This window comes from Cytobacillus sp. GQ23 (assembly GCF_059758675.1).
Genome location: NZ_JCAXER010000025.1, coordinates 1 through 57,671, shown reverse-complemented (window position 1 = coordinate 57,671; position 57,671 = coordinate 1). Strand labels below are relative to the sequence as shown.

General features: G+C 41.9%; 55 protein-coding genes, 6 tRNA genes, 1 riboswitch and 1 other annotated feature (1 of these 63 running past the window's edge). Of the genes, 21 read left to right on the top strand and 40 right to left on the bottom strand.

What is annotated here, in order from left to right; all coding sequences use genetic code 11:
• Positions 1-204: the start of a putative polysaccharide biosynthesis protein gene (locus AC6CHU_RS19600; RefSeq protein WP_159869903.1), read on the bottom strand. Its footprint begins 1,413 nt before the window's first position; 204 of the gene's 1,617 nt are visible here — the first part of the coding sequence; it begins with the start codon at positions 202-204; its stop codon lies off the left edge, out of view.
• 414 nt (positions 205-618) lie between these two features.
• Here AC6CHU_RS19600 and AC6CHU_RS19595 point away from each other — a divergent pair, with 414 nt between their 5' ends.
• On the top strand, positions 619-1,887 hold the full coding sequence (locus AC6CHU_RS19595; RefSeq protein ID WP_159869900.1) for a BaiN/RdsA family NAD(P)/FAD-dependent oxidoreductase: 1,269 nt from the start codon (positions 619-621) through the stop codon (positions 1,885-1,887).
• A gap of 28 nt (positions 1,888-1,915) precedes the next feature.
• Here AC6CHU_RS19595 and AC6CHU_RS19590 read toward each other — a convergent pair whose 3' ends face one another.
• The 6 genes from AC6CHU_RS19590 to AC6CHU_RS19565 form a co-directional block, all read right to left on the bottom strand.
• Entirely contained in the window at positions 1,916-2,098 is a 183-nt protein-coding gene (locus tag AC6CHU_RS19590; protein ID WP_076261883.1) for a sporulation protein Cse60, read from the bottom strand.
• Positions 2,099-2,199: 101 nt separating this feature from the next.
• The gene (locus tag AC6CHU_RS19585; protein ID WP_159869912.1) at positions 2,200-2,505 is read right to left on the bottom strand and encodes a rhodanese-like domain-containing protein; all 306 of its coding nucleotides are present in this window, start codon (positions 2,503-2,505) and stop codon (positions 2,200-2,202) included.
• Positions 2,506-2,858: 353 nt separating this feature from the next.
• Entirely contained in the window at positions 2,859-5,276 is a 2,418-nt protein-coding gene (gene leuS / locus AC6CHU_RS19580) for a leucine--tRNA ligase (protein WP_498122622.1), read from the bottom strand.
• Between the two features lie 104 nt (positions 5,277-5,380).
• Positions 5,381-5,603, bottom strand: a binding site (T-box leader).
• Between the two features lie 320 nt (positions 5,604-5,923).
• A complete protein-coding gene (locus AC6CHU_RS19575) occupies positions 5,924-6,700 on the bottom strand; it encodes a 3-hydroxybutyrate dehydrogenase (protein WP_159869894.1) in 777 nt (258 codons plus the stop codon).
• A 57-nt stretch (positions 6,701-6,757) separates the two neighbouring features.
• On the bottom strand, positions 6,758-8,077 hold the full coding sequence (locus AC6CHU_RS19570; RefSeq protein ID WP_159869891.1) for a GntP family permease: 1,320 nt from the start codon (positions 8,075-8,077) through the stop codon (positions 6,758-6,760).
• A 319-nt stretch (positions 8,078-8,396) separates the two neighbouring features.
• Complete coding sequence (locus tag AC6CHU_RS19565; RefSeq protein WP_159869888.1) at positions 8,397-9,758, bottom strand: sigma-54 interaction domain-containing protein; 1,362 nt, start codon at positions 9,756-9,758, stop codon at positions 8,397-8,399.
• Positions 9,759-9,895: 137 nt separating this feature from the next.
• Here AC6CHU_RS19565 and AC6CHU_RS19560 point away from each other — a divergent pair, with 137 nt between their 5' ends.
• A complete protein-coding gene (locus AC6CHU_RS19560) occupies positions 9,896-10,255 on the top strand; it encodes a hypothetical protein (protein WP_498122621.1) in 360 nt (119 codons plus the stop codon).
• 55 nt (positions 10,256-10,310) lie between these two features.
• On the opposite strand, the gene AC6CHU_RS19555 is transcribed toward AC6CHU_RS19560, so the two are convergent.
• The 3 genes from AC6CHU_RS19555 to AC6CHU_RS19545 form a co-directional block, all read right to left on the bottom strand.
• Complete coding sequence (locus AC6CHU_RS19555) at positions 10,311-11,492, bottom strand: MDR family MFS transporter (protein ID WP_498122620.1); 1,182 nt, start codon at positions 11,490-11,492, stop codon at positions 10,311-10,313.
• Positions 11,493-11,732: 240 nt separating this feature from the next.
• Positions 11,733-11,915, bottom strand: a complete 183-nt coding sequence (locus AC6CHU_RS19550; RefSeq protein ID WP_159869882.1) for a glycogen biosynthesis protein GlgD — start codon at positions 11,913-11,915, stop codon at positions 11,733-11,735.
• Between the two features lie 14 nt (positions 11,916-11,929).
• Positions 11,930-12,193: a YtzC family protein gene (locus AC6CHU_RS19545; protein ID WP_159869879.1), complete on the bottom strand. Its 264-nt coding sequence runs from the start codon at positions 12,191-12,193 to the stop codon at positions 11,930-11,932.
• A 334-nt stretch (positions 12,194-12,527) separates the two neighbouring features.
• On the opposite strand from AC6CHU_RS19545, the gene mnmL reads away from it, so the two are divergent.
• Both mnmL and mnmM read left to right on the top strand, forming a co-directional pair.
• Complete coding sequence (gene mnmL / locus AC6CHU_RS19540) at positions 12,528-13,496, top strand: tRNA modification radical SAM protein MnmL/YtqA (RefSeq protein WP_159869876.1); 969 nt, start codon at positions 12,528-12,530, stop codon at positions 13,494-13,496.
• Positions 13,493-14,065 carry a tRNA 5-(aminomethyl)-2-thiouridylate-methyltransferase MnmM gene (mnmM, locus tag AC6CHU_RS19535; protein WP_498122619.1) on the top strand — a complete coding sequence of 191 codons (573 nt, stop codon included), beginning with the start codon at positions 13,493-13,495 and terminating at the stop codon, positions 14,063-14,065. Before mnmL ends, mnmM begins: the two co-directional genes overlap by 4 nt.
• Positions 14,066-14,156: 91 nt before the next feature.
• Here the strand turns inward: mnmM and tbcS are convergent, their stop codons facing one another.
• Together tbcS and AC6CHU_RS19525 are read right to left on the bottom strand one after the other, a co-directional pair.
• On the bottom strand, positions 14,157-15,251 hold the full coding sequence (gene tbcS / locus AC6CHU_RS19530) for a tetraprenyl-beta-curcumene synthase (RefSeq protein WP_251284597.1): 1,095 nt from the start codon (positions 15,249-15,251) through the stop codon (positions 14,157-14,159).
• 60 nt (positions 15,252-15,311) lie between these two features.
• Positions 15,312-16,115, bottom strand: a complete 804-nt coding sequence (locus AC6CHU_RS19525) for an alpha/beta hydrolase (protein WP_498122618.1) — start codon at positions 16,113-16,115, stop codon at positions 15,312-15,314.
• A gap of 324 nt (positions 16,116-16,439) precedes the next feature.
• Here AC6CHU_RS19525 and AC6CHU_RS19520 point away from each other — a divergent pair, with 324 nt between their 5' ends.
• Positions 16,440-16,961, top strand: a complete 522-nt coding sequence (locus AC6CHU_RS19520) for a gamma carbonic anhydrase (protein ID WP_159869866.1) — start codon at positions 16,440-16,442, stop codon at positions 16,959-16,961.
• A 72-nt stretch (positions 16,962-17,033) separates the two neighbouring features.
• A complete protein-coding gene (locus tag AC6CHU_RS19515; protein WP_251284606.1) occupies positions 17,034-17,882 on the top strand; it encodes a C39 family peptidase in 849 nt (282 codons plus the stop codon).
• 126 nt (positions 17,883-18,008) lie between these two features.
• On the opposite strand, the gene asnB is transcribed toward AC6CHU_RS19515, so the two are convergent.
• From asnB to AC6CHU_RS19500, 3 genes are all read right to left on the bottom strand, one after another.
• Positions 18,009-19,913, bottom strand: a complete 1,905-nt coding sequence (gene asnB, locus AC6CHU_RS19510; protein ID WP_498122617.1) for an asparagine synthase (glutamine-hydrolyzing) — start codon at positions 19,911-19,913, stop codon at positions 18,009-18,011.
• Positions 19,914-20,204: 291 nt separating this feature from the next.
• On the bottom strand, positions 20,205-21,398 hold the full coding sequence (gene metK / locus AC6CHU_RS19505; RefSeq protein ID WP_009333385.1) for a methionine adenosyltransferase: 1,194 nt from the start codon (positions 21,396-21,398) through the stop codon (positions 20,205-20,207).
• A gap of 308 nt (positions 21,399-21,706) precedes the next feature.
• Positions 21,707-21,822: riboswitch (SAM riboswitch) on the bottom strand.
• Between the two features lie 105 nt (positions 21,823-21,927).
• Positions 21,928-22,302: a thiol-disulfide oxidoreductase DCC family protein gene (locus AC6CHU_RS19500; RefSeq protein ID WP_159869861.1), complete on the bottom strand. Its 375-nt coding sequence runs from the start codon at positions 22,300-22,302 to the stop codon at positions 21,928-21,930.
• Between the two features lie 218 nt (positions 22,303-22,520).
• Here AC6CHU_RS19500 and pckA point away from each other — a divergent pair, with 218 nt between their 5' ends.
• Positions 22,521-24,107, top strand: coding sequence for a phosphoenolpyruvate carboxykinase (ATP) (gene pckA, locus AC6CHU_RS19495; RefSeq protein WP_159869859.1), 1,587 nt, complete (start codon positions 22,521-22,523; stop codon positions 24,105-24,107).
• A gap of 390 nt (positions 24,108-24,497) precedes the next feature.
• Here the strand turns inward: pckA and AC6CHU_RS19490 are convergent, their stop codons facing one another.
• Together AC6CHU_RS19490 and AC6CHU_RS19485 are read right to left on the bottom strand one after the other, a co-directional pair.
• Entirely contained in the window at positions 24,498-24,740 is a 243-nt protein-coding gene (locus AC6CHU_RS19490; protein WP_048007830.1) for a DUF2584 domain-containing protein, read from the bottom strand.
• Between the two features lie 85 nt (positions 24,741-24,825).
• A complete protein-coding gene (locus AC6CHU_RS19485) occupies positions 24,826-25,611 on the bottom strand; it encodes an alpha/beta hydrolase family protein (protein ID WP_159869857.1) in 786 nt (261 codons plus the stop codon).
• Between the two features lie 155 nt (positions 25,612-25,766).
• On the opposite strand from AC6CHU_RS19485, the gene AC6CHU_RS19480 reads away from it, so the two are divergent.
• Genes AC6CHU_RS19480 through AC6CHU_RS19470 form a run of 3 tightly spaced genes read left to right on the top strand, consistent with a single transcriptional unit; the run spans position 25,767 to position 28,353 of the window.
• The gene (locus AC6CHU_RS19480; protein ID WP_159869855.1) at positions 25,767-26,762 is read left to right on the top strand and encodes an ABC transporter substrate-binding protein; all 996 of its coding nucleotides are present in this window, start codon (positions 25,767-25,769) and stop codon (positions 26,760-26,762) included.
• 24 nt (positions 26,763-26,786) lie between these two features.
• A complete protein-coding gene (locus AC6CHU_RS19475; protein ID WP_159869853.1) occupies positions 26,787-27,566 on the top strand; it encodes an ABC transporter ATP-binding protein in 780 nt (259 codons plus the stop codon).
• Positions 27,544-28,353 carry an ABC transporter permease gene (locus AC6CHU_RS19470; protein WP_251284595.1) on the top strand — a complete coding sequence of 270 codons (810 nt, stop codon included), beginning with the start codon at positions 27,544-27,546 and terminating at the stop codon, positions 28,351-28,353. The genes AC6CHU_RS19475 and AC6CHU_RS19470 overlap by 23 nt, the downstream gene beginning before the upstream one ends.
• Positions 28,354-28,379: 26 nt before the next feature.
• Here the strand turns inward: AC6CHU_RS19470 and ytkD are convergent, their stop codons facing one another.
• Positions 28,380-28,856, bottom strand: a complete 477-nt coding sequence (gene ytkD, locus AC6CHU_RS19465; RefSeq protein WP_159869849.1) for an RNA deprotection pyrophosphohydrolase — start codon at positions 28,854-28,856, stop codon at positions 28,380-28,382.
• A gap of 165 nt (positions 28,857-29,021) precedes the next feature.
• On the opposite strand from ytkD, the gene AC6CHU_RS19460 reads away from it, so the two are divergent.
• Complete coding sequence (locus AC6CHU_RS19460) at positions 29,022-29,891, top strand: DUF6612 family protein (protein WP_285870852.1); 870 nt, start codon at positions 29,022-29,024, stop codon at positions 29,889-29,891.
• A 115-nt stretch (positions 29,892-30,006) separates the two neighbouring features.
• Here AC6CHU_RS19460 and AC6CHU_RS19455 read toward each other — a convergent pair whose 3' ends face one another.
• Positions 30,007-30,336, bottom strand: a complete 330-nt coding sequence (locus tag AC6CHU_RS19455; RefSeq protein ID WP_159869845.1) for a hydrolase — start codon at positions 30,334-30,336, stop codon at positions 30,007-30,009.
• A gap of 274 nt (positions 30,337-30,610) precedes the next feature.
• On the opposite strand from AC6CHU_RS19455, the gene AC6CHU_RS19450 reads away from it, so the two are divergent.
• Positions 30,611-30,868, top strand: a complete 258-nt coding sequence (locus tag AC6CHU_RS19450) for a DUF6154 family protein (protein ID WP_035330414.1) — start codon at positions 30,611-30,613, stop codon at positions 30,866-30,868.
• A gap of 379 nt (positions 30,869-31,247) precedes the next feature.
• Here the strand turns inward: AC6CHU_RS19450 and AC6CHU_RS19445 are convergent, their stop codons facing one another.
• Complete coding sequence (locus tag AC6CHU_RS19445; RefSeq protein WP_159869843.1) at positions 31,248-31,685, bottom strand: Dps family protein; 438 nt, start codon at positions 31,683-31,685, stop codon at positions 31,248-31,250.
• A 127-nt stretch (positions 31,686-31,812) separates the two neighbouring features.
• On the opposite strand from AC6CHU_RS19445, the gene ytzI reads away from it, so the two are divergent.
• Both ytzI and cls read left to right on the top strand, forming a co-directional pair.
• Positions 31,813-31,992, top strand: coding sequence for a YtzI protein (gene ytzI, locus AC6CHU_RS19440; RefSeq protein ID WP_159869841.1), 180 nt, complete (start codon positions 31,813-31,815; stop codon positions 31,990-31,992).
• 85 nt (positions 31,993-32,077) lie between these two features.
• Positions 32,078-33,526, top strand: a complete 1,449-nt coding sequence (gene cls / locus AC6CHU_RS19435) for a cardiolipin synthase (RefSeq protein WP_159869839.1) — start codon at positions 32,078-32,080, stop codon at positions 33,524-33,526.
• Positions 33,527-33,554: 28 nt separating this feature from the next.
• On the opposite strand, the gene AC6CHU_RS19430 is transcribed toward cls, so the two are convergent.
• Positions 33,555-34,028: an S-ribosylhomocysteine lyase gene (locus AC6CHU_RS19430; protein ID WP_159869837.1), complete on the bottom strand. Its 474-nt coding sequence runs from the start codon at positions 34,026-34,028 to the stop codon at positions 33,555-33,557.
• A gap of 141 nt (positions 34,029-34,169) precedes the next feature.
• Here AC6CHU_RS19430 and yidD point away from each other — a divergent pair, with 141 nt between their 5' ends.
• Complete coding sequence (gene yidD, locus AC6CHU_RS19425) at positions 34,170-34,409, top strand: membrane protein insertion efficiency factor YidD (protein ID WP_159869833.1); 240 nt, start codon at positions 34,170-34,172, stop codon at positions 34,407-34,409.
• On the opposite strand, the gene AC6CHU_RS19420 is transcribed toward yidD, so the two are convergent.
• The gene (locus AC6CHU_RS19420; protein ID WP_159869830.1) at positions 34,406-34,969 is read right to left on the bottom strand and encodes a beta-class carbonic anhydrase; all 564 of its coding nucleotides are present in this window, start codon (positions 34,967-34,969) and stop codon (positions 34,406-34,408) included. The genes yidD and AC6CHU_RS19420 overlap by 4 nt on opposite strands.
• Before the next feature lie 311 nt (positions 34,970-35,280).
• Between AC6CHU_RS19420 and AC6CHU_RS19415 the strand changes: the two genes are divergently transcribed.
• A complete protein-coding gene (locus AC6CHU_RS19415; RefSeq protein WP_159869827.1) occupies positions 35,281-36,249 on the top strand; it encodes a metal ABC transporter substrate-binding protein in 969 nt (322 codons plus the stop codon).
• Between the two features lie 170 nt (positions 36,250-36,419).
• Positions 36,420-36,572: a DUF1540 domain-containing protein gene (locus tag AC6CHU_RS19410; protein WP_159869824.1), complete on the top strand. Its 153-nt coding sequence runs from the start codon at positions 36,420-36,422 to the stop codon at positions 36,570-36,572.
• Positions 36,573-36,938: 366 nt separating this feature from the next.
• Here the strand turns inward: AC6CHU_RS19410 and menC are convergent, their stop codons facing one another.
• The 6 genes from menC to AC6CHU_RS19380 all read right to left on the bottom strand — a co-directional run bounded on the left by menC (position 36,939) and on the right by AC6CHU_RS19380 (position 44,523).
• Positions 36,939-38,045, bottom strand: coding sequence for an o-succinylbenzoate synthase (gene menC, locus AC6CHU_RS19405; RefSeq protein WP_159869821.1), 1,107 nt, complete (start codon positions 38,043-38,045; stop codon positions 36,939-36,941).
• 1 nt (position 38,046) lies between these two features.
• On the bottom strand, positions 38,047-39,534 hold the full coding sequence (locus AC6CHU_RS19400) for an o-succinylbenzoate--CoA ligase (protein ID WP_498122616.1): 1,488 nt from the start codon (positions 39,532-39,534) through the stop codon (positions 38,047-38,049).
• 87 nt (positions 39,535-39,621) lie between these two features.
• Complete coding sequence (gene menB / locus AC6CHU_RS19395) at positions 39,622-40,443, bottom strand: 1,4-dihydroxy-2-naphthoyl-CoA synthase (protein WP_159869815.1); 822 nt, start codon at positions 40,441-40,443, stop codon at positions 39,622-39,624.
• Between the two features lie 76 nt (positions 40,444-40,519).
• On the bottom strand, positions 40,520-41,365 hold the full coding sequence (menH, locus tag AC6CHU_RS19390) for a 2-succinyl-6-hydroxy-2,4-cyclohexadiene-1-carboxylate synthase (RefSeq protein ID WP_498122615.1): 846 nt from the start codon (positions 41,363-41,365) through the stop codon (positions 40,520-40,522).
• 6 nt (positions 41,366-41,371) lie between these two features.
• A complete protein-coding gene (menD, locus tag AC6CHU_RS19385) occupies positions 41,372-43,117 on the bottom strand; it encodes a 2-succinyl-5-enolpyruvyl-6-hydroxy-3-cyclohexene-1-carboxylic-acid synthase (protein ID WP_498122614.1) in 1,746 nt (581 codons plus the stop codon).
• Positions 43,114-44,523 (bottom strand): isochorismate synthase, encoded by a 1,410-nt coding sequence (locus tag AC6CHU_RS19380; RefSeq protein ID WP_159869806.1) that lies wholly within the window; start codon positions 44,521-44,523, stop codon positions 43,114-43,116. The genes menD and AC6CHU_RS19380 overlap by 4 nt, the downstream gene beginning before the upstream one ends.
• A 396-nt stretch (positions 44,524-44,919) precedes the next feature.
• Here AC6CHU_RS19380 and AC6CHU_RS19375 point away from each other — a divergent pair, with 396 nt between their 5' ends.
• Positions 44,920-45,852, top strand: a complete 933-nt coding sequence (locus AC6CHU_RS19375; RefSeq protein ID WP_159869803.1) for a 1,4-dihydroxy-2-naphthoate polyprenyltransferase — start codon at positions 44,920-44,922, stop codon at positions 45,850-45,852.
• A 284-nt stretch (positions 45,853-46,136) separates the two neighbouring features.
• A complete protein-coding gene (locus AC6CHU_RS19370) occupies positions 46,137-46,892 on the top strand; it encodes a TraR/DksA C4-type zinc finger protein (RefSeq protein ID WP_159869800.1) in 756 nt (251 codons plus the stop codon).
• A gap of 65 nt (positions 46,893-46,957) precedes the next feature.
• On the opposite strand, the gene AC6CHU_RS19365 is transcribed toward AC6CHU_RS19370, so the two are convergent.
• A complete protein-coding gene (locus AC6CHU_RS19365; RefSeq protein WP_048011093.1) occupies positions 46,958-47,170 on the bottom strand; it encodes a hypothetical protein in 213 nt (70 codons plus the stop codon).
• Positions 47,171-47,326: 156 nt separating this feature from the next.
• On the opposite strand from AC6CHU_RS19365, the gene AC6CHU_RS19360 reads away from it, so the two are divergent.
• Positions 47,327-48,163: a dimethylarginine dimethylaminohydrolase family protein gene (locus tag AC6CHU_RS19360; RefSeq protein WP_498122613.1), complete on the top strand. Its 837-nt coding sequence runs from the start codon at positions 47,327-47,329 to the stop codon at positions 48,161-48,163.
• A gap of 380 nt (positions 48,164-48,543) precedes the next feature.
• On the opposite strand, the gene AC6CHU_RS19355 is transcribed toward AC6CHU_RS19360, so the two are convergent.
• Genes AC6CHU_RS19355 through glgB form a run of 5 tightly spaced genes read right to left on the bottom strand, consistent with a single transcriptional unit; the run spans position 48,544 to position 56,512 of the window.
• Positions 48,544-50,958, bottom strand: a complete 2,415-nt coding sequence (locus tag AC6CHU_RS19355) for a glycogen/starch/alpha-glucan phosphorylase (RefSeq protein WP_498122612.1) — start codon at positions 50,956-50,958, stop codon at positions 48,544-48,546.
• Positions 50,948-52,399: a glycogen synthase GlgA gene (gene glgA / locus AC6CHU_RS19350; protein ID WP_251284585.1), complete on the bottom strand. Its 1,452-nt coding sequence runs from the start codon at positions 52,397-52,399 to the stop codon at positions 50,948-50,950. Before glgA ends, AC6CHU_RS19355 begins: the two co-directional genes overlap by 11 nt.
• Entirely contained in the window at positions 52,396-53,424 is a 1,029-nt protein-coding gene (locus AC6CHU_RS19345) for a GlgC family sugar phosphate nucleotidyltransferase (RefSeq protein ID WP_251284584.1), read from the bottom strand. The genes glgA and AC6CHU_RS19345 overlap by 4 nt, the downstream gene beginning before the upstream one ends.
• Positions 53,425-53,478: 54 nt before the next feature.
• Positions 53,479-54,624: a glucose-1-phosphate adenylyltransferase gene (locus AC6CHU_RS19340; protein WP_159869785.1), complete on the bottom strand. Its 1,146-nt coding sequence runs from the start codon at positions 54,622-54,624 to the stop codon at positions 53,479-53,481.
• Positions 54,566-56,512, bottom strand: a complete 1,947-nt coding sequence (gene glgB / locus AC6CHU_RS19335) for a 1,4-alpha-glucan branching enzyme (protein WP_159869782.1) — start codon at positions 56,510-56,512, stop codon at positions 54,566-54,568. The genes AC6CHU_RS19340 and glgB overlap by 59 nt, the downstream gene beginning before the upstream one ends.
• A 223-nt stretch (positions 56,513-56,735) precedes the next feature.
• Between glgB and AC6CHU_RS19330 the strand changes: the two genes are divergently transcribed.
• The gene (locus AC6CHU_RS19330; protein WP_159869779.1) at positions 56,736-56,933 is read left to right on the top strand and encodes a hypothetical protein; all 198 of its coding nucleotides are present in this window, start codon (positions 56,736-56,738) and stop codon (positions 56,931-56,933) included.
• A gap of 73 nt (positions 56,934-57,006) precedes the next feature.
• On the opposite strand, the gene AC6CHU_RS19325 is transcribed toward AC6CHU_RS19330, so the two are convergent.
• The 6 genes from AC6CHU_RS19325 to AC6CHU_RS19300 all read right to left on the bottom strand — a co-directional run bounded on the left by AC6CHU_RS19325 (position 57,007) and on the right by AC6CHU_RS19300 (position 57,511).
• Positions 57,007-57,078, bottom strand: a tRNA-Glu gene (locus tag AC6CHU_RS19325).
• A gap of 4 nt (positions 57,079-57,082) precedes the next feature.
• Positions 57,083-57,173: transfer RNA gene (locus tag AC6CHU_RS19320), tRNA-Ser, on the bottom strand.
• A gap of 5 nt (positions 57,174-57,178) precedes the next feature.
• Positions 57,179-57,253: transfer RNA gene (locus AC6CHU_RS19315), tRNA-Asn, on the bottom strand.
• 14 nt (positions 57,254-57,267) lie between these two features.
• Positions 57,268-57,344, bottom strand: a tRNA-Ile gene (locus AC6CHU_RS19310).
• A gap of 4 nt (positions 57,345-57,348) precedes the next feature.
• Positions 57,349-57,422, bottom strand: a tRNA-Gly gene (locus AC6CHU_RS19305).
• Between the two features lie 13 nt (positions 57,423-57,435).
• Positions 57,436-57,511, bottom strand: a tRNA-Phe gene (locus AC6CHU_RS19300).
• Between the last annotated feature and the right edge of the window lie 160 nt (positions 57,512-57,671).

Sequence of the window (57,671 nt, the reverse complement as noted above, 5' to 3'; positions counted from 1 at the left end):
TATAAACTTTGAAACTGCCAGCGGAACACCCGCAGTTGCGATACTGATAAAGATTGTATAAGGTGTATACGAAAAGGAGTATAGGGCTGTTCCTTCCTTCCCGACTATCTGATAAAAAGGAATAACATAAAACAAACCAAGAACCTTCGAGATAATGGTGCCAAGTGTAAGGATGAAGGTTCCCTTTAAAAGCTTAGATGACATATAATCCCTTCCTTTATGAAATGCGGAAGCGCCTTGTTCACCCTGCCAAGCACTGGACGTCCTCACGGAAAGGCGTATTTGCCTTTCCATAGAGGATTGTCCTAAATGGTGAGGAAAAGACAAGTATCCTGCCTCGAGGGGTCAGGCGCTGGAGCTAGACATTTATCGACTTTCAAAACGTTATTTCTTATTAAGAAAAAACTGTGCAGCATGCAAACTATAAAAGTATATGAATGCCCAAGCTGCGTTCGTCAATTTTCTATCTTTTTAGACACACTATTTGTAGTGTACTCTTCTTGGCGGGGAAATTCCACTTGCAATACCGTATAATGGGGCATTATTTTTAGAAATAGGATATTTGATTTATAATGAAGCTATTGTTTATTTAGCGAATTAAGATAAGTTGGTGAAAACATGAAATATGATGTAATAATTATAGGCGGAGGTCCTTCGGGATTGATGGCAGCAATCGGTGCTGCGGAAAAGAAGGCAAAGGTCCTTCTGATTGACAAAGGAAACAAGCTTGGAAGGAAGCTGGCCATTTCCGGCGGTGGCCGTTGCAATGTCACAAACAGGCTTCCGGTAGATGAAATCATTAAACATATCCCCGGCAATGGGAGATTTTTGTACAGCGCTTTTTCCATTTTCAGCAATGAAGATATTATCCGCTTCTTTGAAAATCTGGGAATTGAGCTGAAAGAGGAAGATCATGGGCGGATGTTTCCTGTGACCGACAAAGCACAATCCGTTGTTGATGCCTTAATTTCAAGGCTGAAGGAACTGAAAGTTGACATCAAAACAGACAGCCCCATCCAGGATGTTCACTATGATAATGGCAGGGTGAAATCGGTAGAATTACAGACAGGTGATATGTTTGAAGCAGACGCTGTTGTCATTGCTGTCGGAGGGAAGTCAGTTCCCCACACCGGCTCAACCGGTGATGGCTATGCATGGGCAGAAAAAGCAGGCCATACAATTACAGAGCTTTTTCCCACTGAAGTGCCGCTTACTTCTTCGGAAAGCTTTATTAAAGAAAAAACACTGCAGGGCTTGTCACTGCGGAGTGTGGCACTTAGTGTGTTAAACCCTAAAGGAAAAGCGCTCATCACCCATCGGATGGATATGATCTTCACCCATTTCGGTATAAGCGGTCCGGCGGTTTTACGCTGCAGCCAGTATGCTGTGAAAGCGATGAAGAAATGGAATTTAAATGAAGTAACCATGAACCTGGATGTTTTGCCTGATTTAAAGGAAGAACCTCTATTTCAGGAAGTGTCCAAAAAGATAAAGGATGAGCCAAAGAAAATCATTAAAAATCTCTTAAAGGGAATGCTTCCTGAAAGGTATCTTCTGTTCCTCCTTGAGCAGAATAACATTGACCCATCTGCACAAGGGGCTGCTATTTCCAATGATAAAATCAGAAGTTTTGTTAAAGGCTGCAAATCTTTTCAGTTTAAAATAAATGGGACTCTGCCTCTGGACAAAGCTTTTGTTACCGGCGGAGGAGTTTCCGTCAAAGAAATTGAACCGCAGACAATGGCATCAAAAATGATGGAAGGCCTTTTCTTCTGCGGAGAAATTTTGGACATCCATGGCTACACAGGCGGTTACAATATCACATCTGCACTTGTAACAGGCCGGTTAGCAGGATTAAACGCAGCAGCATCTGCACATACCGTGTAATATAGATAGAGCCTGATGCTTTGAGACATCAGGCTCTATATATTACCATGGCAGTGAAACAATAAATCTGTTCGTCTTCATCCTCATGCACTGCGGCCACATTATATTTGATATCCAGAAGTTTTTTCTCCTCAATTTTCTCCAGAAAATGATTCATATCCTTTTCCAAGTCTTTTTCATGCTCATGATCGAATAACTTTACCTTTATCATTGAATTGTTCCTCCCAGTTTTTTTAATAGTTTGGACATTTTTCAGAATTTTTAAAATAACAAACTAAAAAAAAACGAAGCCTAATTGGCCCCGTTTGTAATTTATTCTGTTTTCCCCTGCCAGTTCAGCATGCCGCCTGCCATATTGCGAACCTTATATCCTTGTTCCTGCAAGTAATGACAAACATTTCCGCTGCGGCCGCCAGAGCGGCAGATAATGATATACTCAGTGTCTTTATCGAATTTATTCAGGTTCTCGGGGATCGTGCCCATGCGGATATGTCTGGCTCCGGGAATCATTCCGGCTGCAACCTCATCATCTTCTCTTACATCAACAAGCTCAAGCTTCTCTCCAGCCTCAATCTTTTTTTGCAATTCTTCTGTTGTAATCTCTTCAATATGGTCCAATCCTAACACCCTTTCCGGAAAACTTTTTAAATAGCACTTTGCATTTACTAATGCTGCCACTCCTATAATACCCTATATGGAACGAAAAATATAAAGTAATACTTCAATCAGTAGTGGTTTTCCTTTTCCCCCACTGATTGCTAGTTGTAGCACAGAGGAAATGGCGTTCTTAGTAATCTTTGTTCTTATTTCGGGCCTTTACTGGCAGTTTGACCCCCAAATTCTCTTTTTGATTCCGCTGAGTCTAGAAGCAGGGATCTTACTTCCGTTAAACTGAGATATAATGAGAAGTTTTATAGCGCAAATGCAAAACCACCCCTGTTCATATAGAGGTGGTTTTGTCTCAATATAACTTAATTTGCAACAATATTTACAAGCTTGCCCGGTACTGCAATAACTTTGCGTACAGTTTTTCCGTCAATTTGCTCTTTTACTTTGTCATCGCCCATTGCGATTTGCTCTAATAAGTCTTTTTTGGCATTGGCCGGAACCATAAGCTTTGCTTTTACTTTGCCGTTGATTTGGATAACAATTTCGACCTCATCATCAACCATTTTGGCTTCATCAAATGCCGGCCATGCTTCGTAAGCAATGGATTCACCATGGCCAAGCTTTGACCAAAGCTCTTCTGAAATATGAGGAGCGATTGGTGAAAGCATTTTAACAAAGCCCTCTGCAAAAGCTTTTGGAATCACATCTGCTTTATATGCTTCGTTGATGAATACCATCATTTGAGATATAGCTGTGTTGAAACGAAGTCCTTCGAAGTCCTCAGTTACTTTTTTCACTGTTTGGTGGTAAACCTTTTCAAGGCTGCTGCCTTCTTCAATGTCCTGAATTCTCGGGCTTAATTCACCAGTCTCTTCTACAAACAATCGCCAGATGCGGTCAAGGAATCTTCTTGAACCATCCAATCCATTTGTAGACCAGGCGATGGAAGCTTCAAGCGGTCCCATGAACATTTCGTATAGACGCAGAGTATCTGCACCATGGCTCTCTACGATTTCATCCGGATTAACGACATTGCCTTTTGATTTACTCATTTTCTCATTGTTTTCCCCAAGAATCATGCCCTGGTTGAATAGTTTTTGGAACGGTTCCTTCGTATGGACAACTCCCACATCATATAGAACCTTGTGCCAGAAGCGGGCATATAGAAGGTGAAGAACCGCATGTTCAGCTCCTCCGATATAAATATCAACCGGAAGCCATTCTTTTAATTTCTCGGGATCTGCAAGAGCTTCACTATTTTTCGGATCAATATAGCGAAGATAGTACCAGCAGCTGCCTGCCCATTGCGGCATTGTGTTCGTTTCCCTGCGGCCTTTCTTGCCAGTTTCAGGATCCACAACATTAACCCACTCATTGATGTTGGCTAGTGGTGACTCTCCAGTGCCGGAAGGCTTGATCTCCGTTGTTTTTGGAAGCACTAATGGAAGCTGATCTTCCGGCACGGCAGTCATTGTGCCATCTTCCCAGTGGATAACTGGAATCGGCTCGCCCCAATAGCGCTGGCGGCTGAATAGCCAATCACGAAGACGATAAGTAACCTTCTTGGTGCCAATACCCTTTTCTTCGAGCCAGGCAATCATCTTCTCAATAGCATCCTCTTTGTTTAACCCATCCAGGAAGCCTGAGTTCACATGCTCGCCATCGCCAGTGTATGCTTCTTTTTCAACATCTCCGCCGGCAACGACTTCTTTAATAGGCAGTTCAAATTGCTTAGCGAACTCATAGTCACGCTCGTCATGTGCCGGAACCGCCATGATGGCACCCGTTCCATAGCTGACTAAAACGTAATCCGCAATCCAGATTGGCATTTTTTCGCCGTTAGCAGGGTTAATTGCATAAGCACCAGTGAATACACCTGTTTTTTCTTTAGCAAGATCTGTGCGCTCAAGATCGCTCTTGCTTTTTACTTTATCAATGTAAGCCTGAACTGCTTCTTTTTGCTCTTCTGTTGTGATTTTATCAACAAGCGCGTGTTCTGGAGCAAGTACAGCATATGTTGCACCAAATAACGTGTCAGGACGCGTTGTGAAAACAGTGAATGTGCCATCATGACCTTCAATATTAAATGTCACTTCGGCTCCTTCAGAGCGGCCGATCCAGTTACGCTGCATATCCTTAAGGCTCTCAGGCCAATCCAATAAATCAAGATCTTCAAGCAGGCGGTCTGCATAAGCTGTAATTTTCAGCATCCATTGTCTCATTGGACGGCGTTCTACCGGATGGCCTCCGCGCTCGCTCTTTCCGTCAATAACCTCTTCATTTGCAAGTACTGTTCCTAGTGCCGGACACCAGTTAACAGCGACTTCATCAATATAAGCAAGCCCTTTTTCATATAGCTTTAAGAAAATCCACTGAGTCCATTTATAGTATTCAGGGTCTGTTGTGTTAACTTCACGATCCCAGTCATAGGAAAAGCCTAATGCCTTAATCTGGCGGCGGAAGGTGTTGATGTTCTGTTCTGTGAATTCAGCCGGGTCATTCCCTGTATCAAGTGCATACTGCTCTGCAGGCAAGCCAAATGCATCCCATCCCATTGGATGAAGGACATTATAGCCCTGCATGCGCTTCATGCGGGAAAGGATATCAGTTGCCGTATATCCTTCCGGATGGCCAACGTGAAGACCTGCGCCTGAAGGATACGGGAACATATCAAGTGCATAAAACTTTCGCTTGCCTTTATCTTCAGTTGTTTTGAATGTTTTATTTTCTTCCCAGTGGCTTTGCCACTTCTTTTCAATCTCCTGATGATTGAAACTCATTTTTGTTTCCTCCTAATTTCAGAAAGCTGATGGAGCTGACTGCTTTCTGACTTCAAAAATTTGTACTTCATACTATAATTCAATAAAAAAACCCCTCATCCCAAAAAAGGGACGAGAGGATTATGTATAAATCTCCCGCGGTACCACCCACATTAGTGAACATGTCACTCGCTTCATTACTCCTTAACGCGGAGAACGGCAAGCATTACTGGTATTTCACACTTGCTGCTCAAAGGCGAGTTCATGATGTGCCCGGCTGACTTGCACCTGCCGTCAACTCTCTTCAACGGGCTTAGCACCACTACTGCTCCTTATCTAAGCATGTTTAGTATAAGAATATCACTATTGTAATAAATTTCCCGCCAGGATGCAAGTAGGCTTATCCTGACAGGAATTTTATTCTTAGAATATGCAATGTCTACAAAATTGTGCACCATATTTCACTTTCTTTAGGCAAAATGTTTACAAAGACTTTGGCCGCTATTTCTGATGATGAGATCCAACGGCACAGATCACCAGAAAGTTATCTGCCATCAATTCAGTATCAACAATATACCCATAGTTTCAGCTTTTTTATTCATATCTCTGTACAAGAAAAAGAGAGGGTCTCGCTCTTCCCCTCTCTAAAAACTGGTATGTGCATTCCTTTATTGAATTGTGTAGCCTCCATCAATAACTGCTGCCTGGCCCGTAATTCCTTTAGCTCCATCACCAGCCAAAAAAATCGCATAATCTGCAATCTCTTCTACCTTCAAAAGCCTTTTTTGCGGCACTAAAGGATAAATGACCTCCTCCAGTGCTTTTTCGATGGGCACATTTCTAGTTTTAGCAAGATCATTCAGCTGATTTCTTACAAGAGGTGTATCTACATATCCTGGACAGATGGCATTAACCGTGATGCCATGTTCGGCAGCCTCCAAAGCAGCGACTTTTGTAAGGCCTATGACGCCATGCTTGGCACTGTTATATGCAGCTTTCCCTGCAAATCCGACAAGCCCATTAATGGATGCCATGTTCATGATACGGCCGGACTTTTGTTTTTTCATGACCGGCATGACATGTTTAATGGCCATGAATGGTGCTGTGAGCATCACTTTGATCATAAATTCAAATTTTTCAACAGGAAAATCTTCAATAAAGGAAACATGCTGCAGCCCTGCATTATTTATCAGCACATCCAAAGTACCGAATCGGCTGACAGCTTCATCGATGGCCTCCTGTATATCAGACTCTAATGTCACATCACATTTTAGCCCGAGCGCTTCAAAACCTTCATTCTGCAAGTTTTCTGCAGCTTTTTTTACAGCATCTTCCTGAATATCCGTGAGAACAATTCTAGATCCATGTTCAGCAAACCTTTTGCCAATTTCATAGCCAATTCCCTGCGCTGCACCAGTGATAAAAACTACTTTATTTTGTACCATGTATAAGCTCCTTTCAAAAACAAAGGCGGGGCTCTGCTTTACGAGCCCCTGCCGAAATTAGATTCCTAATCCAAATGAGAATAATACAATCGCTAGCGCTAAACCAATCAGCGGGACAATTACCGTAACAGCAGCCACTGCTCCATATGCTGCCTGGTGTGTTTCACCGCAAATAGCACGGACAGTGGTAACAACATAGCCATTATGCGGCAAAGAATCCAGGGCACCTGAAGAAATGGCAACCGTTCTGTGCAGGGCTTCTGCATTAACACCCATATCCATATAATGGGGGGCAAGAATTGGCAGTGCGATTGCCTGGCCGCCTGAAGCTGAACCAGTCATCCCCGCGATCACACTTACTGCTATGGCTCCGCCTATCAGCGGACTGCCAGGGATGCTCGTCATCCAATCTACTGCTGTAGCAAATGCTGGAACTGCTTTTGCTACACCGCCAAACCCTACAACAGCAGCCGTATTACCTATAGCAATTAATGCACCTAATGTTCCATCAGACACAGCATTCCAGAAATTAGTGAAATACTTTCGGTTTAATAGATATGTGGCAATGACTCCACCTAATAAAGCAAGAATAAGTGCAGATTGTGCAAGTGAATCATGGAATACGAAGGAAATAATTAATACCACCACTAACGGTATAACACCCATAATAGGGTGCGGTAAATTCTTATTTTCAGTTACAGGATCCTGCTTGCGGGATTCAAAGGTTTCTCCTTTGTTTACAGCCTTGGTAATCATGCGCTTCAGCCACCAGTAGCCGAAGATCATCATGAACACAGCCACAATTAAGCTGACTTCCCAGCCGGCATATGGAGTTGTTCCAAGGAACTCTATCGGAATCCAGTTCTGAATTTCAGGTGAACCTGCAGAAGTCATCGTAAATGTGACAGATCCAAAGGCAAGTGCTGCAGGGATAAATCTTCTCGGCAGGTTTGCCTGTTTAAATAAACTTAATGCCATTGGGTATACAGAGAAAGCAACAACGAATAAACTGACTCCGCCATAAGTTAAAATGGCACAGGAAGCAACAATGGCAAGAACAGCATATTTCATTCCCAGCTTATCCACCACCATTTTGGATACACTGTCAGCTGCACCGCTGTCCTCCATTACCTTTCCAAAAATGGCACCCAAAAGGAACATCAGGTACCATGATGTGACAAATCCCGAAAAGCCGGACATATAGTTTCCGACCAAATTGGCCTCTCCTTCCCCTGCCAGCTGCGGAAACAATGGCATACCGCTGAAAAGAGCTACAAACAGCGCAGATAACGGACCGACCACCAGCAGGTTCATCCCCCGCATGGTCAAGTAAATCAGCAGGGCAAGCCCGCCTATTAAACCAATCATACTTAGCATTTCATTTCCCCCTTTGTTTTTAAATAAAAAAAAACTTTGTCCTCCCCCTCTTTGTAAACGCTTGCAGAAAAATAATTTTCTATGAAACTTTGCTGCAAGAAGTGTGCCAATATAAATAACTTTTATGGAAAGGGAATGGTGAACATTTAACGAACTATTTATTCCAGAAATCTGGAACGAGCAGGGTGCAAGTCCTCAAATCTAATAGACTAGTTTTCTGATAATTCCGTCTAAAATAGGGTTATAATTAAAAAAGATTCCTAGAATTGATAAAGTCCAGAATTCTGGACTTTATTCCGGATTTCTGGACTGTTTCATTCTATACAATTCCATATTTCTTTAACTTTTCGTACATCGATGATTTACTGATGCCAAGAGCTTTAGCTGCTGCAATTCGGTCATTATTATATTTGACCAGGCTTTGTGAAAGAATCCGCTTCTCTGTTTCTTCTAGAATATCCTTCAGATTCTTTTTTCCAACAGGATATACAGCAGTTTCTTTCATATAATCGGGCAATGATTCTATTGTGATCGTTTCATTGCTTGTAAGGTGGATAGATGCCTCAATTACATTTTCAAGCTCTCTAATATTTCCGGGCCAGCTGTATTGATGAAACTTTTCTATGACTTCTTCTTCAATTGCACTAATTCTCTTTCCTGATTTTTTCGTTATTTTCCTGATAAAGCTGTCGATAAGAAGCGGTAAGTCTTCCATTCTGTCCCGCAAAGAAGGAACCATGAACGGCACTACATTAATCCGGTAAAATAAATCCTCCCTAAACCGCTTTTCCTCCATCATCTTTTCGAGCGGCCTATTAGTGGCAGCAATAATCCGGACATCCACTTTTACCGAAGAAGTTGAACCCACGCTTTCAATCTCGCCCTCCTGCAGGGCACGCAATAGCTTCACCTGCATATTAAGCGGCATATCCCCGATTTCATCCAAAAACAAGGTGCCTCCATCTGCGAGCTGAAATTTTCCTTTTTTGCCGCCCTTTTTCGCTCCGGTAAAAGCTCCCTCTTCATAGCCAAACAGTTCAGACTCCAGCAGGTGTTCAGGTATGGCTCCGCAGTTAATTTTGACAAAAGGCTGATGGCTCCTGTTGCTGAGCTGATGAATGCTGTGGGCAAACAGTTCTTTACCGGTCCCGCTTTCCCCGCGGATTAAAACGGAAATATCACTGCCTGCCACCATTTTCACCTTTTCCTTTAGGCTTTGAATCTGGCTTGAGCTTCCCAATATATCATCGAGGCTGTATTTTACACTAGGGTCAATTCCCTGGATATAGCTCTGGATTTTTGTGAGCATGCTCTTTACATGGCTGTTCATCTGCATCCATTCCTTGGTATCCCTAAAAAAAACCGTACCAAAGGCGCCAATTACCTCTCCATCAGAAAAAATGGGAATGCGGTTGGCTATCATATAATTGCCTCTTATAAATTGCAGGTCCGCTATTTCTTCCTTTCCAGACTCCGCCACTATATGCATACGTGAGTTTTCAATAACCCCAGAAACATGTTTCCCCAGGACCCGTTCCCTCTCCACCTCAAGAAAATCGCAGTAATTTTTATTAATGTAAATGATCGTTCCTTCTTTATCTACAACTACAAGCCATCCAAAGGCATTTTCTACAATGGTTTCAACCATTTGAACAGGCAAATCAAATAATGCACTTTTCATTTTTGATCTCCTCATTTTGGTCATTCTAAATTATAATCACTATTTTATCATATTTTTCTGACAACAAATTCGTCTTCATTAGGTATTCTAATTGCTTTTCCTGTCCATACCATTAGTAATCGTCAAAGATATGGGAGGTGTTTCAGCTGAAAGGCATATATCTGATCAATCCGCACTGGCAAGCTTATAACAAGTCCAAAGAGGATTGTATCCAGCTGCAAAAACAGGCACTGGAATCCTATATTGAAAACCATAATATTTATACAGTGAAGCTCAATCAATGGCAGCTGAATGACTATTACACCATTCCACATGCCCTATTGTATGATTTGAAGCAAAAGAAGGCAGATCTGGATATCCTGCTTCTTTATTCTGAAGAGGTTCTCGACAACTTTATTAATTCGTATCCGGCGAGATGGCTTATTTTGAAAAGCTTTTTTAATGAGATTGTATTTTGCGCGAGCCAAAAAGAGAACTCGCTTGAAGGTGCAGGTTAAATTATTTACTTCAAACCAAAAACCTGCAGCTAAAAACTGCAGGTTTCATTCATTCTTATGAAGCATGCGCCAATTCTTTAGACTCTTTTAATTTCCGGTCATAAACAAGAGTTGTCAGAATGGCAAAAACAAATAGAATCATTAATACAGCAAACAGCATGGAGATTCCATAAAGGTCAACGAGAATTCCCCCCAGTAACGGGCCGATCATCCTTCCCCCAGTAGCTGTGCTGTTTACGATTCCCTGGTAAAATCCTTCTCTCCCTTTTGGAGCAAGCTGGTTGGCAATGGTCGGAACAGCCGGCCAAATTAGCATTTCGCCTATTGTCAGAATAACCATGGCTGTTACAAATGCAGAGAACTGTTCCGCGGCCGCCGCAGCAGCAAACGAGCCAATAAATATAACCATACCTGCAATCATCTGAACCTTTAAGGTTTTAAACCATTTTACCATTGCACTGATCACTGGCTGCCCCAATACAATCAGGGCTCCATTAATTGTCCACAGCAAACTGTATTGCTTTAGAGAAATGTTCAGCTCCTGTGTATAGGCGGCAATAGTCGATTGCCATTGTACATATCCCACCCAGCACAATAAATAGCCTGCGCATAATATGAGCAGCGCATAAAGCTTAGTATGATTTTTAACCATGCCATTTTCCTGAAGGATAGATGTCTGCTGACCTGAAACTGTGTTTATTCCCCTGTATCCCAAAACAGCGATTAATAAAAATAGGATATACATGACAGTGTTGGCCAGAAAAATAAGCTGAAAAGAGTATGATGCCACTAGACCGCCAAGAGCCGCACCAATGGCAACACCTGCATTCTGGGCTACATAGATGGCATTGAAAGCTTTGCGTCCCCCTTCTTTCCAGACTGATCCCGCCATCGCAAACATAGAAGGAAAAACAATCCCGGATCCAAATCCGACAATGGTGAGGAACACCACATATGCAGGCCAGCCATGCCAAAGTGTCAAGCCGAGAAGTGCCATTACCGTAATGATAATTCCAAGAAGAATCGAACGATAGCCGCCTATTTTATCATAAAGGCTTCCCCCAATTAAATTTCCTGCGACACTGGCAGCTGCATTCACCATTAGAACCAGGCCGGCTACCGATAAGGATTTGCCTAAGTGGTCATGAATATAGATTGTATTAAGAGGCCATAAAAAAGAAGATCCGGTTACATTCACTGCCATTCCGATAATTAAAAGCCATAGGGTCCGCGGCATAGGATTCCCCCCCCTTTTTCAAATTTTTTATGTTTTGCCGGTCCATTTCTCCCGTACACTATTTCGAATTCCAAAGTAATTTTAGTTGGTTTTTCATGTCCTTGCAATAGGTTTTCAATCGATTTTAAAAGACAGAATACTTCTTCTTTTCTACCTTAAATTGCTGTAAAAATTTTAGAAACAAAAGGGCTGCAATAGTAAAGCCCCGATCCTTGTTGGATCAGGGCTTTGCCATAATTATTATGAAGATTGTTCTGGTTCAGGATGAAACTTGGATTTAACAGGCTGACCGCCTGATTTTTCATATTTCTTTTTCGACTGCTTTACCGGATCGTAATCCCGGCCAAATTCAACATCCTGGCTATTGGCGCCATTGCGCGTCTTTTGTTCAGGATTGTTTTGTTTTGAACGCTTTTTTACCATCTGTGGACCACTCCTTAATGAGGAAGAATTATCATCTGATTTTGGAGCTGCTGCAGCTGGAGCCTCATCCGGTGAAGCTGTTCCCGCTGCTGGGAGTTAGCGCTGTGGGCCATCTGGGTTATATCATTATAAGCAGCCTCCAAAGACTGAAGCGCATTGGAGTATTCTAAATCATTGTAATGCTCCTGTGTTCTCCCTGATTCAAACTGCTCCTGTGCCAAACGGATTGCATCCTCACACTGCTGCAGAAGTGTATCCATCGATTCACGTGTTGCCACTATATGTTCCCCTCCTTGAAGAATGGGTCTAGAAGCTTGCATGCTTCATGAATTAGTTTGTTCATTTTTCCGTAATCCTTACCACTCTATTTCCTGCCAATTCCCCTTGGATAAGGTTTTAGGTCATGATAAGATAAAGTGAAACTTCAAATGGCTGGGGTGCCTCCCTGATGGTTAGCTGAGGCACACAGGAAGCGGCACAAAGACGCTGCCACAGGATGTGGCGTTCTTTAGTCTTTGTCCTTTTTTCGGGGTTACGCAGTGATTCATTTTGTGTAAAACACTCATTTAATTTGCACCATATAAATTACTCTTTTATTAAGGAGGGGTAACTTTGGATAAAGCAAATCCATTTCCATATGCATCCGATAATAAACGGTACCATACATGGAATTATCATTTGCGCAGTGAATTTGGCCATAAGGTTTTTAAAGTAGCACTTGATGGCGGCTTTGATTGCCCAAACCGTGATGGAACGGTCGCACATGGAGGATGTACATTCTGCAGCGCAGCCGGTTCTGGAGACTTTGCAGGTAACCGCGCTGATGATCTGGAAACACAGTTTGATGCAATCAAAGCAAAAATGCATCATAAATGGAAAGATGGTAAATATATGGCCTATTTTCAGGCCTTTACGAATACACATGCACCTGTTGAAGTGCTTCGTGATATGTACGAGAGGGTGCTTAAACAGGATGGTGTTGTCGGGCTCTCTATTGCGACCCGCCCTGACTGCCTGCCTGATGACGTAGTTGAGTATCTGGCAGAGCTTAACAAACGGACCTATCTCTGGGTAGAGCTTGGCCTGCAGACGGTACATGAAAGAACTGCCCTTTTAATTAACCGGGCACATGATTATCAATGTTATGTGGAGGGAGTAAACAAACTCCGCAAGCATGGAATCCGCATCTGTACCCACATCATAAACGGGCTTCCTCTTGAATCACCTGAAATGATGATGGAAACTGCCCGGGAAGTTGCGAAGCTGGATGTACAGGGAATTAAAATCCATCTTCTTCATTTATTAAAGGGAACCCCGATGGTTAAGCAATTTGAAAAGGGCATGCTTGAGTTTTTGTCTCTTGATGAGTATATAAATTTAGTATGCGATCAGCTGGAAATATTACCGCCGGAAATGATTGTGCACCGCATCACTGGTGATGGCCCTATCGACTTGATGATCGGACCGATGTGGAGTGTCAATAAGTGGGAAGTGCTTAATGGCATTGATGCCGAATTAAAGCGAAGAAACAGCTGGCAAGGCAAATTTTACAATCCAAGCCAAGTGGAGGCATTATCATGAAGCTTGAAAGAATCTTACCATTTGCAAGACAGCTGCTTGAAAAAGCAGTATCGCCCGGAGATATTGTTATTGATGCTACTTTGGGCAATGGACATGATACCGTATTTCTGGCAGATCTGGTGGGACCGAATGGAAGACTTTACGGATTCGATATTCAGGAAGAGGCTGTCCTGAATACAAAAACACGCCTGGCTGATCATGAACTGACAGACAGAGTTACCCTGTTCCATACAGGACATGAACAGATTCTGGAGAATGTACCTCCTGTCCACCATGGAAAAATTACAGCAGCCATATTTAACTTAGGTTACTTGCCCGGGGGCGATAAAGATATTGTCACCCGTCCGCAGACAACCATTTCTGCTATCGAACAGCTCTTAGAACTGATGGCTCCAGAAGGGATTATTCTTTTGGTGATTTATCACGGCCATATTGAAGGTGCTGTTGAACGCGATTACCTGCTCAGATATGTGAAGCAGCTGGATCAAAGCCTCGTTCATGTGTTGCAGTATCAGTTCATTAATCAAAAAAATAACCCGCCGTTTATTATTGCAATTGAAAGACGATAAAGTAACCTTTGATGCCTCTGAGTCTTCTTCCTGCCAGTAAGACTGCGATAAATCTAATGTAAAAGCCTGCAAAAAAATTGCAGGCTTTTACTTATTTCACAAAGGCTTTTGCAAATCCAGGAGGCATCATCTTCTGCACTGCCCGGTATGCTCGTCCATTCATATAAAAGAAATAGCTCACCATTCCGCCTGCTCTGATCATGCTTTTGGCTAATCTTCTGACATTCCGCTGCTTACGGACCTTATCATCGGAGAGATAAACCCCCAGCAAGCCGCGATTAATCAGTTTATGGAAATGTTTATGAGGAAGCTTTTCTGTATGCTTATCTGCTTCTGCAACAAAGTGCTTCAATCTCGAAAACAATTTCTCTTCGCTTTCATAGTAAAAGCAGAAATTCAAGTCTCCTCCGGCCTTGTCCTCTTCCTGATCAATGAGATAATCAAGCAGAATGTGCAGGCCCTGGATGTAGGGAAAGTATCCATTTCTTATATTTACCGCATGCTCCGCTTTAAAATCATCTCTCAGCGCATAGGAAACAAGGCAGAAAATCCCCAGTGTCGACCCCGAGCAGGCTGAAAACTCATACCATTCCATCTCAGGTATATCCAACCGGAATTGGTTAAACCAGTTTTGAAGACGGGGTACCCGTTCTTCGACTACAACATGCTTATGTATTTGCAGATCACAATAGTAACGGCATAATTCAAGCAGATGGCTTTTTATGTGAAGATATTGATCGAGACTCGATAGCACTTCCCTGCAGGATGCGGCTAAATCTGCAAGGTAGTTTCCATCATCCTGCTCACTTCTCAGCCGATAATAATTTTTCTCTGCTGCGTCAATATCAAGGGCATCTTCCATTGACTCATGAAGTGCTGCAAAATCTCCGGGATCAAGCGAGGTGCTCCGGTCGCATAGATTGTCTAAATAATCACTGATTGTCTGATAAGCGACAATAAACTTTATTGCTTGTTCATATTTTTCCTTTGCCATTAATGACATAATAGCTCCGCCTTCACAGTGGAAGGTTTTATGTTTAATGCTGGCAAGAGCCTGATTTCTTAACTCCGGATCAGGAATTGCTTCCGCCCGGCTTTTCCAGTATGAAAGTTCTTTATGGACTGCAGGCAGGACCTTCCGATAGACATGTGACATCAGGCTAATTGGCATGGAAGGGACAATCATGACAGCAGATACCTCCTTTTAATCAGGTCTGGTGAATATTTTAAGCAAACCAGCAACCCCTTAAACGACATAACCAAGTGCCTTCAATTGGCTGTTAACAAAATCCTTAGCATATTCAAAGACTTCTTCACGTTCAGGTTCATTGAAGACTTCGTGGTAGCACTTTGGCCATTCTTTGAACCTTTTCTCCGATAAAGGTGCAAGGTTAAACCATTCTCTGACAGTTGTTTTATTCACAATCTTATCATCACCGCCCTGTACCACGAGAAGAGGGACATCCTGGATATTATCAAGATTCTCAAAGGCAAGCTTTATGGCATATACAAGTTCCCTGTACCACCTGACCGATACTTTTGTCACATACAGTGAATCATTTAAATCAGCATCAAGGACATCCTGATTCCTCGTCGCCATGTCCACTGTCAGACCTGAATCCATCTTAAGGCTTGGCATCACTGAATTGAGTCCCAGCGATAAAAAATTCAGTAATTTCGAAGGCTGCTGAACCAGCCCTAAACACGGGGATGACAAAATAACTCCGGCGAGATTCATTCTTTCTTCCTGGAGCAGGCGAATGGCAATCAGTCCGCCCATGCTGTGTCCTAAAAGAAAGACCGGCAATTCAAATTCATAGGCAGCCTGTACCCAATCCTTAACTTCAAGAATATATTCATCAAAGGAATCAATATGGCCTCTTCTGGATCTAGTAGTCATCCCCTGGCCGGGAAGATCTCCCATAATGACATGGAAGCCGGCCAAGCGCCACATTTCAATCAGCCAGCCATAACGGCGGTGATGCTCCATTGCCCCATGAACCATGACAATAACGCCCTTTGCGTCTCCATCAGTTTCCCACTTCCACATAGTCAATCCTCCCAGCCTTTTTACGTACTATCTTTTGTAAATATATTATAGCCTAGATGCAAAAATTGTTCATGAATCAGCTCCTAATAAAAACTCTTTTGCCAAAATAACGTTTATCATGCCTCATATGATAAAATCAAAATAATAAAGTGAAACTTCAATCAGTGGGGGTTTTCTTTATCCCCTACTGATTGTTAGTTGAACCAATCGGGCCTATACGGGCAGTTTGACCCGCACTTATCCTCTGATTCCTCTGAGTACTTGAAGTGGGGGTCTTACTGCCCGTTAGACTGCGATCAAACTGCATACAGGAGTGTTTTCCACATGATCTATCCTTATAATGATAAAGAACCTAAAATTGCAGAATCCGCATTTATTGCAGACTTTACTACCATTACCGGCGATGTTGAAATTGGGGAGGATTCAAGTGTCTGGTTTAACTCTGTCATACGAGGAGATGTAGCACCAACTATCATTGGCAGAAAGGTCAATATCCAGGACAATTCCGTCCTGCATCAGAGCCCGAATAACCCGCTGATACTGGAAGACGAAGTAACAGTAGGCCATCAGGTAATCCTGCATAGCTGCATTATCCGCAAAAAAGCTCTAATTGGGATGGGCTCGATTGTTTTAGATCAGGCAGAAATCGGAGAAGGGGCATTTATTGGTGCAGGCAGTCTTGTTCCGCAAGGTAAGAAAATACCGCCCAATACACTGGCATTCGGCAGGCCTGCAAAAGTGGTTCGTGAACTGACGCCGGAAGATATTAAAGACATGGAACGGATCAGCAGGGAATACGCTGAAAAAGGCCAATACTATAAGTCTTTGCAGAAAATGCCAAAATAACTCTCAAGTCTTAATAGAATGGAAAATAGGCCGATATTAACATAAAGCAATAACATATGGCGGGTGAAGGAATTGACGATTTATATCGGGGCAATTATTCTATTCTTATTTTTAATAGTGATATTCAGAAAAACAATGGTGAAAACGGCACCGATGTTTTTAATTGTCTTCATCCTGGTTTCTGCAGCATTTGTTTATGACAGCCTTATAGGAAGCATGCCTCCTTCACCTGTTAATAAAGTAAAATCATGGCTTTCAGAACCAGCAGAGAAAGCCAGTGCATTCCTTGGAAAAAGTTCGGGTATAATTAAAATCAAGGAAGAAGTAGTTTTAGATGTGCCCGCAATCAATCAGTTTCCTGAGCTCCCCAGAGGATGCGAAGTCACCAGCTTATCCATGCTCCTCCAGCATGCGGGGATTCAGGCTGATAAAATGACACTGGCTAAAGAGATAAAAAAGAATCCTGAGCCTTATCGCGTTGAAAACGGAAAAATCTATTTCGGACACCCGAATGAAGGCTTCATAGGCGATATGTACTCCTTTGATAATCCTGGGCTCGGTGTTTATCATAAACCCATTAAAGAACTTGCAGAAAAGTATATGCCAGGTTCAATCGAAGACCTTACAGGATCCGACTTTGAAGATTTAAAGATTTATTTGTCAGATGGCAGACCTGTATGGGTTATTATCAACACAGCCTATAAACAGCTTTCTGATGACTTTTTTCAGACCTGGTATACGCCGAACGGAAAGATCCAGATTACTTATAAAGAGCATTCAGTTCTGCTAACGGGCTATGACCAGGATTACATGTACTTCAACGATCCGCTCACAGGCGAAAAAAATAAAAAAGCTCCCATAACTGATTTTGAAAAAGCATGGGTCCAGATGGGCAAACAGGCTATTAGTTATCACCCATAAGAAAAGTTCCATCTCCTGCCTCGACACCATATGGCCGAGGCGCTGGAGCCTGGAAAATTACCCGCCTCAAGAAATTCTTATCCTAAAAAACGTCCACCAGGCTCTCACCTGATGGACGTTTTTGTTTTAGCCTTTAAGTGGCTGCAAATCTTTATCTAACAAGTATTCTTTTTCAAAGGAGTATTTTTTCTCCACATATACCTGATGCCAAACCATGAACATCAGAACTGTCCAGATTTTGCGGCTGTTGTCCGCTTTATCCTGACAATGGTCTTCAAGCAGCTGCAATACATAGTCTTTCTTAATCAGGTGATCTGTATTGCTTTCACGGATGATATTTTTAGCCCACTCATTCATCTCGTCCTTCAGCCAGTGACGGATTGGTACAGGGAACCCAAGCTTCTTGCGGTTCAGTACATGATCCGGAACGACTCCTTCGGCAGCTTTGCGGAGAATATATTTCGTAGTGCCATTTGCCGTTTTCAGGCTTGTCGGGACTTTAGAAGCCACTTCAAAGACTTCTTTATCCAAGAACGGAACACGAAGCTCGAGAGAATGAGCCATCGTCATCTTGTCTGCTTTCAAAAGAATGTCTCCGCGCATCCAGGTATGAATGTCGATATACTGCATGCGGTCAACCGGATCATAGCCGCGGCTTTCCTCATACAAAGGTTTCGTGATATCCGTATAATTCAAGTTGTCTTTGTAGACATGAAGCAAACTGCGCTTCTCTTGTTCCGTAAACATTTTTGCGTTTCCGATGTAGCGCTCTTCCATTGGGGTGACTCCGCGTTCGATAAAGCTTTTTCCCTTCACTCCCTCTGGCATCAGTCTGGCGATCATACGCAGAAGCTTTTTGCCAATGGCAGGAATCTTATTGAAGACTTCCAGGGATTGTGGTTCACGGTAAATATTATAGCCGCCAAACAGCTCATCTGCTCCCTCGCCGGATAGTACAACAGTTACATGCTTTCGCGCTTCTCTTGCCACAAAATAAAGGGGCACACAAGCCGGGTCAGCTAGCGGGTCGTCCATATGCCACATGATTCTTGGAATCTCATTCATATATTCCTGAGGAGAGATGATGTAGCTGATGTTTTCAACACCCAGCTTTTCGGCTGTTTCTTTCGCCACATCAACCTCGCTGAAGCCATTGCGTTCAAAGCCGACAGAGAATGTTTTAATAGCTGGGTGAAATTCTTTCGCAATCGACGCAATAATGGAAGAATCAATTCCGCCTGAAAGGAAAGAACCTACAGGAACATCGGCACGCATATGCATTTTTACAGAGTCGAATAAAACATCTCTAATTTCTTTTGTAAAATCAGCTTCTGATTTTTGCACTGGATGGAAAGCAGCCTTCCAATAGCGTTTAATATCCATCGGCGCACCAATTTTTTTAGTAAAATAATGGCCTGGCTCAAGCTTATGGATCCCCTCTGACATCGTGTGCGGCTCAGGCACAAACTGATAGGTCAGATAATGCTGCAGGGAGTCATAGTTCAATACATCATTCTTAAGCGCCAATAAGATGCTCTTCTTCTCTGATCCAAAGAACGTGCGGTCTCCCTTATCGTAATAAAAGAAAGGCTTAATCCCAAATGGATCCCTGGCTCCATATAGGGACTGCTCCTGTTTATCCCAAATGACAAACGCAAACATACCGCGCAATTTTTCAACAGCCTTTTCTTTCATATGGCTGTAAAGCGCAATTATGACTTCTGTATCTGAGCTGGTTTCAAAGCTTAATCCTGCTTTGAGAAGTTCTTCACGAAGTTCCACATAATTATAGATTTCACCATTGAAGATGATCCAATATCGCTCATTCTCGTAAGTCAGCGGCTGGTGTCCGCTTTCAATATCAATAATGCTCAACCGGCGGAAGCCGAATTGAATATGATCATCAAAATAGTATCCTGAATTATCCGGACCCCGATGAGTAATGATATCATTCATATTTTGGAATTGTTCTTTATCTGCGTCACGGTAATTTTGTGCTTTTTCATGTACACAACCAATAAAACCACACATTATGTACGTCACCTACTCCATTCTTTTCTCAATATTAAGATACAGCCTCAGGCGGCTCTTTGTCTTAGAAAACATACCCTATAATACTACCACTAATCGCTAATAATTAGCACGCAGAATATAAAATGTTTCTATACGGAAAATTAAGCCATTATCCGAAGTTTATACGATACCATAAAATTATAAACGACTATAGAGCATAAAGACCGAAAAGTGATTAACACCCTATTAGTATTAGACGCAAAAAAGAAAGCGGGAGTTACATCATAAATGCAACTCCCGCTTTTTATATTACGCTTCAGAACGAAGAATTTCTGCTTTGTCAGTACGCTCCCAAGGAAGGTCAACATCTGTACGTCCGAAATGTCCGTAAGCAGCTGTCTGCTTGTAAATTGGGCGGCGAAGGCCAAGCATGTTAATAATTCCTGCAGGACGAAGATCAAAATGCTTTCTTACTAGATCAACTAATACATCTTCATCCACTTTGCCAGTTCCAAATGTATCAACAGAAATCGAAACAGGCTGTGCCACACCGATCGCATAAGCAAGCTGGACTTCAACTTTTTCTGCTAAACCGGCTGCAACAAGGTTCTTCGCTACATAACGTGCAGCATACGCAGCAGAGCGGTCAACCTTTGTAGGATCCTTGCCGGAGAACGCTCCGCCGCCATGGCGTGCATATCCGCCGTAAGTATCTACGATGATTTTGCGTCCTGTCAGGCCAGCATCACCTTGAGGTCCGCCGATAACAAAGCGTCCTGTCGGGTTGATGAAGTACTTAGTATTCTCATCAATTAGTTCTTTCGGAACAACCGGGTTAATAACATGTTCCTTCAGATTTCGCTGAATTTGCTCAAGGCTGATTTCTGGGTGATGCTGAGTAGAAATAACGATTGTGTCAATGCGCACAGGCTTGTCGTTTTCATCATACTCAACAGTTACCTGAGTTTTTCCGTCGGGACGAAGGTAAGGAAGGATTTCTTCTTTACGGACTTCAGTCAGGCGGCGGGAAAGTTTATGTGCTAAAGAAATCGGAAGAGGCATAAGCTCTTTCGTTTCGTTGCAGGCAAAACCGAACATTAATCCCTGGTCTCCTGCACCGATTGCTTCGATTTCCTGATCGCTCATTTGCCCTTCGCGTGCTTCAAGTGCCTGGTCAACCCCCATTGCGATATCAGCAGACTGCTCATCAATGGAAGTTAAAACAGCACATGTTTCGGAATCGAAACCATATTTGGCACGGGTATAACCGATTTCTTTTACCGTTTCACGAACGATTTTTGGAATATCTACGTATGTAGATGTTGTGATTTCACCTGCAACTAATACAAGTCCAGTTGTTACAGAAGTCTCTGCAGCAACACGGGCATTCGCATCTTTAGCTAAAATCGCATCTAAGATTGCATCAGAAATCTGGTCACAGATTTTATCCGGATGACCTTCAGTAACTGATTCAGAAGTGAACAAACGACGTTTTGTTGACATCTGGCTTCCTCCTTATAAATAGAAAATTGAGCGAGAATAAGAAATGGGGAAGCGGAAAAAATAACTTTTCCCTGTCATTTCATGGATCTCTGTTTGATACGGAACTCATTCCCTTAGTAGTATGAAATAAACATGGAGTTTTTATTAGAAAAATAGACAGCGCCGGCAAGAATGCCAGGTAACCATTTATCAGATTCATGCCAAAAACTCACATAAATAGTACATTCCAAAAGCCGTTCATTTCATTGCAAAATAAAAAACCTTCTCATTAGTGAAAAGGTTGAAAGCAAATCGATTCGCGCCTTTCACTCTTATCGTTCAAGGAATTACGTCCTTGCGTCAGGTTAGCACCTTTGCTGATTATTGCCTTTAGCAGGTTGCTGGGTTTCATAGGGCCTGTCCCTCCACCAGCTCGGGATAAGAGAGTATCCGTTCAAGGTTGAATCATACCGTATTTTATCGAACCATGTCAACAGATTTTCATTATTTTTCACAGTAAAATTCCGACTTTAAAAATTCTGCTTCATCCTTATAGAGAACAGCTTCCATCATCACACTTTTTCTTTAGAAATTTGTGCCTGTTTTTCGCAATCCATTTGTATGTCGGATTGCCCAGAAGTGCTGTGAGTGGTATATACAACAGGGTGCTGATTAAAAAGGTTGCAGGAAAGAGGAACAGAAGTCTCCTTACTGCAGTGTAACCCTTTTTCACGCTGCCTGCGGGAGTAATAATATGAAGCTCCCTCCGCAAATCATGTCTGGAAAACGATAAAGTGCCCTGCATTTTTTCATATTCCTGCAGGGAGATCCATTCGACTTTATTCAGCCAATCGAGTTTATTAAAAATCCTCTTTGTTTCCTTGCATAAAGAACATGTTCCATCATATAGGGCAATTGTCTTCATTTTAGATCAGTCCCATGATAAAATTAACACTTTCTTCTATAATAGCATATATCAGTTATAAGGTGATTAAAGTGGATTGCATGTCCAAATGTGACAATTTTATAACACAGACAAAAAAGTTTCGTAATAGTATAGACTAATCATTTCAATGTGTTATACTAATTTCGAGATGTAATCACTTTCATAAAAAAATCGGGAAAAAGGAAGGTATTCATCAGATGAACTCTGTAAGCATATCAAATGAATTGAGCGAATTACTAAATGGCAGCAACATTCAAGTGCAATTATCCGTTCCTCAGCTTGTGGAAAAGGTTCTAAACCGCAATGAAGGGTCCCTTACTTCTACTGGAGCTGTTCGCGCTACGACAGGAAAGTATACAGGGCGTTCTCCTAAAGATAAATACATTGTTGAAGAAGCATCAAATAAAGACAAAATGGACTGGGGCAGTGTAAACCAGCCCATTTCTGAAGAAGCATTCTCTAATCTTTATAATAAAGTAATCAATTACTTAAAAGAAAAAGAAGAAGTATTCGTATTCAAAGGATTCGCAGGTGCTGATAAAAAACACCGCATGCCTATCCAGGTAATCAATGAATATGCATGGCATAACCTATTTGCCCACCAGTTATTCATTCGCCCTGCAGAAGACGAGCTATTGGATCATCAGGCAGAGTTCACTGTCATTTCTGCTCCTAATTTCAAAGCAGACCCTGCTGTTGACGGAACAAAGTCCGAAACATTCATTATCATTTCATTTGAACGCCGCACCGTTTTAATTGGCGGAACAGAATATGCCGGTGAAATGAAGAAGTCCATCTTCTCTGTTATGAACTACATGCTTCCAGAAAACGGAATTCTTCCTATGCACTGTTCCGCAAACGTTGGACGGGAAGGCGATGTTGCTTTATTCTTCGGCTTATCCGGAACTGGAAAAACAACTTTATCTGCAGATCCGAACCGCAAGCTAATCGGTGATGACGAGCATGGCTGGTCTGCGAATGGAGTCTTCAATATTGAGGGCGGATGCTACGCGAAATGCATCAACTTATCCCGTGAAAAAGAACCGCAGATTTTTGATGCGATCCGTTTTGGTGCTGTATTAGAAAATGTAGTGGTAAACAGCGAAACCCGGGTTGCAGATTACGATGACAGCACTTTAACTGAAAATACACGTGCGGCGTACCAGCTTCAGGCCATCGATAATATCGTTGACCCAAGCATTGCCGGACACCCTAATACAATCGTATTTTTAACAGCTGACGCATTTGGCGTATTGCCTCCAATCTCTAAACTATCAAAAGAGCAGGCAATGTACCATTTCTTAAGCGGCTATACATCCAAGCTTGCAGGAACTGAGCGCGGCATTACATCACCGCAGGCAACATTCTCTACATGTTTTGGATCACCGTTCCTTCCGCTTCCTGCAAATCGTTATGCTGAAATGCTTGGCGAGAAAATCGATGAGCATAACGCAAAAGTCTTCCTTGTAAACACAGGCTGGACTGGCGGAGAGTATGGAGTCGGTGAACGCATGAAACTTGCCTACACTCGTGCAATGGTCGAAGCGGCACTCGAAGGTGAACTCAACAACGTAGAAACGATCAAGGACGAAATTTTCGGGCTGGAAATTCCTCAGCATGTTACAGGAGTGCCTGATGAAGTACTTCAGCCAAACAAAACATGGGCAGATCAGGCTGCTTATGAAACGAAAGCAAAAGAACTTGCTTCAAAATTCCGTGAAAACTTCAAGAAGTTTACAAGCGTTTCATCTGAAATTGAAGAAAAGGGCGGACCAATCGCATAATAGAGAAGAATTGCCGTTTATGCGGCAATTCTTTTTTGTATTAAGAATGAACGGAGGTGGACTTACACCCTCTTACTGGGTAGCGATTCGATTTTTTCTTCTTTCCTCTGCTCCTGTGGTACTAATCCCTCTGTTTAGTGCTCTTCGCAGCCCCTTTTCCGCTCTCGGTGGCACTGCTCCCTCTGTATAGTTCCCTTAGGAGAGACTTTTCCCCGCCCAATGGCGCTATCACACCGATTAGTTCTTTTCACAGACTCTTCTCTGCTCCCAAGAGGCACTATCCCCTCTGATTAGCTCCCTTCGCATTCCTTCACCGCACCTGGAGGAACCCGCTTACAGTTACAGAAAACTTTGAACAAAAAAAACGCCGGACCATGTCCAGGCGCTCTTCTAATTGGTTGAATTTAAGGAAACAAGCTGGTAAGTAATGAGTGTCTGGCTGTTTTCCCATTCCACTTTACGGATGACTCCCATTCCGTTCAGGTCGCCATCAATTGTCCTTTTTACCTCGACCGGGATATCGAGCGGATATAATCTGTATCCTTCTTTGACAAGTGAAAAATAATTCTCATCAAGTCTTTTTTCCCTTCCCTTTGTAACAATCATTGTGTTTAGCTCTAAAGGCATACCCATTGGTATCTCTCCTTCATTCTTATTACTTTCCTCTATTTTACCCCACCTGTTTCGGCTCTGAAAGCCTTTAAGTGAAAATCATTTGCTATACATGGCTTTTCATCCATGCACCCAAATCCTCTACCGTCTTCTGGTTCACGGCGGGCGGAAAGTAGTGGGTATATTCAGAGAAATACCAGCTATCCACATCTTTATTTAGAGCCTTAAGCCTTTTTTCAAGGCGATAGGAATGTTCCACTGAAACATTATGATCCTGTTCTCCATGAATGATTAAGACAGGTGACTGCAGCTGCTCCAGCTGAAAAAGCGGGGTGCGGTATTTATATCGTTCCGGAAACTTTGTCGGAGTTCCGCCAATTACACGTTTCATCATTCTCCGGAGATCCTTGCGCTCCACGTAGGTGAGAAACATATCACTGACCCCTCCCCATGTTACAACGGAGGCGGCTTTAGGAAACTCTATTCCAGTAAGGAGGGCCATTACGCCGCCACGGGAAAAACCAAAAATATGGACTCTTTTTACCCGGGCATGCTCCTGTAGAAGATTAAACGCGGCAAATGCGTCCTGTCTGTCCTCCCCTGCGAAGTCTTCGTTTCCATCTCCACCCTGATTACCTCTGTAAAAAGGCGCGAATACAATAAAACCTTCACAGGCAAACTGGACAATCCGGGAAGGCCTTACTTTCCCGACATTTTTTATGCCTCCTCTCAGGTAAAGGAACCCATCATGCAGCTCCTCCCCCTTTGGCTCTGCCAGCAGGCCTTTTATATGTAGACCATTTGCATGATATGTGACAACAGATAATTCGATTGCCGGATTTGGCGAAGGGAATCTCTGTTTATTGATGATTTGGCCATTTTTAAAGTTCATGTTCTCATCCTCCCTTTTAAAGCTTCCTTTTATTCTGAGCATTTAGACCTTCATCTAAAAATGTTTCCATGGGCATTCACACATTTTTTTGATTTTCATACGATATCCTAGGATTTTTAATCTGACTCTTTAGCATAAGGGAGGTCTTATGGCTTATGAAAAAATGGATAAAAACAAGCATGCTGCTTATGCTTGCAGTGATGCTTATTGTTCCATTAGCAGCCTGCGGAAAGGATGAAATGCAAACTGTCCGCATTGCTGAAGTGACACGTTCTATCTTCTATGCACCACAGTATGTTGCCCTTGAGAAAGGTTTCTTTAAAGAAGAAGGGCTAAATGTAAAGCTTACAACAACAGCCGGCGGAGATAAAACAATGACCGCTCTGCTGTCGGACAGCGCTGATATCGCGCTTGTAGGTTCAGAAACCTCCATTTACGTTTCGGCTCAGGGCTCTATTGATCCTGTCATTAACTTTGCCCAACTAACCCAAACGGATGGAACATTCCTGGTTTCCCGCAATAAAATCGACCACTTTTCATGGGATATGCTGAAGGGCAAAACATTTCTCGGGCAGCGTAAAGGCGGCATGCCTCAGATGGCCGGCGAATTTGTATTGAAAAAGCATGGCATTAACCCGCATCAGGACTTGGAATTAATCCAAAATGTTGATTATGCCAATATTGCCCCGGCTTTCGCTTCGGGGACCGGTGAATTTGTCCAGCTATTTGAACCTACTGCAAGTGTATTCGAAAAAGAAGGCAAAGGATATATTGTTGCTTCCTTTGGAACCGAATCCGGACATATACCTTATACCACATTTATGACGAAGCAAAGCTATATTGATGAAAACAAGGAAACAGTTGAGAAATTTACAAGAGCGATCTATAAGGCACAGCAATGGGTTGAAGAGAATAGCGCGAAAGAAACGGCAGAAGCCATTCAAGGATATTTTGACAACACTGAACTTGAAATCATTGAAATGGTAGTAGACCGCTATAAGAGTCAGGGGTCATTTGCAACAGATCCTATTTTAGAAACCGAAGAATGGGAAAACCTGCAGAACATCATGGATGAAGCAGGAGAACTTCCTAAGCGCATAGAACACGGCACGCTTGTCAACACAGATATTGCTGAAGGGGTAATGAAGTAACTAGATAAAAGAGGAGGCGCCGACATGGATTTCCTGAAAGTTGATGCTGTGCACCACACTTATTTTACGAAAACCTCTGCTGTCACGGCCCTCTCCGATGTTTCGCTTAAAGTGGAGGAAGGAGAATTTGTTTCCTTCCTCGGCCCAAGCGGATGCGGTAAGACAACATTGCTATCCATCATTGCAGGCCTGTTTGAACCTACAGAAGGCACTGTCACACTTGAAGGTAAGCGGGTTGAGACAGCTGAAAATGAAATTGGCTATATGCTGCAGCAAGATTATCTTTTTCCATGGAAGAATATTGAAGAAAATATACTGCTGGGGCTGAAAATCGGGAATAGCCTCTCTCCTGACAAAAAAGCTTATGCACTGAAGCTCCTTCAGGAGATGGGATTAAAAGGTGTTGAGTCACAGTATCCGAAGCAGCTGTCTGGCGGAATGCGCCAGCGGGTTGCCCTTGTAAGAACACTTGCAACCGGGCCAAAGCTGCTTATGCTGGATGAACCCTTTTCCGCATTGGATTATCAAACCAAACTTAAGCTTGAGGATCTGGTCTCTGATACGCTCAAATCCTTCGGAAAAACAGCCATACTGGTTACACATGATATTGGAGAGGCAATCTGTATGAGCGACCGTGTTTTTCTGTTTTCCGCAAGGCCTGGACAGCTTCATAAAACATTTGTAATCCCAAAAGAATTACGAGATGAAACTCCTTTTAATGCAAGAAATCATGAAGCATACCCTGCGATATTTCAAACTATATGGAAGGAGCTGGAGTCTCTTGAGCCCGCAGGAGAACGTTAAACACCTTCACCAGAGATACATTCAGTCTCTGAACCGAGAAAAGAAATGGGTCCGTTTCTATCAGGCTGTCATCTTTATTGTGTTTTTTTCAGGATGGGAGGTGGCAAGCCAAAAGCAATGGATTGACCCGCTGATTTTTAGTGCACCCTCTAAAGTATGGGGATTATTTTTGACAAAAATTCAGAATGGCACCTTGATGGTGGATCTGGGCTACACTTTGTCAGAGACCGTATTTGGATTCATTTTAGGGACATTATTAGGCACGCTTCTTGCAGCCATCCTCTGGTGGTCACCAATGTTATCAAAAATAGCTGATCCCTATTTAGTTGTCTTGAATTCAATGCCAAAGGTAGCTCTTGGTCCTATCTTAATCGTTGCTTTGGGGCCGAGCTTTACATCAATTGTTGCCATGGGCGCGATTATTTCAATCATTATTACAACCATCGTGGTGTATACATCTTTCAAAGAAGTAGACCCCAATTATATTAAAGTGCTTCAGACCTTTGGCGCAAATCGATTTCAAATCTTCAGGGAAGCTATTTTGCCTGCTTCTTTTCCGACCATCATTTCTACTTTAAAGGTGAATGTGGGGTTATCCTGGGTCGGGGTGATCGTCGGCGAATTCCTTGTATCCTCAAAAGGTCTTGGATACATGATTATTTACGGCTTCCAAGTATTCAACTTCACTCTTGTTATGCTTTCATTGCTTGTAATTGCTGTTTTTGCAACAGTTATGTATCAGCTGGTTGAACTCCTCGAGAGAAAACTGATTAAAAATGGTTCATAAAAAAACGGCAAACCACATGCCGTTTTTTAATTTACCTTCTTTTCCTTCAAAATTCTTTCGAGGCTCTTTTCAATTACTTTATCCTTCATTATGAAGCTGTATTTACTGTTCCACCTGTCTTCAAGCAGGTTTCCCCCAGTCAGGATAGGACCGTTTGTTTCAAAATATTGATTTGTCTTGTTGAGGCTTTTTACCTCTGCGAAAAAAATAGCTTTGACAAAACGCTCTTTACCCAAGTTAACTTCATATTCACCTATAAAATGCAGACTATGTAAATCTGCTCCGGTTTCCTCAAATACTTCTCTTCTGGCTGCCTCTTCAAGAGACTCTCCCTGTTCTCTTTTACCTCCCGGAAATTCCCATCCCCTCTTTTTATGATTCGTCAGCAGCCATTGGTCACCATAGCGGCAAATGACCAGAACATGTCCAGGCTCGATTCCGAATGCTTTTTTATTAAAAGAAATACGCACTTTCCCGCCGTTTTCATCCAAAAAGGTTTCCATGCTTTCCCCTCACTCGATAATTAAGATTCTGATGTTTTCATTATAAGGGCTAATCAATTTTTTAAAAACTTTCTGGGGCTAAAGTATTAAATTACATATTTTTGAAACTTTTTCCCTTTTTTTCCGTAAAATTAGGTGACTAACATAAATAGAGGAGTGTATATCTTGAAAAAATCTCTTGCAATCCTTGCCAGCTTCTTCATGATTTTCATGCTGGCTGCATGTAATGAAACAGCCAAACCTGCCAATGGATCATCGGCCGGCACAGAAAAGGAAGAAACCAATACAGAAGAATCTTCTGAAATGACTCTGGAGGAAGTATTAAAGAAATCAACTGAGGCTTCTCAAGAGCTAAAAAGCTTTTCAGTAAAAATGAATATGAACCAGGAAATGAGCTCTGGTGCTGAGGGTGAAAATATGAATATCGATTCTGTCATTGATATGGATGTTACAACAGATCCCATGGCTTTTTATCAAAAAATGGCTATGTCAATGGCAGGCGCAGAAGAATCATTTGATATGGAAAGCTATTTTAACGAAGACGGCATGTTTCTATATGATGCAGCCGGAAAGCAGTGGATGAAGTTCCCTAAAGAAATGTCTGATGATTTAATTCAAATGTCCAGCCAGCAGACCAATCCTGGTGAGGAATTGAAAAAATTGCAAGAGTTTGTGGACGATTTTACCTTCGAACAGGATGAAAAAAGCTTTATATTGAAACTGAAAGCCGATGGAGAAAAATTCAATGATTTCGTCAAGGAAACTGCAGCAGAAACGCTGCCGCCTGAAATGGCTGCCAATGGTGAAATGCTTGAAAACATGAACATCAAAGGCGTCGAATACGAAATTGTCATTGATAAAGAAACTTTTTACCCAAACGTGCTGAATATGGTTATGGATATGGAGATTACCGCTGAAGGCCAAAAAATCACCATGAAGCAGAACATGAACGGCGAATACTCAAACTATAATAAAGTTGAGGCTATTTCCGTTCCGCAGGAAGTTCTTGATTCAGCTGTAGAAATGGAAATGTAATAAAGCTGAGGCGCTGCCTCAGCTTTTTCTACTATTTCAGTACAACGATAACTGTCCAGCTCCAGGCACAACCGGCTCTTGGGTCTAAGCCGATAAGCGGGAGCCGTCCGCCTTTCTATTTATGCTCATCCTCTGTAAGGATCCCCATGCTTTCAATATGCTGCCTTGCTTCCTCGTCTCCAAGATCATAAATCATCCCATATATTTTTTTCATTGTTTCATCATAGGCGTCGTTTTCACGGTCATAATGGTATTGAACATAAGGAACATGGGCTCTGAAAAAATTTTGCCATTCGGTGGAATAGTTCTGGTCAAAATATTCTCTTAAGGCAATAATTTCATCATCAGTTGCCTCAATTTTATAATTCCAAGTGGAGTCAGTGGCACTTTGAGAAATCTCACCTGAACCCAGCGTTATATAATACGTCTTTTTATTTCCTTCCAATCCTGTCAGCCCCTTTTTTGTTCATTGCTTTGACTCATATTCAACACCGGCTAGATCATAATTTTTTAATAAATATCAAGTTTCTATAGTTATCGTATCCCACATTTGTGATAAAATTATACAAAATTACGATCATTCTTCATTAGCTTACATATACTAAGTTAAATAATTGAGAAATAACTTCCCGATTCATCTGCCGTGAATATTTTCCTGCATCAGGGGTATTAAATTAAGTATACTATAGAAAACTGGAGTATTTTAAGGAGGTGGTATCATGAAACTGATTGATGAGCTATATGAGCTTTACAGGAATAAGCTTACAGGTGATGAAGAGGATATCGATATGCTCGCTTTTGCCTTCTTAGAAGAAATGGACAGAGAAGACCTGCTGAATATTATCAAAGATCTCGATAATCAGGAATTATATGATTTAATGGGACTTTATCTAATCGAGAGCCTAAAAGGAAAGTTTGCCAGTGAAAATTATGGCCAGCGCAGAAGCCCAATCATTCACCACCGCAACATACACTAAACTATACATATCCGATTTAGAAATGATCCATATACTCGAAGGCGGCGCTAAGCCGCTTTTTTATTTTTTTTAATAAAAAAGAATGCTGTTTTTGTTTATAAGTTCAGCCCGTTGATTGCAGTGAAAGGCACGCAGCAAACGCGCGGGGAGGAGTGCGAGCCTTCTTGGCTTCGACTGCGGGGTCTCACACTTCCCTCTCCTCCTGCAGGGCATTGAAAAAGCTCTCTTTAATGAACGAAGGAAATGCGTCAGCAATTTCGAAGATCAAGTGCCCACAGCGAAGATCAACTCAGCAAATTTAAACTAACTTATGAAAAGCAACCAACTTTAAGAAAAAAGCCAAATAAAAAGACCAGCTTTTCCAGCCAGTCTTTTTCTATTATCCAAGGTATGCTTTAAGCATCCAGATATGTTTTTTCAAGCTTTGCTTTACAGCTATCAGCATGTCGCCTGTTCCTTCATCTTTGGCTTCTTCGGCAAGCTCGATTGCTTCCTGAAGCTCGTCCACCATTTTTTCAAAGTCATCAACTACAGTTTGAACCATTTGTTCTTCATTCTCATTTCCTGTCGCTTCCTTCAGAGAGCTGGTCTCCAGAACTTCCTTCATTGTTGCAACCGGTTTAGCCTCAAGAGCAAGGATTCTTTCAGCCAGTTCGTCTACATGTACATTTGCTTCATTATAAAGCTCTTCGAATTTTTCATGAAGGGTAAAAAAGTTTTTCCCTTTAATATACCAATGGTAATTGTGCAGTTTTACATATAAAACTGTCCAGTTTGCTACCTGCTGGTTAACAGCTTTTACTAATTCTTTACTCATGATAATCATCCTCCCAACAATATATTACCCACTTCGTCAAAATAAAAACCTGTACAAAGTAATGGTGAAATTTTTTCGTTATTGAGTTGCTTTCATGGTAGAATATTGAGTGAAAAGGGGGATAAATATGTATACGGTATTAGTCATATCGATCATAATCGTGATTGTGGTCCTGCTGCTTAGCGTTATTACCACTTCAAAGGCTTATCAATTCAAGCATACGGTAGACCCAATTGATCCGCTTCCTGACAGCGAGGAACAAAAAGAGGCTAAAGAGGGGCAAGAAGATAACCAAAACCGTTCATAAGCATACACTATAATATAATGCCTCCGTACAGCCGGAGGTTTTCTTTTTAAATGGACGGAAATATACAGGTGGAGAGGATTATAAGATGGATATATACTCCATGATGCTTACAGTATTTTTAGTATTAAATATTATCCTGGCTGTCTTTGTTATCTTTCTGGAGCGAAGGGATGCAGGAGCCACATGGGCATGGCTCATGGTTTTGTTCTTTATTCCTCTTCTTGGTTTTTTCATGTACCTCTTTTTTGGACAGAATTTAACCCGAAGAAAGATGTTCCAATGGGAAGACCGCAAAAAAATTGGCATTGATGAACTGCTGAACAATCAAATCAGAGGCATTAAGGAAAAGGATTTCCATTTTGGAAATGATATCATTGAAAACTCCAAAGACCTTATCTATATGCACCTTATTAACAATGATGCGGTATTGACCCAGGATAATGAGGTCAGGGTTTTTACAGACGGGAAAGATAAATTTAATTCGCTTGCAGAGGATATCAAAAGAGCAACGGATCATATCCATCTGCAATATTATATCTTCAAAAGAGACAATCTTGGGAAAAGCTTAATAAATCTTTTAACAGAAAAGGCCAAAGAAGGTGTTAAAGTTAGGCTTCTCTATGATGAACTTGGCTCAAGAAGCCTGCACAAAAGGGCGTTCAAAGAGCTGATTGCGGCTGGAGGAGAAATTGAGGCCTTTTTCCCGTCGCGCCTGCATTTTATCAATTTGCGAATCAATTACCGCAACCACAGGAAAATTGCCATAATTGACGGTCAAATTGGATATGTTGGCGGTTTCAATGTCGGAGATGAATATCTCGGGCTAAACCCGAAGTTCGGGTATTGGCGTGATACCCATTTAAGAATCAGAGGAAGTGCTGTCCATTCCCTGCAGACTCGCTTTATCCTCGACTGGAACCAGGCTTCCCACCGCCATGACATTTTCTATGCTCCAGAGTATTTTCCGCTGGGCGAGTCCCAGGATAGCGTAGGAATACAGATTGTTACCAGCGGCCCGGATTCCGAATGGGAACAAATAAAAAATGGCTATATAAAAATGATTTCATCTGCACGTAAGTCAATTTATATCCAAACCCCATATTTCATTCCGGATGCAAGCCTCCTGGATGCATTAAAAATAGCTGCATTGTCAGGGGTGGAAGTGAATATTATGGTCCCGAATAAACCTGATCATATGTTTGTATATTGGGCTACTTACTCCTATATAGGAGAAATGCTAAAAGTAAATGCAAATATCTATATATACGAAAATGGTTTTATACATGCAAAAACCCTGATTGTGGATGAAGAAGTTTCATCGGTAGGAACTGCGAATATAGACGTGAGAAGCTTCAGGCTCAATTTTGAAGTAAATGCCTTTATTTATGATAAGGAAGTTTCAAAAGCACTGACTGAGAGCTTTAAAGAAGATGTCGAGCTTTCAGCAAAGCTGACTGCTGAAGATTACAGAAGCAGGGCCTTGAAAATAAAATTGAAAGAATCCATATCAAGGCTTCTATCACCTATACTATAAAACGGGCTGAAAAATCAGCCCGTTTTCTTTATGCAAAAACCTGTTTCAATTCATCCTTGGATTGCTGCAGCCAAAATCTCATTAGGCGCTTTGCCCCTTCAAGATCATGAAGCTTCGCCTGACCGCATTGCTTCTCATTTGCAGCAGGGATTTCGGTAATTTCAACGGCATCTTTCATTGTAGCTTCCAGCAAATCAATTATTTCTTCAACTGACGGCTCACCGCTTACGACTAAATAATAACCAGTCTGGCATCCCATCGGGGAAATATCAATAATATCAAAATGGTCATATTTCTCTGCATGTGTCCGGATATTAAATGCAAGCAGATGCTCAAGTGTATGAATAACATCCGGTTTCATCGCCTGTTTGTTTGGCTGGCAGAACCTGATGTCAAACTTGTTCACTAATCCATCACTGCCCACTTTATGAACACCGCAGTGCCTCACGTACGGAGCTTTAACCGCATTATGATCCAACTCAAAACTTTCCACTGAAGGCATACTAAACACTCCCCTGAAGTTTTCCTTTTACTATAACATAATATCCGAGTAAATTCATCAAATTAATATGAAAATTATGACTTTATTACGATTATATGTTATTTTAAAAGAAAAATTGATTTAACCAGGAAAGGTAATGCCATGCTTAAAAAAATTCTAATTTCAATATTTCGGTTTTATCAAATTGTGATTTCCCCGCTAAAGCCTCCTACATGCCGGTTTTATCCAACCTGTTCCCATTATGGGCTGGAGTCAGTTAAGCGATTCGGCGCATTCAAAGGCGGCTGGCTGACAATAAAACGGATCCTTAAATGTCATCCCCTTCATCCGGGCGGTGTCGACCTGGTTCCGGAGCAATGGCCCAGAAAGAATAAAAATTAACCCTCGTATCCTTCCACAACAAGGTCTAGCTTGCCTGTGCCGGGATGAATAACAAGCCCATGCACAGGCACATCTGCCGGCATAAGCGGGTGCTTTTTCACCATATGTACGCTATGGGACACACTTTCTTCTACATTTTCAAAACCTCTTAGCCAATCTTCTGCGGCGATTCCTGAGTATGTCATCGTATCCAATGCGTCGTCCGTAATGCCTCTTTCCTTCATGCTGCTGACAACCGCATCTGCTTTCATTCCGCTCATTCCGCAGTCATGATGGCCAATAACAAATACTTCTTTAGCCTGAAGCTGGTAAACAGCTATTAATATGCTTCTCATAATACTTCCAAATGGGTGGGTTACTAAAGCTCCCGCATTCTTAATGATTTTCACATCGCCGTTTCTTACATTAAGTGCTTTTGGCAAAAGCTCCACTAAACGTGTGTCCATGCAAGTCAGGATAACCATTTTTTTATTAGGGAATTTCGTTGTTTCAAATTCTTCGTATTTTTTTTCTTCAACAAATTGCTGGTTATGGTTTAAGATCTCTTCTAAAAGCTTCAATGGTTCCACTCCCTGTCTTTTGTGAATTACTGTGATTGAGCAGGAATTTGCCCAATACTTGATGAGAAAAAATTTTTACTAAATCCAGACCATTCACAGGCCTTAATAATTATGATACATAATAGAGCGGCTTCAAACAAATTTTAATCCTTGCTTTTTATCATGATATTTTGTAAGATGACTAAGAGAAATCGTAATGATTACGTATTATCATTATTTTTTGACATTTATTTTTGGATTTAACAAACATTATCTATAATAGGGTCCGCGTTTTAAATCGTAATAAATACGTTTTATTGAAGGAGGAAAAAATGAAAAAAGCATTTTTAATATATATTCTCGGGGTAATCCTTGTTCTTTCTGGCTGTACTGATGAAAATAAAGAGAAACACAGCAATAAAACAATGGTTTATACAACGGTTTATCCTCTCCAATATTTTACTGAGCAAATTGGAGGAGATGCGATAGAAGTTGAAACCATCTACCCGCCCGGTTCGGATGAACATACGTTTGAACCTTCTCAAAAAGATATGATGAAGCTGGCCGATTCAGATCTATTTATTTATATAGGTCTGGGTCTTGAGGGGTTTGTGGAAAAGGCAAAAGAAACATTGAAGAATGAAAATGTTAAACTGGCTGCAGCTGGAGAAAATATAGAGTTTATCCACTCGGATGCAAAACATGATCCTGATCATGAAGAAGATGCAGATCACCATGAAGATGATGCTGCAGACGGGCATAATCATGACCACGGGGATATTGACCCGCACGTTTGGCTCGATCCGTTATACTCCAAAGAATTGGCTGAATCTATAAAAGATGCTCTAGTGGAACAGATGCCGGATCAGAAAGAGCAGTTTGAACAAAATTACATGGAGCTTGCCCTGGAGCTGGATAATCTACACAATGATTTTGAACAGACCATACAAGGTGCAAAGCATAAGGAATTCATTGTTTCACATGCAGCTTATGGATATTGGGAAGACCGTTATGGTTTGGATCAAATCAGTGTATCCGGTTTAAATTCCTCCAGCGAGCCCACCCAAAAGGAACTGCAGAAAATTATTGCGGAAGCAAAAGAACACGACTTGAAATATGTATTTTTTGAACAGAATGTCAGCTCTAAACTAACCGAAATTCTCCAAAAAGAAATTGGAGCACATCCTTTAAAGCTGCATAATTTATCCGTATTAACAGAAGAAGATCTTAATGAAAACCAAACGTATTTCACTCTTATGCAAGACAATCTGTCTGCACTTGATAAAGCTTTAAATGAATAAGCACATTTACCTCCCAGCCTGGGAGGTTTTTTATTCTAAAGAGCATATGACATTCCTCCAAATGCCATGACTGATTTGCCTGTCATTGCAGAAAATATAGAAGACCTGATGCCGTCCGAATAAAACGTTTTCGGCTTTGGTCATACCTTTTCTGCTTAGGAGGAATAACAATGGCAAAAGATGTTTTATGTGAAGTAAACAACTGCACATTCTGGAAAGATGGAAACCTATGCAGTGCAGACCAGATATACGTAGTCAGCCATACTGGCGAAACAGCGGACAGCACCAAAGAAACTGACTGCAAAACCTTTGAGCCTCATTAATTGGTGACAGGCACCACCCGAATTTTGTCGAATTTCAGCGGTGCCATTCCAAATATGCGTATTACCCAAAAGCGGTGCATTGGTTGCACCGCTTTTGTTTTTTAAAGGAGTTTATTATTTTTTTTATCGGGAATGTATAGAATAACAACAACTTATAGGAGTGATACATATGTTATCAACCGTTATTTTGCTTGGGGCTGCTTTTGCTGCTGCAGCTGGATTAAGCTCCTTTGCCCTTAAAGAAGATACATTTTTAAAAGATGAAACTACTCTTTAATTTATAATAATAGGTGCTGCGAATGCGCCTTATTTTTTTGCAATTAAACATTAACCCGCAGTTCTGCCAAAGAGAGCTGCGGATTTTTTCTACAGGATAAAGTTTTCCTTTAAGATTGTAACTTCTCCCAGTCTTTTCTCATTAATCTCAAAACCAATTCCCGGTTTATCGGGAACGTTTATCATCCCGTTTTTTACGGTGACTTCAGGGAGAGTAATGTCTTCTTCCCAATACCTGCTTGATTCCGAAATATCACCGGGAATGGCAAAGCCCTCCAAAGAAGCCAGAGCAATATTATGTGCTCGTGAGATCCCGAACTCGAGCATGCCCCCACACCAGACATGTATCCCTTTATCCAGGCAATAATCATGAATCTTTTTAGCTGTTCCCAAACCTCCAACCCGGCCAATCTTAATATTGATTACTTTACAGCTCCCCAAATCTGCAGCTCTTCTGGCATCATGAAAGGTGACAATACTTTCGTCCAGGCAAATTGGTGTGTCCAGTTCCTTTTGAAGCTTTGCATGATCCACTATATCATCGTATTCAAGCGGCTGTTCAATCATCATAAGTCCGAAGTCATCTAGCCTTTTTAAACGGTCTATATCATCCAATGAATAAGCCGAGTTAGCATCAGCCATGATTGGCAGGTCGGGATAAAAGTGGCGGATTTCTGAAATCAATTCATAATCATTTTCGGGGCCTATTTTTATTTTGACCCTTTGATAGCCTCTTTCCAGGAAGTTTTCAATTTGTTTTCTTACTTCTTCGTTTGTTTTGGCGCCAACAACCACGCCGGACAGGATCTGCTCCCTCTTGCCGCCTATAAATTTCGAAAGAGAAATATCTTCTTTTTTGGCGGCCAAATCCCATAAAGCTGTCTCCAAGGCTGCTTTCGCCATTTGATTTCTTCTCAGGGCATCAAAAACACGTCCTGCTTCTGAAGGATGCTTTATATCGGCATTATGCAATATGGGAATCAGAAAGTCCTTTAGCACATGATAGCTCGTCTCAACTGTTTCCTCTGTATACCAGGGTGAAGAAAAAGCGACTCCTTCCCCGTACCCCTTCCTTCCTTCTGTATCCATTACTTCAACAATAATTCCCTCTCTGTCCTTAACAGTTCCTAAATGAGTGGTAAAGGGTGTTTTTAGAGGCATAGCTATTTTATACAAAGTAACTGTTTTTAAATCCATGTTAATTCCTGCTTTCTTCAAGCAGTTCCCGAAGCTTCCTTCTTAATATCTTCTTTGAGGCATTCCTCGGAACTTCATTTATCATGATAATCTTTTTAGGCACTTTATATTTTGCCAGCTTCTCTAAACAATACTCAATCACTTCTTTTACATCCAGGCTTTCTTCTCCTGCAACAAATGCGACCGGCACTTCACCCCAAACCTTGTCTTTCATGCCAATCACCCCTGCATCTGAGATTTGGGAGTGTGAAGAAAGAACACCTTCAATTTCAGCAGGATAAATATTTTCCCCGCCTGAAATAATTAGGTCTGACCGCCGATCAAGTACATATAAAAAGCCTTCGTTATCAACATAGCCAATATCTCCGGTTGAGAGCCAGCCATCCTTTAACTTTTTCACAGTTTCTTCTTCACGGTTTAAGTACCCTTTCGTCACATTCGGACCTTTTACAAGTATTTCACCCGCTTCTCCAGAATCCGCAGGGTCCCCATTTGGATTAATAATTTTCAACTGGGAAGGGAATAAAGGCTTACCTGCCGAACCCAATTTGCTGAAACTGTATTCCGGAGCCAGAGTAACAATCTGTGAAGAAGTTTCCGTCATTCCATAAGTCTGGTAAACAGGAATCCCCTTCTCCCTGCAACCCTCAAGAAGAGATTTAGCTGCCGGCCCTCCCCCTAATAACATACATCTAAAAAATTCAGGCAGCCGGTCTTCTTTTAGTTCATCTGCCATTCTGGTGAGCATTGTACTCACAACAGACATTATGGTCACTTTTTCACAGGAAATGGCCTTGATGGCTTTCTTCTCATGAAAAGATTCAAAAAGAACCATTTTCATCCCGTAGATGATGCTTCGCATTAAAATGGAATAGCCGCTAATATGAAAAATCGGAACAGCACACAGCCAGCAGTCGTTTTCATTCAGCCCTAAATTTAATGCAGAACCGACTGCACTCCACCAGTGATTCCCGTATGTTTGCATTACACCTTTCGGGTTCCCCGTTGTACCGGATGTATACATGACAGTACACACCTCATTTAGATTTAATTCCTCTATTAATGAAGGATCTTCAGGAACTTTCCTAAAGAGTTCTTCTTTATGTATCGCCGTAATTCCGCCTAAGGAGCTTACAACCCTTCGGCTGACCACATCAAATGAACTCTCAGTTAATAGGAAAGCGGACTTCGAATCATCCATCTGCCAGATTAATTCCTCGGCAGTCAGCCTGTTATTTAATATAACGGCCTTAACATTGATTAGCTGCAGAGCCAAAAGGATAAAAACAGTGTCTTCATGATTTCTCAGGAGCACACCTGCAAACTTGCCACCGGTTAATCCAGAGGCCTGTAATTGCCCTGCTATCGTGCAGGCACGATCATATACTTCGGAAAATGTATAGGTTTTTCCCAAAAAAGAAAGGGCTGGCCGTTCGGGTGTTAAGAAGGCCCGCTTTTGAAGAAAATTCGGCACTATTTGGGCTTCCATCGTAAAACCTCATTTCATGCGATTTTTTTCATATAAAAACAGCCTGATGGGCTAGCCATCAAGCTGAAGGATAAAACACCCCCGAAATCAAGGGAAACGCGGGAATTGCCCAAAGTCCGGCTTGCGCTTTTCTTTAAATGCGTCACGGCCTTCTTTCGCTTCATCCGTTGTATAGTATAAAAGAGTTGCATCACCGGCAAATTGCTGGATGCCAGCAAGTCCATCCGTGTCAGCATTAAATGCAGCCTTCAAGAAGCGAAGAGCTGTCGGGCTTTTCTCCAGGATTTCTTCACACCACTTAATTGTTTCTTCTTCCACTTTCTCAAGCGGCACAACCGTATTAACCAGCCCCATATCCAATGCTTCCTGAGCACCGTACTGGCGGCACAGGTACCAAATTTCGCGAGCTTTCTTATGACCGACGATTCTTGCAAGATATCCTGAACCGTAACCAGCATCGAAGCTTCCGACTTTAGGTCCTGTTTGACCAAATACAGCGTTATCAGCTGCAATTGTTAAGTCACATACGATATGAAGGACATGTCCTCCTCCAATTGCATATCCTTTTACCATCGCAATAACCGGCTTAGGAATAACACGGATTAAACGCTGAAGATCCAAAACATTTAAACGAGGGATCTGGTCATCCCCGACATATCCGCCATGTCCTCTAACTGACTGGTCTCCTCCTGAACAAAACGCTTTGTCTCCTGCACCCGTAAGAACAATAACACCTACATTTTCATCGTCACGCGCGTAAGCAAATGCATCAATTAATTCCATTACCGTTCTTGGAGTAAAGGCATTGTGGACTTGCGGTCTATTAATGGTAATTTTCGCAATTCCATTGTATGTTTCATACATGATTTCTTCGTACTTTTTTCCTGCAACCCATTCTACAGCTGACATACATGAATCCTCCTCGATATGTATTGTATTAGAAAGCGCAATAATTGCCGCACAGTTTTTGTGCCAGCAAAGGACATCATTCCTCAATTTTTACTGCATTTGTATGAATCTCCCCTGATTGCGACAAAAACTCACTTACTATTGTACCAAATAATTCAGGTTTCTCCACATGAATTGCATGTCCTGCATTTTTAACGGACTTCCACTGAACATTTGGCATAGCTTCCGACATCTCTTTTGCAATTCTGCAGAATTTCAGGTCCAGATCCCCGGTCAAAAGAAGGACTGGCATTGTCAGATTACCAAGTTCTTCCCACCAGGATGGCTGTGAACCTGTGCCCATCCCATTCAGGCTGTTCGCCAGACCTTCAATAGAATTGGCCATACGCTGGTTTCTTATTCTTGTGCGGATTTGATTAGGAAGATATTTCTGGCTTTCAAATAAAGGGATGTCCTCCCAATATCTGATAAATTTCCCGATGCCTTCCTTCCTGATTCTGTCAGCCAGTCTGGCATCCTGAATTCTTCTTTCATGCCTCTCCTCTTTTGTCTTAAGCCCTGGAGAAGCACTTTCCAAAACCAGTGTGCGGACTTTTTCAGGATATTGAACTGCAAACGTCAGCGCAAGCCGCCCTCCCATGGAGTATCCAAGAACATCAATTTTCCCGATTCCCATCTCTTCCAATAGACTGTTGAGTACAGCGGCAGATTCCTCTATTTGATAATGGCCAATATCAGAGGGTGTTCCAGATTTCCCGTGACCTATGATATCAATTGCAATGGCATTTGAATGGGTTTCCCAGAAGGGAGCGAACTCTTTCCAGCCCTCACTATTTCCCGTGAAGCCATGAAGAAGCAGGAGCGGAAATCCCTTCCCCCACGTATCGACATGATAGTGAACTCCATTCATGACATATTTCATCGGCATTCACCCTTCCAGCAATCGACTTATTTCCCGGGAAACAGAATTCCACAATTCTCGATGCTCAGTTAAATTCCTGTCCCGATTTGTCGTAATTTCCATTACCTTCAAGCCAGGTCTATCCAGGTTCCGTTTAAAGGCGGAAAGAAAATGTTCCCAGTCTGTTATTAAATCATATTCGCCGCCAAACATCTTAATGGCATGGCTGAAATCCAGATCCAGCGGTGTTCCGAACAGTTTCTCAAAGTTATTGGGGAAATTGGCCTGAGGCAGGAATGAAAAGATTCCGCCTCCATTATTATTAATCAGCAATATATTGATATCAATTCCATACTGTTTAGAGGCGATTAAACCATTTAAATCATGGAAAAAAGTTAAATCCCCCAGCACAAGATAGAGCGGCTTTGACGACATTCCGGCACCCAAAGCAGTTGATACAGTCCCATCAATGCCATTTGCCCCCCTGTTGGCCATGACTCTGATGCCTTTTTGATTAACATGGAAGAAAGTATCCAGATCACGTATAGGCATACTATTCCCTACAAACAAGGTTGAGCCTTCCGGAAGCATTTCAGCCAGCTGATAAAATAATTTCCCTTCGCTTAATTGTTCTACTTGTTTAATATCTGCCAGCTTTAATCTTGTAAGATCATTGATCTTTTTCCACAGTGCAAAGAATTCATCATTATTCGGGGTAATGAGATATGGAAAGACAGATTCGCAGAACTGGAGCTCATCACAATGAATCATTTCAGTCGAGATCAGCGCAGGATCCCGCCAGCCTCCGCCTCCATCAACAATAATTTGCCTAGCCGAGCTGTTCTCTTTCATAAAAATGGACAATGGCTTTGATACAGGCATAGCACCAAAGCGTATAATAACATCCGGCTTAAGAGCCTTTTTCGCATCGTCAATTTTTAAAAAGGTATCATATGTATCTATAATGAAGCTGCCATCGTGGTGTCCGCTTCTAAGCTGTGATAATGGGTCGGCAATGACCGGAAAGTTCAGCTTTTCCGCCAGTCTAATAACAGCATCGGGGAAGCCGGATTTTTCCAGTTGACCGCAGATTATAATCCCTCTTTTAGCGGAGTTTAAAACCTCTGCCAATTCTTTGTACTCTTCAATAGGCAAACTAAGTTTCCCACCCTGAATATTTACATAGCCTTCGGTTCGTTCACTAAGCTCAAATAAATCAGCACGATCCAAGTGCGGAACAAGCGGTTCACGGAAAGGAAAATTAAGGTGAACCGGCCCTGCAGGAGAACTCATTGCGGCGGAGGCAGCTCTCGCACATACCGCTCGGGCATATCGAAGCATTTCTTCTGATTTCTCAGGAGGAGCCATCTCAACAAACCACTTTACATTATTACCATATAAATGAATTTGATCGATTGCCTGTGGAGCGCCTACATCCCTCAGTTCATGAGGCCGGTCCGCGGTAAGCACAATGAGCGGCACTCTGGAATACCGGGCTTCCACAATGGCAGGGTAGTAATTAGCTGCAGCCGTTCCGGACGTACACAGTAAAGCTGCAGGTTTTTTGGATGCTTTAGCAAGCCCTAACGCAAAAAAGGCAGCCGAACGCTCGTCTACATGAATATGTACACGAAGCTCCGGATGCTCTGCCATTACCATTGCCATTGGGGTAGAACGGGAGCCGGGACTGACCACGACATCCTCTACCCCGCTTTTTACTAATTCAGCCACAAATGCGGCTATATATGAAGTTAAAGCTTCCTGATGATTCATTTTTCATAACCCCCAAGAGCCGTAAGCATAGGCCGGAATTTAATCTTTGTTTCCTGGTACTCGCTTTTGGCATTTGAATCCTGTACCACTCCGCAGCCTGCAAATAAGGAGGCCTCATTCCCCTGAATAAGACCAGACCTTATTGCAACAGCAAACTCGCCATTTCCTCTAAAATCCATCCATCCTAATGGGGCAGCATAAAAGCCGCGATCGAGATCTTCTACTTCTCTGATTTTTTCTACTGCTTCTCTTTTAGGCAGGCCCCCAAGGGCAGGCGTCGGGTGAAGACGGTCGACTAAAGCAAGCAGTGAAGCATCTTCCTTAGTTCTTCCTATTACAGGAGTATATAGATGCTGAATATCCCGCATCTTCATCAGCTGCGGTTCATTTGGCAGTTCAACTTCTGTGCAGGATTCTTCCATTGCTTCCTTTATCATATCAACCACATATTGATGTTCAGTCAAATTCTTCTGATCATGCAATAATGCTTCTCCAAGGATATGATCATCTTCTTCCGTTTTGCCTCTGGGGATGGAACCTGCAAGACAAGTTGTAAATACGTTTTCTCCGTATTTTTTTATAAGGCGTTCAGGTGAGGCTCCTATAAAGCAGTCACCGTTCGATTCAAACGCAAATATAAAGCTTTCACTCTGCATTTTCATCAGATTCTGGAGAACCCTTTCTATCTCAATCGGCTTTTCATAATTGAGCCTGGATTCCCTCGCAAGCACAACCTTTTTTAATGAAGTTCCTGACTTTAGTTCTTCAACAACCTCATTTACTGTTTCCATCCATTTTTCAGGATTGATATCTGCTTCTTCCTGTAGATTGTTTGCACACTCAGGGTGATAATCATTGATAGAACCTATTAGCATGCTTCTTTCAGCCACTATCTTTTCGAAAAGAGACTCGCTATCATGCCGGGTACAGATTACATTAGTTGTCAGAAAGGCCTGTCCATTCATTTCACTGTACATATAAGTCGGCACATGAAAAAGGGAATCGGAATACTTCGACCAAAGCTTTGTTTTCTCCTTAATCGGGTCAAAAGAAAAACCGCCAAACATCACAGGCCCTGTAGCATGGTTATTATAAGGGTTAAAAATTATACTATTGTTAATAAAACGCTTCCATTCTTTTTCAACTCGATCAAATCTGCCGGTACTCTCGTCTGACTGGATTTGCCTGCAAATACCCAGCCCTAATAAATATGCTTCACCGGAAGGATCCTTCCAGAAAAAGCGTTCACCAAAAAAACGGCTCTTTCCTGCCGCATAAAAAGAAAGGGGGTCTATATGGTTTATTTTTTGCACTTCGCTCACTAAAACAGGCTTTGACAGAGCTTTAGCCCTCTCAATCGCCTCCTGGATCCCTTCTTTTAGTTCCGTATCTTGTATCGTAACCAAAAAAATCCCTCCAATAACAGCTGAAAATTGCCGTTATCCTACTTTAAACTTATTCTAAGATACACCTGTGATTCAAGGAATGTCAATGATGTCAATCAGGCTGTTCCTTTTTGTATCCTTTATATTATAGCTTACTTTCTGCATCTATAATATCAATTAATCTCAGGTTCACTGTAAATACCTGTAACGTTCATTCATACATGGAAAATACCGGTACATTTTACGGCAATAATACGTTGACACTCCTGCTTTAATTACCTAAACTTAAGGTGTTTGGTATAGTTTGGCGTACAGGGCTTACTTTGACAATACCCTGATAATCGGTTAAAATAAACAAGTTTGAATGATGCATTGAATAATACCATTACAGAATAGATAAATAAGGGGAGAGTTATTATGCAACCACAAGCACAGACCAATTTTCCGCCTGCTCCCAGCTCCAAGAACTGGAGAGTCTGGTGGCAGCTGACCCGGCCGCATACTCTGACCGCTGCTTTTGTTCCGGTTCTGCTTGGAACAGCTCTTGCAATGGAACTTACCGAAATAAATTTTGGCCTGTTTTTTGCCATGCTGGCAGCTAGTCTGCTGATTCAGGCTGCTACCAATATGTTTAACGAATATTACGATTTCAAAAGAGGTCTTGATACGGAAGAATCTGTTGGAATCGGCGGAGCGATTGTCCGTGAAGGAATCAAACCAAAAACGGTCTTGAATTTGGCCTTTGGGCTTTACGGGGTTTCAATATTGCTTGGCTTTTATATTTGCATGAACACAAGCTGGTGGATTGCAGCAATTGGACTTGCCTCTATGGCAGTAGGTTATTTATATACAGGCGGTCCATTGCCGATCGCATACACACCATTTGGTGAATTATTTGCAGGATTTTTCATGGGCATGCTCATCATCCTTATTTCTTTTTATATCCAGGCAGGAACTGTAACTGCAACAAGCGTGTTAGTTTCCTTCCCTATATTGATTCTTGTTGGCGCCATTCTGCTGGCCAATAATATCAGAGACCTGGATGGGGACAAGGAATTCGGCCGTAAAACATTGGCCATTCTTTTAGGGAAAAAAGGAGCGATCAACCTGCTTGCAGGCATGTTTATCGTGTCCTATGCATGGGTCTTCATATTAATCGGTATGAATCTCATAACACCATGGCTTGCAATTGTTGTCCTTAGTGCACCCAAAGCCATTAAAGCAACGAAAGGCTTTATCGGCAACTCATTGCCGATGCAAATGATGCCCGCGATGAAAGCAACAGCGCAGACAAATACAATTTTTGGCTTCCTTTTATCAGTAGGCCTGTTTCTCGGATATCTTTTATAATTATTAAACCTCTGCTCTTATAGCAGGGGTTTTTTGTTGGAAAAAACATCAAAATCGTCACCCTGGTTTCATTCCAATTTTTACGGGTATTTTTTATTTAAGGAAGAGCAGAGCCGTAAAATTATTTCTTCCGTTATGATTTTGCAAACTACGTCCATACTAAACCCATATGGACTAAGATTTGATATCCAGCGGAGTAAAACTGTCAGAGCTCGGCTTAATTATAGGCTTGACTATCAGATCAGCTTTTACCAATATCATCAAAACCAAGGATGTGACATAATATGTTGACCAATGAACAGATCAGCAGGTTAAAAAAGGAATTGAATGATGAAAAGGAATCACTGGAGTCCCAGCTGCAAGGCAATAAAGAAGGCAGTCTGGAGGGTGCAAGTGCCAGAGATTCAGTAGGAGAGCTATCTATTTATGATAACCATCCGGCAGATATGGGTTCTGAACTTTACGAACGCGAAAAGGATTTTGCTTTAGAAGAGCATCATGACTCTGAGCTTAATAAAGTGAAAGCAGCACTTCAGGCAATTGAAGATGGTTCATACGGGAAATGCAAAGAGTGCGGCTCTGATATTCCTTACGAGCGGCTGGAAGTGATTCCAGCAACCCTTTACTGTAAAGATCATAGTCCGGAGCAAACCGTGCCGGGAGACCGCCCTGCTGAGGAAGATGTGCTTGAGCCCGCACATGGGAATACCTTTCAGCATCATCAATTCAGGGAAGTAGTTGATAATGAAGACAGCTTTCAGGAAGTTGCCCGTTTTGGCACTTCTGAGACACCCTCTGATTTAAGGGGCGACTATGAAGATTATAACTCCCTTTATAATGAAGGCCATGATGACGAAGGGTTTACAGAAGATTATGAGACATTTGTCGGGAATGATCTTAAAGGCAAGGAGAGAAAAATCTATCCTTCCAAGAAACAGGAAGAGTACGAAGCCGTGCTGGATGAAAATGATATCGAAGCGCCTTTCGGTGATGTGCCGTATCATGAAACTGACGGCTATGTGGATGAAGATAAGGAATAAAAGTAAAAGCGATGCAGATGCATCGCTTTTTTATGTCAAATGGCAAAATAAGATACCCGTATTTATTATAATTTGGATTCGATATCCTGGATAATCTCATCTATTGTATCGGAAACGTCGTTTGTGCGGCGGGCAATGGAGATGCTGAATTCCAGCAGTTCTTTATAATTTTTAACCGGAATAGAATCACTAGTTTTCTCGAATTCATTTAATTGCAGTCCAATATTCTGAAGATGCAGCAAAACTTCTTCCATTGATCCTCTCTCGATCTGGTACATTTAACAGCTACCCCCTTTTTATCTAATGATTTCATTATCAGGGTTTTTAAACCTTTTTTGAAGTGGAAATTATTGTTAATACTTTAGGTTTACAGAGTAAAACTGCTCCACATAGGCAATATTATTTTAAGAATAAATTGCTGGGAGGCCGCATACATGAAAGCAGCATGCTTTTCCGAATATGACAAACTCGAGCAAGTGGTATTATGTGAACCGAAGTACATGACGATCGTGGATACCATTAATGAAACGCAGAAGCATTATGAAAAAGAGGGAATTAATATCAATGTGGCGATGGAGCAGCACAGGCATTTCGTCAGCGCATTAAAAAATGAAGGAATTGATGTCGTGCTTCTGTCCCCGTTTGAAAAATACCCTGAGCAGGTCTTTACCCGTGATATCGGGTTCACACTCGGAGAAACAGTGTATGTTGCCGAAATGGGTACTGATATTCGCCAGGGAGAAGAAAATATTTTGAAACAATGGCTGGAAAAGAATCAGGTTCCTTTTTACAATCTTAAGGGGGATCGTATAGAAGGAGGCGATGTTCTTATTGATGGCAATACTATTTACGCCGGAGTAAGCAGCCGGACCCACGAAGAAGCGATTGAGCATCTTCGCAGCCTTATACCTGATTATGAAGTCATATCCATCCCCTTTACTGATACATATCTCCATCTTGACTGTGTATTTAATATCATTTCACCTGAAGAAGCTCTTATTTTTCCAGGAGAAATTCACGGGGAAAAAGTAAAAATGCTGGAATCACGCTATGATCTAATAAAAGTGTCGGAAGAGGAGCAATTCACACTCGGAACAAATGTCCTCTCCATTGGCAATAAAAAAGTATTTAGTCTTCCCGTCAATAAAAATGTTAATAAAGAGCTGAAGGCTAGAGGCTACGAGGTTATCGAGGTAGATATCACGGAAATCATCAAATCAGGCGGAGCCTTCCGCTGCTGTACGATGCCGGTTAGAAGGAGTAAAGGATAGGTTACCAGCTTCGAATTCCTTGGAATCCGCTTTTTTATTATGTGCTAGTAATGTCTAATGGAAAACTGCCGTTTTGGAGTTAATTCTTGTGATTAACTCCCTTTTTTCTGAAGCACATTCAGTTTGGGAGTTATTCCACCCGGTAAACTCCCTTTTTTCCTGGGACAGCTTCTTATTGGGCACTATTCCTCCCGATTCACCCACATTTCCTTCTGGTCATCTCAATCCATCCATTTAATCCCCACCCTCTCTTGTACGCTTTCTTTTTGGTCTTTATCAGCACTGAAAAACTCCCATACTCTCTTGAATACTTAATTGTGAGCTTTATTCTACTCAAACAAAAAAACAGCCTCTTCTCACATGAAGGGCTGTTCTTCTTGCTACTTATTCATCATCTCAACACCAGCGGCTTTAATTTTCCAGATTTCCCGGGCATATTCACTGATGGTGCGGTCGCTAGAAAAATAGCCTGACCCGGCAATGTTCATTAAGCTCATTTTCAGCCAATGATCCCGATTTTCATAAGCCTTACCTGCTTCTTTCTGGATATTGACATACGAAGCAAAATCCCGCAATACAAAGTATTGGTCATTTTCCATCAGCAGTGAATCAAAAATGGGCTCAAACTCATCATCGGCATCCGGGAAGAATCCATTTACGAGCTGATCGGTCACCTGACGGATTCGCTTATCATGGTGATAGTACTCCCTCGAGTTATATCCGCCATTTTGATAATAGCTGAGGACCTCATCTGCTGTTAATCCAAAGATAAAGATGTTGTCATCTCCAGCTTTTTCTTTTATCTCAATATTGGCTCCATCCAGTGTGCCTACTGTCAGGGCGCCATTCATCATGAATTTCATATTGCCAGTACCGGAAGCTTCCTTGCTTGCTGTAGAAATCTGCTCGCTGATATCTGCAGCAGGAAAAATTTCCTCAGCAAGCGAAACCCGGTAATTCTCAAGAAAGATCAGCTTTAAAACATCATTTGTCTGCGGATCATTGTTTACTTTAGATGCAACGGTATTAATTAATTTGATGATTTTCTTTGCATAGTAATAGCCAGGGGATGCTTTTGCTCCAAAAATAAATGTCCGCGGGTGCATGTGGAAGTCTGAATCTTCCTTTAGCCTATTATATAAATGAATAACATGAAGAATATTTAACAGCTGGCGCTTGTATGCATGCAGACGCTTAACCTGAATATCAAAAATGGAAGATGTATCAACCACAATACCCTGCTGTTCCAGAATGCGCTTCGCTAATCTTTCTTTGTTCAATTGCTTAACCTGATGCAGCTGCTCAAGGAAGACCCTATCATTCTTAAAATCTGCCAGTTCGCGAAGTTTCTCCGGTTCCAGAATCCAGCCAGCCCCAATGCTCTCATTAATAAGATCAGATAAAAGCGGATTGGCTTTCAGCAGCCATCTTCTATGTGTAATCCCATTGGTTTTATTATTAAATTTTTCCGGGAATATTTCATAAAACTGATTCATTTCCCTCTTTTTTAAGATTTCTGTATGGAGTGCGGCCACACCATTAACACTGGAACTGCCGACAAGAGCAAGGTGAGCCATCTTAACCTGGTCATGTGCGATGATTGCCATATCCTCAATCCGCTTCCATTCACCCGGATATCTGTCCCAAAGCTCGCGGCAAAAACGTTCATTGATTTCATTCACAATCATATAAATTCGCGGCAGCAGCGGCTGGAAAATGCGGATAGGCCATTTCTCCAACGCCTCTGAAAGAGTTGTATGATTCGTATAGGCTATCGTCCGGACCGTAATATTCCAGGCTTCCTCCCAGCCCATTCCTTCTTCATCCAGCAGGATTCTCATAAGTTCAGGAATAGCAAGAACCGGATGAGTATCATTAATATGAATGCTCACGTGTTCATGGAAATCTCTTAAACTAGTATGCTGCTTTCGATATGATCGTACAATGGAACGTATACTGGCCGAAACAAGAAAATATTGCTGCTTAAGCCGAAGAATCTTTCCCTCATCATGGGTATCATCAGGATAGAGAAACTCGGAAACAGATTCAGTTTCCCGCTTATATTTTAAAATATCATGATTTACAGGATAAGGAGATGGCTCAGCATTCCAAAGCCTTAGAGTGTTAATTGTATCTGTTTTATACCCAACGACAGGCATATCGTAAGGGACAGCCGAAATTGTTTCAGCATTCACATGGCGGAACACAAGCCTGCCGTTTTCCTCAGCTGTTTCGACTTTCCCCCAAAAAGGAACTTCAATTGCCAGGTCGGCTTTTCGAACTTCCCAGACATGGCCGTTCCGAAGCCACTGCTCCGGAAGCTCCACCTGATAGCCATCCACAATTTTCTGTTCAAATAAGCCATGCTTATAACGAATCCCAAATCCATGACCGGGAAGGTTTAAGGATGCCAGCGAGTCCATAAAGCAAGCCGCCAGACGTCCCAGTCCCCCGTTTCCAAGCCCTGCATCTGCTTCGATTTCTTCAAGGCGATTAAGGTCAATGCCCAGATCTGCCAGGCCATCTTTTACAATCTCCTCAATTCCCAGGTTTATCAGATTATGATGAAGAAGGCGCCCCAATAAAAACTCGATGGATAAGTAATATACCTGCTTTTCACGATCGATGCGGTAACGCTCATTTGTATTAATCCACTCTGTGCTCACATGTTCCCTGATCATATTTCCAAGAGTGAAGTATTGATCTCTTTCAGTGCTTTCGCCAAAGCTTTTTCCACAGGTCATCTCCAGTTTCTTCAGAAATTCCTCTTTGAACTCATCTTTATCAGAAAACATGACTTTCACTCCTTGAAACAAGGCCTGCATATAGCTGATTGTATTTGAAAGCAGATTGTGCCCAGCTGTTATCCATCCCCATCGCATTTTTCATAATCTGCTCCCATATTTTGCTGTCACTATAAAAGCTAATTGCTCTTTGAATGGTGAACAGCATATCATGGGCATTAAAATGGCTGAAGGAAAAACCGTTCCCCTCACCTGTATATTCATTGTAAGAGTGAACAGTATCATTTAAACCGCCTGTTTCCCTGACGATGGGAATGGATCCATATCTCATCGCAATCATCTGCCCTAAACCGCAGGGCTCAAATTGTGAAGGCATTAAGAATAAGTCGGACCCTGCGTAGAATTCATGTGCCAGGCCTTCATCAAACCCAATATATGCTTTGCATTTTTCTGGATAGCCCGCTTCCATCTCCCTGAAAAATTGCTCAAACTCAGGATCACCAGTTCCCAGAATTAAAACTTGGACATCATCCTGCATAAGTTCGTGGAACACACATTTTACAAGATCCAGGCCCTTTTGCTTTGTCAGCCTCGTAACCATGGCGATTAATGGAACCTTTTCCTTCACAGGCAAGCCGAATTTTTTCTGAAGGTGAACTTTATTCTCTTTTTTTATCTTCAGGTGTTCAGCGGCATAATTCTCTTTTATGTATGGATCCTTCTCGGGACTATAAAATTCATCATCAATCCCATTTAAGATTCCTTCCAGGTCACAAGCCCTGCGCTTTAGCAAATCATGCAGCTTCTCACCGTAATACTCTGTTTGAATTTCATTTTTATACGTAGGGCTGACTGTAGTAATTTTATCAGCAGCAACAAGCCCGCCCTTCATAAAATTAATATTTCCGAAGAATTCAAGCTTATCTGGATGAAAATGGATATAGTCAAGTCCTAATAGATCGCCTAAAGCAGCCCCTGGCATAATCCCCTGAAACTGAAGGTTATGAATGGTGAAGACTGTCCGAATGAATTCATACCCCTTTTTTGCCCGATACTCAACCCTGAGCAGAAAAGGAATCATCCCGGTATGCCAATCATGACTGTGAATAACATCCGGATAGTAATCAATATGCTGCAGAGCATCCAGCACAGCCCGGTTAAAATAGGCAAACCTCTCCCCATCATCATAATAGCCATATAATTTTTCACGCTTAAAGTAATATTCATTATCCACAAAATAGAATGTAATTCCCTGGTGCTTAAGTTCTTCAATTCCGCAATACTGATTTCTCCAGCCTACCTGAACTGTAAACTCGCACTTTTTTGACATTTTCTTTTTAATATCATCTGAAATGGAGCCATATTTGGGAAGAATCACTCGTACGTCAGTACCCTGTTTGGCAAGCTCTTTCGGGAGTGAACCGGCTACGTCGGCAAGACCCCCGGATTTGACGAATGGAACACATTCAGATACAGCAAATAATACTTTCACGAGTTCATCAGCGCTCCTTGTACGGTACCCTTGCGAATTACCAGAGGCATTTCATGTCTTCCCTCAATTCTGGCACCGGATTCTACCTTAACATCTTTATCTAAAATAACAGAGTCTAAAACACAGTTTTCACCAATTTGCGTTTTTTGCATAATTATACAATTTCTCACAACTGATCCCTTGCCAATTTTGACCCCGCGGGAAATTATGCTATTCTCAACTGTCCCTTCAATCATGCATCCATTTGCAATCATCGAATTCTTTGCGCTCGCACCTTTCACATATCGGGTTGGCGGTTCATCTTTTACTTTTGTATAAATTGGCTGGCTGCGCAGAAAAATACTTTTCCATGCCTCCGGCTCCAATAGCCCCATGCTGGCTGCAAAATAATTTTCAATGGAATCAATCATAACAGCCAAACCAGTATATTCATAATTGCATATCGTGTACGAATGGTGAATATCTGTCACAACATCACTCATGCATGTGTATCCTGTTTCGTTTCTATTTTCTATTAAACTAATAAGCAGTGAAGTTTTTACAAGGTACATTTCAAGAGAGCGGCCATCCTGGCGAACAACTGTAATATCACACCCCGTCATAATATGCTTATCCAGAACAGGCCTGAAATCCATATTAAAAACGGTAAAACAATTTGAGATCAGTGCATACTCCTGCTTGCTTCGGTAAAAATAATCCAAATTAGCAGCAAAGTGATGAAAAGATCCGATCCCCTTACTTGGGCTATCCAGCAAAGGCGATGGGAAAAAGAATAGCCCATCTCTCTTTCTGTTTAAGTCCCAGTTCTTCCCGGAACCAAGATGGTCCATTAAGGAGCGGTACTGATACTTTGGAAATATGGCAACACTTTCAATATCCGAATTGACCATATTAGAGAGAACAAAATCGATCAGCCTATACCGGCCTGCAAACGGAACAGCTGCGAGCGACCTATGTACTGTCAATTCCTCTAAATCTTCATGATAGGTTGTTGCGTCTATTACACCAAGCATTTTCTTCTTCATGACATTCCCTCCCGTTTAATTGGCCAGTAGCCATTTTGGCATCCAGCTGTAAAATTAAGAACAAATTCCCTCTATCATTTCCTCTGTTATCAGAATAATTTCTTCATCCTCTTCGGAGGCAGTAATTACGATGCCATCAGGTATGTTCATTCCGCTTGGCACAATCGCCTTCTCAATATAAACATTTTCACCTATTACAGCATCCGGCATGATGACCGATTCACGGATCACCGTATTCTTCCCAACCAGAACGCCTTGAAACAGCACTGACTTTTCAACTTCTCCCTCAACCGTACAGCCTTCATTTATCAAAGACTCTGCAACCTCTGCTTGAGTTGAAATATATTGTGGAGGGTGGTTCGGATTCACAGAATAAATCCGCCAATCATGATCAAATAGATTCAGCTCGCATTCATCATCAAGTAAATCCATATTTGCTTCCCACAAGCTTTTAACTGTGCCAACATCCTTCCAATAGCCATTAAACGGGTATGCGAACAGCTTTTTATTTTCATCTAGCATTAATGGAATAATATCCTTTCCAAAGTCATGACTTGATTCCGGATTGCGGTCATCCATTTCCAAATATTCCTTTAAAACAGACCAATTAAAAATATATATTCCCATGGAGGCCAGATTATTTTTTGGATAAGCTGGCTTTTCATCAAATTCTGCGACCCGCATCTCTTCATCCGTGTTCATGATGCCGAACCTGCTTGCCTCCGGCCATGGCACTTCAATAACAGATATAGTGGCATCTGCACCTTTTTCAATATGATAATTCAACATCAGGTCATAATTCATTTTATAAATATGATCACCTGATAAGATCAGGACATATTCAGGGTCATACTGCTTTAGATAGTTAAGGTTTTGATAAATGGCACTGGCAGTACCTGTATACCATTTGACTTCCGATGATTCGCTGTAAGGAGGCAGCACTGTCACGCCGCCGTTCCTTCTATCAAGATCCCATGCACTGCCTATGCCAATGTACGAATTCAGAACAAGCGGCTGGTATTGTGTCAGAACACCGACTGTATCAATTCCTGAATTGGTGCAATTGCTCAGTGTAAAATCAATGATTCTATACTTACCTCCAAAAGGAACTGCCGGTTTGGCCAGACTTTTTGTCAGAGAACTAAGCCTGCTCCCCTTTCCTCCTGCTAATAGCATTGCGACGCACTTTTTCTTTCCCATTTTCCTTCCTCTCCTTCCGATGTTTTACAGGGCGTAATATTGAAATGCCAAATGGCGGAATGGACATTTCCAAACTGAATGGCTTGCCATGAAACTCTTTATCCTCACTCCTAAGGACCCTTTTGTTGGTGCAATTTGCTCCTCCAAAGCTATCACTGTCACTGTTGAGTATTTCCCGATAAGATCCCATATTTGGAACACCTATACGATATTTAGGATATACAGCAGGTGTGAAATTGCAGACAATCACCAGATAATCTTCCTCTTTAGAGCCTTTCCTGATAAAGGAAAAAATGGATTGGTGTGAATTATGACAATCTATCCATTCAAAGCCATCCTGAAGGTGATCAAGCTCAAAAAGAGGCTTTGAACGTTTATAAACCTTTATTAAATCTTTCACATAATCATTTGCTTTTTTATGCATCTCGTAATCCAGCAGGTGCCAATCAAGCTGGGCTTTATCTTTCCATTCGGAAAACTGCCCAAGCTCACTCCCCATGAATAGCAGCTTCTTGCCCGGGTGGGCCATCATATAGCCTAGCAGGAGCCTGTATTGGGCAAACTTTTGCCAGTAATCTCCCGGCATTTTATCAAGCAGCGATTTTTTTCCATGGACAACTTCATCATGTGAAAAAGGCAGAATGAAGTTTTCAGTAAAAGCATACAAAAGTGAAAATGTCATTTTCCCATGGACATCAGATCGCCTCTCAGGCGCTGTTTCCATATATGTAAGGACATCATTCATCCAGCCCATGTTCCACTTATAATGAAAGCCCAGCCCCCCATAATGGACTGGTGCAGTCACTTGCGGCCAGTCTGTTGAATCCTCTGCCATCATTAGAAAGGAAGAGTCATATTGGGATACAACTTTATTTAAGTTTTGCAGGAAGCGGGTGCCGAAAGGATTTTCTGTCTTTCCATCCCGGTTAGGCCAGTAGATAATATTAGCCACGGCATCAACCCGGAAGCCGTCAATATGATACTTCTCCATCCAAAAAACAGCGTTGGAGATAAGAAAGCTTTGAACTTCATTTTTGCTGAGATCAAAATTAGCGGTCCCCCATACACGGTTCTCTCTGTCGCCTTCTGTTTCATACTCATACAGGTGCGAACCATCAAACTGGTAAAGGCCATGAGCATCTTTGCAGAAGTGCCCCGGTACCCAGTCCATGATGACGCCTATACCATGCTGGTGGCATTGATCAACAAAATACATAAAATCATGCGGATTCCCGTAACGGCTTGTAATCGAGTAATAGCCTGTTCCCTGATACCCCCATGAAGCGTCGAGCGGGTGCTCAATTAGAGGAAGCATTTCTATATGAGTAAACCCGTGCTCTACCACATAAGGGATTAATTCATCTGCAAGCTCCCTGTACGTATACAGGCTCCCAGATTCTTTTAGCTTCCACGAACCCAAGTGGACCTCATAAATGACCGCAGGCTCTGTGAATATAGGCTTCTTTTCTTTCTTTTGCATCCATTTGCTGTCATTCCACTTATATCCGTCCAGCGAATAAACTTTAGAGGCTGTATTTGGCCTTACTTCTGAAAAAAAGCTATAAGGATCAGCCTTTAATTGCTTATCTCCTTTCTTTGTTGTAATTTCGTACTTATACAAGGCACCTTCCATGTTTCCATCAAGCTGAATAACCCAGACACCTTCATTATTCACTCTATGTAAGGTATAGCCTTCTCCATTCCAATCATTAAAATCACCGACTAATCTGATAATTTCAGCATTCGGTGCCCACACACAAAAACGGGTAATTACTGTTTCACCGTTTGAAATTACATGTGCACCAAATAACTGGTGACTCTCATAGAGAGTCCCTTCATGGAACAAATGCAGTTGATAATCGGTTGGCAACAAAGTATCCACTACCATCCTTCTCCCCACCTAGTCTCGTTTCTTTTGACTTTCCTGTTATATTCGCCGAACCTGAGAAAATCCCTTGTAAAAGTTTTTTTAATTTTATGACAGTATCGTTCATATTCCGCTAACAACCGACAGCATCTGACTCAGATTAACAGACTTCGACATAATCTCCGGTAAACTTAGACAAAATATAACAAAGTCTGCAAACCGAAAATGAAAGGAGAATAATATTTTGAGCAATAAGGAAGAGGAGTTTTTATTGAATGAGGCATCCAGGGATGAAATAAAGATTCCACTATTTGAAGCACCGGATGGTAAGATTCTGGCCACTGGTGATATGTTTAGGGGCCCTTATACAGGAATATCTTCTGATATCGATTTGAATAATCCCGGCAATAAATTAAGCGGGAAAGAAGAAAAATTTGATTAAATTGAAGATGGCATGTATCACAAAATGAAAACAACAAAAAAGCTGCCAACAATTAGTTGACAGCTTTTTTGTATGACCCCTACGGGATTCGAACCCGTGTTACCGCCGTGAAAGGGCGGTGTCTTAACCGCTTGACCAAGGGGCCAATATGGCGGAGAAGGAGGGATTTGAACCCTCGCGCCGGTTACCCGACCTACACCCTTAGCAGGGGCGCCTCTTCAGCCACTTGAGTACTTCCCCATATATGGCTCCGCAGGTAGGATTCGAACCTACGACCGTTCGGTTAACAGCCGAATGCTCTACCACTGAGCTACTGCGGAACAATAATATAAAATGGTGGGCCTAAATGGACTCGAACCATCGACCTCACGCTTATCAGGCGTGCGCTCTAACCAGCTGAGCTATAGGCCCATTTTGGAGCGGGTGAAGGGAATCGAACCCTCATCATCAGCTTGGAAGGCTGAGGTTTTACCACTAAACTACACCCGCATAAGGTCTAAAATGGTGGCTCAGGACGGAATCGAACCGCCGACACAAGGATTTTCAGTCCTTTGCTCTACCGACTGAGCTACTGAGCCAAAAATAATATTATATCCCTAAATCTAAATAAATGTGCTTCAAAGCCCTGCGTTCTTTGTCGCAGATTTTAAAAGCATGCTATTCGATGATGAAATGCTTCGCAGCTGCATTCTTTTAAAATCCTCTACCGACTGAGCTACTGAGCCAAACTTTCTTTTA

Coding starts and splice junctions, on each gene's coding strand:
- AC6CHU_RS19595 (WP_159869900.1), top strand. CDS start 619: ATGAAATATGATGTAATAATTATAGGCGGAGGTCCTTCGGGATTGATG.
- AC6CHU_RS19590 (WP_076261883.1), bottom strand. CDS start 2,098: ATGATAAAGGTAAAGTTATTCGATCATGAGCATGAAAAAGACTTGGAA.
- leuS (WP_498122622.1), bottom strand. CDS start 5,276: ATGAGTTTCAATCATCAGGAGATTGAAAAGAAGTGGCAAAGCCACTGG.
- AC6CHU_RS19575 (WP_159869894.1), bottom strand. CDS start 6,700: ATGGTACAAAATAAAGTAGTTTTTATCACTGGTGCAGCGCAGGGAATT.
- AC6CHU_RS19570 (WP_159869891.1), bottom strand. CDS start 8,077: ATGCTAAGTATGATTGGTTTAATAGGCGGGCTTGCCCTGCTGATTTAC.
- AC6CHU_RS19565 (WP_159869888.1), bottom strand. CDS start 9,758: ATGAAAAGTGCATTATTTGATTTGCCTGTTCAAATGGTTGAAACCATT.
- AC6CHU_RS19555 (WP_498122620.1), bottom strand. CDS start 11,492: ATGCCGCGGACCCTATGGCTTTTAATTATCGGAATGGCAGTGAATGTA.
- AC6CHU_RS19550 (WP_159869882.1), bottom strand. CDS start 11,915: ATGGTAAAAAAGCGTTCAAAACAAAACAATCCTGAACAAAAGACGCGC.
- mnmM (WP_498122619.1), top strand. CDS start 13,493: ATGAAGCTTGAAAGAATCTTACCATTTGCAAGACAGCTGCTTGAAAAA.
- tbcS (WP_251284597.1), bottom strand. CDS start 15,251: ATGATTGTCCCTTCCATGCCAATTAGCCTGATGTCACATGTCTATCGG.
- AC6CHU_RS19525 (WP_498122618.1), bottom strand. CDS start 16,115: ATGTGGAAGTGGGAAACTGATGGAGACGCAAAGGGCGTTATTGTCATG.
- AC6CHU_RS19520 (WP_159869866.1), top strand. CDS start 16,440: ATGATCTATCCTTATAATGATAAAGAACCTAAAATTGCAGAATCCGCA.
- asnB (WP_498122617.1), bottom strand. CDS start 19,913: ATGTGTGGTTTTATTGGTTGTGTACATGAAAAAGCACAAAATTACCGT.
- metK (WP_009333385.1), bottom strand. CDS start 21,398: ATGTCAACAAAACGTCGTTTGTTCACTTCTGAATCAGTTACTGAAGGT.
- AC6CHU_RS19500 (WP_159869861.1), bottom strand. CDS start 22,302: ATGAAGACAATTGCCCTATATGATGGAACATGTTCTTTATGCAAGGAA.
- pckA (WP_159869859.1), top strand. CDS start 22,521: ATGAACTCTGTAAGCATATCAAATGAATTGAGCGAATTACTAAATGGC.
- AC6CHU_RS19490 (WP_048007830.1), bottom strand. CDS start 24,740: ATGGGTATGCCTTTAGAGCTAAACACAATGATTGTTACAAAGGGAAGG.
- AC6CHU_RS19485 (WP_159869857.1), bottom strand. CDS start 25,611: ATGAACTTTAAAAATGGCCAAATCATCAATAAACAGAGATTCCCTTCG.
- AC6CHU_RS19480 (WP_159869855.1), top strand. CDS start 25,767: ATGAAAAAATGGATAAAAACAAGCATGCTGCTTATGCTTGCAGTGATG.
- AC6CHU_RS19475 (WP_159869853.1), top strand. CDS start 26,787: ATGGATTTCCTGAAAGTTGATGCTGTGCACCACACTTATTTTACGAAA.
- ytkD (WP_159869849.1), bottom strand. CDS start 28,856: ATGGAAACCTTTTTGGATGAAAACGGCGGGAAAGTGCGTATTTCTTTT.
- AC6CHU_RS19450 (WP_035330414.1), top strand. CDS start 30,611: ATGAAACTGATTGATGAGCTATATGAGCTTTACAGGAATAAGCTTACA.
- AC6CHU_RS19445 (WP_159869843.1), bottom strand. CDS start 31,685: ATGAGTAAAGAATTAGTAAAAGCTGTTAACCAGCAGGTAGCAAACTGG.
- ytzI (WP_159869841.1), top strand. CDS start 31,813: ATGTATACGGTATTAGTCATATCGATCATAATCGTGATTGTGGTCCTG.
- cls (WP_159869839.1), top strand. CDS start 32,078: ATGGATATATACTCCATGATGCTTACAGTATTTTTAGTATTAAATATT.
- AC6CHU_RS19430 (WP_159869837.1), bottom strand. CDS start 34,028: ATGCCTTCAGTGGAAAGTTTTGAGTTGGATCATAATGCGGTTAAAGCT.
- yidD (WP_159869833.1), top strand. CDS start 34,170: ATGCTTAAAAAAATTCTAATTTCAATATTTCGGTTTTATCAAATTGTG.
- AC6CHU_RS19415 (WP_159869827.1), top strand. CDS start 35,281: ATGAAAAAAGCATTTTTAATATATATTCTCGGGGTAATCCTTGTTCTT.
- AC6CHU_RS19410 (WP_159869824.1), top strand. CDS start 36,420: ATGGCAAAAGATGTTTTATGTGAAGTAAACAACTGCACATTCTGGAAA.
- menC (WP_159869821.1), bottom strand. CDS start 38,045: ATGGATTTAAAAACAGTTACTTTGTATAAAATAGCTATGCCTCTAAAA.
- AC6CHU_RS19400 (WP_498122616.1), bottom strand. CDS start 39,534: ATGGAAGCCCAAATAGTGCCGAATTTTCTTCAAAAGCGGGCCTTCTTA.
- menB (WP_159869815.1), bottom strand. CDS start 40,443: ATGTCAGCTGTAGAATGGGTTGCAGGAAAAAAGTACGAAGAAATCATG.
- menH (WP_498122615.1), bottom strand. CDS start 41,365: ATGAAATATGTCATGAATGGAGTTCACTATCATGTCGATACGTGGGGG.
- menD (WP_498122614.1), bottom strand. CDS start 43,117: ATGAATCATCAGGAAGCTTTAACTTCATATATAGCCGCATTTGTGGCT.
- AC6CHU_RS19375 (WP_159869803.1), top strand. CDS start 44,920: ATGCAACCACAAGCACAGACCAATTTTCCGCCTGCTCCCAGCTCCAAG.
- AC6CHU_RS19370 (WP_159869800.1), top strand. CDS start 46,137: ATGTTGACCAATGAACAGATCAGCAGGTTAAAAAAGGAATTGAATGAT.
- AC6CHU_RS19365 (WP_048011093.1), bottom strand. CDS start 47,170: ATGTACCAGATCGAGAGAGGATCAATGGAAGAAGTTTTGCTGCATCTT.
- AC6CHU_RS19360 (WP_498122613.1), top strand. CDS start 47,327: ATGAAAGCAGCATGCTTTTCCGAATATGACAAACTCGAGCAAGTGGTA.
- AC6CHU_RS19355 (WP_498122612.1), bottom strand. CDS start 50,958: ATGTTTTCTGATAAAGATGAGTTCAAAGAGGAATTTCTGAAGAAACTG.
- AC6CHU_RS19345 (WP_251284584.1), bottom strand. CDS start 53,424: ATGAAGAAGAAAATGCTTGGTGTAATAGACGCAACAACCTATCATGAA.
- AC6CHU_RS19340 (WP_159869785.1), bottom strand. CDS start 54,624: ATGGGAAAGAAAAAGTGCGTCGCAATGCTATTAGCAGGAGGAAAGGGG.
- glgB (WP_159869782.1), bottom strand. CDS start 56,512: ATGGTAGTGGATACTTTGTTGCCAACCGATTATCAACTGCATTTGTTC.